This is a genomic window from Micromonospora sp. NRRL B-16802 (assembly GCF_001279555.1).
Classification (GTDB): Bacteria; Actinomycetota; Actinomycetes; order Mycobacteriales; family Micromonosporaceae; genus Micromonospora; species Micromonospora profundi.
Window position 1 is genome coordinate 1 of sequence record NZ_LGEB01000066.1, and the last position, 57202, is coordinate 57202.

A 57202-nucleotide genomic window follows, 5' to 3' on the forward strand; every position below is an offset into this window, starting at 1 on the left:
ACGATCACCACCGGAATAGCTGAACCGACCCTGCTGCGGCTCGGTGGCATCCCACTTCATCTCATTCTCAGCCACCACACTGTTGAACTCGCGGTTCAGAATGTTGACGTACGTGCTGGTGGAGAGCTTGCCCGTCGCGACCGCGGCGCCGAAGTAGCGGCCCTTCTCAGCCGCCGCCGTGCGCAGGGTCGTCCCGGCGCTGGCGGTCGGAGCCAGGGCCACCATCGTGGCCGCGGTCAGTGCGCCGGCGACGGCGAGGATCACCGTCGCCCGCACGGCTTTCTTGGGTTTCATGTCGAGTCCTTCGTGGAGGTTGCAGCGGTGGTGGTACCCGACGTCGCTGCCGGCGTCGGTTCCCGGATGACCCGGGGTGGATCGCCGGCTGGCGCTGGACGTTTCGATCACAGTGAGTTCCGGGTCGGTCGTCCTGTGACGGTCGGCAGGCGCGATGTGCCCGCCGTGTGGCCGGCTGCTGCTGACACGGTGCTGATGCGACGTCCGCATGCCCTGGGGGACGTCTGGTCGTGAGGTACGACCAGCGGGCTCGCCCGGTGAGTCACAGCTACTGTCGTCCTCGACATCGACTGTGAGCGATAACATGCCGTTCGTCAAGTCGTAACGAAGGACATCTATCGAGCCGCCGCAAACGGGCTGCCAACCGCCCTGTTACCGGTAACAGGGCGGCCCGCGCCTGCCCTCACCGGCGGTCCGCCGTGCCCTCGGGCAGACCGGATCGGGTGATCCCAAGGATCGGCGCTATTGATCGGCAGGCATCATGTCGGCGTGAACTCAACCCTGGCCGCCCTCCTCGGCTCCGCGATCACCGCCTTCGCATCACTGCTCGTGGTCCTGGTGCACTCCCGAATGAGGCGACGGCACCAGGAACGGGCAGATCTGCAACGGGCGTACGTGCTGATCCTGTCCGGCGCCCTGCGGCTCGCGCACAAGGCCGAAGCGTTGCGGCAGACCAGGTACTGGCGTTCGAGCCTGCCGGAGGCGGGCAACGAACTGTTCGCGGGGCACAAGCCGCTGGGACCCATGGCGCTGCACGACTGGCTGGCCCGGGACATGACCACTGTGGAGAGCGCCTGGTCGCAGATCTGGACCCACGGCGACCAGGACGGCATCGCCCTCGCCAACGGACTCATGACCGCGTTCAACGGGGTGATGGTCGCCGCCATGCAGTGCAGCGGCACCGAACCGTTCGAACCGTCCGACGAGATGACGATCGCCAGCCGTCGCCTCGGCGAGGCACGCCGGCAACTTGCCCTGCACGCCCGCCGGGTCGCGAAGCTGGGGCCCCGCGACGTGGACCTGTTCACCGACCGGGAATACGGCCTCGCGGCGGGCTGACAGACGTACCGGGGTGCTGCGCCTCGGTGACGCCGGCTGACGCCGACAGTCCGTGTCAGCCAGCGGCTGACGACGGTTTGTCCGTCAGCCGGCGGCTGCGCCGAACCATCGACGCAGCTGGCCAACCAGGCCCTGCTGGTCGTCACCGGCCCAGGCCACGTGACCGTCCGGTCGCAGCAGCACCGCCGGCGCGTCCACCTCCTCGCTGACATCGACGACGTGGTCGACCCGGTCCGCCCACCCCGCGACCGAAAGCCGGCCGGTCTGGTCGAGCAACAGGCCGCGCCCGCCGTGCATCAGCTCGTAGAGCCGACCCCCCTTCAGACGTACGTCCCGCAGGTGCCGGCCGAGCAGGTCGTGCCCCGCGCCGAAGTCGTAGCGGACCCCGATCGCGGTGACCTTCTCGATGAGGTGACGGTTCACGTCCTCGAAGTCCATCAACTCCGCCAGCAGCCGACGTACCGCCTGGGCACCTGGCTCGGTGGACAGCAACTCCATCTGGGCCCGGGTGTTGTCCAGTACGTCGGCGGCGACCGGGTGCCGTTCGGCGTGGTAGCTGTCCAACAGCCCGTCCGGCGCCCAACCGTTGATCTCTGCGGCCAACTTCCATCCCAGGTTGAAAGCATCCTGGATGCCCAGGTTCAGCCCCTGCCCACCGGTCGGAGGGTGGATGTGCGCCGCGTCGCCGGCCAGCAGCACCCGACCCGTCCGATACCGCTCGACAAGCCGGGTGCCGTCACCGAACCGAGACAGCCAACGCGGCGAGTGCACGCCGAAGTCAGTGCCGGCAACGGCCCTCAACTGCCGCTTCACCTCATCGAGCGTCGGCGGCGCGGACCGGTCCTCCGCCAACCCCTCAGCCGGTACGACAACCCGGTACACCCCCTCCCCGACCGGCCCGACACCGAACCGGAGCTGCGTCTTGCGGACCTCCGCCACCACAGTGGCCACCGTCTCCGGCGGCACCCCCACCTCCATCTCACCGAGCAACGTCTCGACCCTGCTCGGCTCACCGGGGAAGCCCACGCCGAGCAGCCTGCGTACCGTGCTGCGACCCCCGTCGCAGCCGACCAGGTACCGCGAACGCACCTGCGCCCCGTCGGCCAGCTCGACCGTCACCCCGTGCTCGTCCTGACGCAGCCCGACCACCGCACAGCCGCGCCGCACCTCGACGCCGACCTCGACAGCGCGCTCCGCCAACAACCGGTCGGTGATGGGCTGCGGAATCCCGAGGACGTACGGGTGGGAGGTGTCCAGCCGACCCGGCGACGGTTTGGTGATGGCGGCGAAGAAACCACCCACCGGAAACTGCCGGCCGAGCGCGAGGAACCGCTCCAACAGCCCGCGCTGATCCAACACCTCAAGGCTGCGCGCGTGCAGACCCAGCGCACGAACGTACCTGGTCGGTTCCTCGTCCTTCTCCAGCACGAGCACGCGTACGTCATGCAGCCGCAACTCGCTCGCGAGCATCAAGCCGGTCGGGCCCCCGCCGGCAATGATCACGTCAATCATGAAAGGCATTCCCCCATTCGCCACGGTTGCGTCCGCGCCAGCCGTCCAGCGCGATCCGCGCGGCACACCCCGCCTCGTTTCCGCAGGCTGTGGCCTCGGCTGGGAGATTCTGCGGTACGACCCGGGTCTTGCCGCAAGACCCCGGGTGCGGTATATGTTGAAAGTGGCAGGGAGTGCGACTCTTGCCTCCTGCGTCCAGATTTGCTCAGCCACCCCTTCGGTCGGCGCATCGCCCACCCCTTCGGTCGGCGCATCCCTCAGCCCGCGACGCCCTTTCCGCTCATCGTGTCCCCGCCACGACGGCATCCCCGCCCCACCGTGACGCGGCGAGCGAGGCGGCGCAGCGCCATCGGGGCCATGGCCCATGCGGCGACAGTGCGATCAATGCGTCCGGGCCGCCAACGGGCGAGATCAACACGGGCTCCTTGAAATCGGGGTATCCCGCCATCAAGGACACCGCGATTTCAAGGAAACCGAGTGGATCTTCTCCGAAATCTCGGCAGATGAGAGGAACTGACCAGCGGATGGGAGGAAGCCGCGTCAGGCATGCGATCCGCGCATGAACCCATTCGGCGCGACCCTCCAAACGCGTCATTCGCCGGCACCGATCGCCCCGGCTCACGCGTCGACGGACCCGCACGACTGCCGCCTCAGAACAGGCAGCCAGGCCCACACGCCAGCAACGCCAGGCCCACACGCCAGCAACACGCCAGCAACGCCAGGCCCACAGGCCAGGCAACGCGCCAGGCAACGCGCCAGGAACGCCAGGCACCAGGAACACCAGGCGCCAGGCAACGCCAGGCGCCAAGCAACGCGACGACGCCGCCGACAATTCAGCGCCCGCCAGTGCGGCAATCGTCGAGGTGCACTGCACCGAGCGGCAGGAGCACCAATAGCGGCAGGAGGCGTCCGGGCCTGGCAGCCGATCTGGCTCGCCACCGAGGTGCCGGGGCCGCCACCATCGAAAGTCGGTGGCGGCCCCGGTTCACGCCTTCGTGCGGGTTCGACGTCGGGTCTGGCGTCAGCGGCGGCGCGTCGGTTCCTTCGACGTGTCCACTACCGATGTCTGGTCGAACGCGGGAGCACCGTCGACAGCGTCGGCTGCCACTGCCGTCGAGGTGGCGGCATCCGGGAGGTCCAGGCTGGTCCGGAGGGTGACGGGTCGGAGCAGCAGCGCGGCGATGACGCCTACGACAGCGATGGCGGCGGAGATGAGGAAGATGTGTCCGGTGGCGTCGCCGTACGCGGCACGGACGATCTCCTGCACCCCCTCGGGCAGGGCGGTGATGTTGAGGTTGCTGTTGCCGTCGTTGCCGGAGGTGGGGATTCCGGCGGCGGCGAGGTCGTGGGTGATCTGGTCGTTGACCCGGCGGGCGAGGATGGCGCCGAGTACCGACACACCGATCGTGCCGCCGAGGGACCGGAAGAACGCGACGCTGGAGCTGGCCGCGCCGATGTCCTTGAGCGAGACCGTGTTCTGTACGGCGAGGACGAGGTTCTGCATTGTCATACCGACACCGGTGCCGACGATGAACATCGCGACGCCGACCAGGACGAGCGACGTCTCGTGGTCGACGGTGCCCAGCAACGCGAACCCGGCGACGAGGGTGATCGACCCGGCGACGATGTACGGCTTGATCTTTCCGCTCTTGGTGATGAGTCGTCCGGCGATGATGGAGGACAGCAGTACTCCGGCCATCATCGGGATGGTGAGCAGGCCGGCTTCGGTGGGGCTGTAGCCGCGGCCGATCTGGAAGTACTGGCCGAGGAAGACGGCACCGCCGAACATGGCCATGCCGACCGCGAGGCTGCCGAGGATTGCCAGTGCGGTGGTGTGCTGGCGCACGATGTCGAGCGGGACGACAGGCTCGCTGGCCCGCGACTCGACCCAGACCGCCAGTGCGAGCAGGATGACCGCGCCGCCCACCATGGCCGCGGTCTGCCAGGAGACCCAGGCGAACGAGCCGTCGACGAACGAGATCCAGATCAGCAGTACGCTCACGCCGGCAGCGATCAGTCCGGCGCCCAGGTAGTCGATCTTGACGTTCTCACGGCGCGCGGTCGGCAGGTGCAGGGTGGCCTGGAGCAGGATGAGCGCCACGGCGGCGACAGGCACGCCGACGAAGAAGCACCAGCGCCAGCCGAGCCATGACGTGTCGACGATGAGGCCGCCGAGCAGTGGGCCACCCACGGTCGCGACCGCCATGACGCCACCGAGGTAGCCGTTGTAGCGGCCCCGCTCACGCGGCGGGATCATGGCGGCGATCGCCACCTGGACGAGAGCCTGAAGGCCACCGACCCCGATGCCCTGGAACGCGCGGGCGGCGATCAGTTGGCCAGCGGTCTGCGAGAACCCGGCGATGACCGAGCCGAGCAGGAACACCACGATGGCGACCTGGATCAGGACCTTCTTGTTGAACAGGTCGGCCAGCTTGCCCCAGATCGGGGTGGTAGCGGTCGCGGTGAGCAGGGTGGCGGTGACGACCCAGGTGTACTGGGTCTGCGAGCCGTTCAGCGCTCCGATGATCTTTGGAAGAGCTGTGGAGACGACAGTGCTGCTGAGCATCGCGACGAACAGCACCAGCAGCAGACCACTGAGCGCTTCCAGCGTTCGCCGATGGGTCATCGGCTCAGCGCCGGTCATGGTGGGTGCGCTCATCGCGCGGCCTCCAGGTTGTCGTGGTTTCCGAGGGCAACCTCGATGTCGCGGGCGAACCGTCCGAGGGCGCCGCTCAGCGCGTCGACCTCGTCGGGGGTCCAGTCGGCCAGCGCCCGGCGCAGCACGTCGCCGTACCAGCCAAAACTCTCGGCAAGGGCGGCCCGGCCGGCCGGTGTGACAGCGAGGAAGCTCGCCCGCTTGTCGGACGGGTCGGGCCGCCGCTCGACCAGACCGTCCGCGACGAGCGCCGCGATCGAGCGGCTGACCGTGGACGGGTCCAGTCGGGTGCGCTGGGCCAGCTCACGGGCCTGGCAGCCGCCGGAGGTCTTGTCGATCTGCATGAGCATGCCGAGCAGGCCCGGCGCGACGGCCTGCCCCTCCTCCGCCCGGTGCTGCTTCAGTAACCGGACAGTCCGCACCAGGTCGTACAGCCGAAGGCCGAGTTCCCCCGCGGTGCTGTCCACGCCCTGCCCCTCACATCTAGTTGGTTGCCTCACGCAAGCATCTACCGATCTTGCCCACTAGGCAAGTTTGCTCGTTGAGAAGCGCATCACCCCCACTACGCTGGGGCCGATGGACGAGATCACCGGGCTACGGGAGCGCAAGAAGGCGGCCACCCGACTCGCCCTGCACGAGGCGGCGCTACGCCTGGCTGCCGAACACGGGCCCGACGGCGTGACCGTGGAGGCGATCGCCGACGCCGCGAACGTCTCCCGGCGGACGTTCTCCAACTACTTCTCCAACAAGGAAGAAGCGTTCTTTCACGGCGACACCGTACGCCTGCGGCGGCTGCTGCAACTTGTCCACGAGCGGCCGGCAGACGAGCCGCCGTGGACGGCGCTGAGCCGGGCGGCGGAGCGCTTCACGCCCGAGGCGTTCGGCGGGCGGGACCGGTCCTGGCTGCCCCGACGCCGACAGTTGCGTGGATATTCCGGCCTGGCCGCACATCAGGTCGCGGCGTACACGGCGATCGAGCGCGAACTGGCGACGGAACTCGCACCTCGGCTCACGGGCGCGGACGTGGCGCTGCGCGCCCGCCTCCTGGCCGCGACGTTCCTGGCGATCCTGCGCGTCGCCATCCAGCACTGGATCGACCACCCGGACGACCAGTTGCTGGACACGGTGCGAGCCGCGCTCGCCGAGGTCGCTCCCCCGCCGGCCGACCCGGATCGTACGAGCGCCGCCGACGACTGACGTGACCACGCCGCGCCGGCCACCACCCACTGTGCGGTGATGACCGGCGGGCGGGTTGGCGCGCCGGCTCAGCGGTAGCCGGCGGTCACCACGTTGGCCTGCACCGCGTTCTCGGTCGCGTCGGACGGATAGCCGGCGACCATGGCTCCCTCGTAGAAGGTGCCGGCGCTCAGGTTCGCGCCGCCGTCGGGCTTGCAGCAGTCCCCGCCGCTACCCAGGATGATCGCGCCCTGCTTCTTCATCGGGCTGTATCCGGGCGGGAGCGAGCCGTCCCAGAGGGTGTAGAGGCTGCCCGACTGGGCGTTGCTGCCCTTGATGGCGAACCGCGAAATGCCGTTGTTCTTCAGCGTCGCGGTGACGAACTTGCTGGTGAAGGAACGCTGGTTGGGGTTCCAGGTCTGGCTGCCACCCGGGAACAGACCCCATTCGAGGTCCGCCTGCACCCAGGGTCCGGTGCCGGAGCAGCCGCCGAACCAGCATTGGGTGCCGAAGTTGATGGCGTCCATCGCCCCGGCGGCATCGGCCTTCCTCGTCGTCTCACTGTTGCCGTAGTCGAAGCAGCAGCCGTTGTTGACGTGGGTGCCGCTTGTCACCATGTACATGCCCTCGGGAGCGGCCCCGGTCGGCACGCCGGTCAGGTGCCCGTCGCGCCAGTAGCTGTTCCCCGGGTTGATGTAGAGCGAGTACGCCTTGGAGCCGCCCACGGTCAGGGACTCCGAGGTCGCCACCGCCGGCCTGCTCTGCGGCGAACCGGGAACCACACTCGACCCCTGGTACCAGAGGTCGTTTCCGCGCCCCGACTGGTCGTACACGACTGTCACCACGCACGTCGTACCGGCGCAGAACGCGTCCTGCGTCGCCGCGTTGGCGGTGCCACCGGCGTTCAGCAACCCGATGTCGCGGGACGTGTTGTCCGACGAACGTCGGACCTGGTAGAGGTTGCCGGCGTACGACCCGTAGAGCGCCCGCGTCGTGCTGTGCGCCGCCACACACGGGGTGCCGCCGGAGGCGTAGATGTCGCAGGGACGCGCGCCCGTCGGCGGCGGAGTCGTCGGAGGCGGTGTGGTCGGAGGCGTGGTGGTCGGCGAGGTCCACTGCTGGTTCGTGCCACCGTGACACGCCCACAGGTGGATCTTTGTGCCGTTGGTGGTGCCGTAACCACTGGCGTCGAGGCACAGCCCCGAGTGCACGCCGGTGATGGTGCCGTTGGCGTTGACGTTCCACTGCTGGTTCGTCTGACCGTTGCAGTCCCAGATGATCGCCGCCGTGCCGTTGGCGGTGCCCTGGCCGGAGGCATCCAGGCACTTGTTGCCGTACACGATGAGTTGTCTGCTCGATGTCCAGGTCCAGGTCTGGTTGGCGCCGCCCTGGCAGTCCCAGAGTTGCGTCTGGGTGCCGTTGGCGGTGCTGGAGTTGGGGACGTCAAGGCAGCGACCGGAGGGCACGCCGACGATCCGGGTGCTCTGACCCGGCTCGATGGCGGCGGCGGACGCCTGTGGGGCGGCAGGGACGGCGCCGACCCCGACGAGGGCACCGGCCAGAACGCTGGTCAGCACCATCAGCTGACGGACGCGACCGCGTCGCGGGTGACGGGCTTCCACCGGGGCATCAACTGGCCCGGTACGGGACGAGGGTTGCACGGGGGCGGCTCCTCGGAGTCGTCGAAGCGCGAGGGCTCGCCGACGCGCTACGGGTGGTGGGGTTGTTGCGTGGAAGCGGTGCAGGCACCTCGAACTCCCACGGTGACGCCTACCGGCCCAGGACCCGCCACGTCTGGTTCAACGGGCTGCCCTGACCGGTCGGGTTGCAGGTCCACTGGTGCACGGGTGCCCGGGGCGCCGTGGAGATCGTGCTGACATCGACGCACTTGCCACTGTGGCGGGCCACGAGTTGGTAGTCGTGCGAGTCGTTGCCCGCGTAGGTCACCTTGCGGAGGGTGAACTGCTGGTTGAGGCCGTTCAGGCAGGTCCACTGGTGCACAGCCGCGCCGTCGGCGGTGGAGACGCCGCTGACGTCGAGGCACTTGCCGCTCTGCTGGTTGACCACCGTGTACGTGTTTGCCACCCCGGCGACCGGACGGAAGTTCCAGAGCTGCTGGTCGCCGCCCTCGCAGTAGAACTGCTGCTGGACGTTGCCGTCCGAGGTGCTCAGTCCTGCGTTGTCCAGGCACTGCTGGGAGTGCTGGGCCACCGCCACCGACTGGAACCCGCCGTCCGACGGCGGCAGCAGGGTGATCGTGTACGTGTCGCTCTGGTTGGTGTACGGCAGGTTCACGGTGGCGTTGTTGTTTGCCACGCCGACGACGCTGTTCGAGACGGTGATCGGCCCCTGCACGGCACCGCCGCCGTTGTGCGGGATGCGTTGGACGAGAACCCGGACCTGGCTGTTCTGCACGATGCCGCTCGTCGTGTCCAGACGTTGCATGTTGACTGCCAGGTTGCCGGTGGTCCGACCGCCGCCGACGAGGACCTTCGCCGTGCCGGTCGTCTTGGTGGCGAACGCGTCGTACGACTGGCTTGCGGTCACCGCGACCACCTGCCCCGTCTGCCCGGCGTAGAAGCGGTACGCCCACCACTCACCCTTGGGCTGGTGCTGCCCTGCCGAGTTGCGGACCAGCAGGTTGCCGAGGTCGTTGTGCAGGTTGCCGCCACCGGCCCAGTTGGCGCGGAGGCCGTCGGCGCGCGCTCGCTCCAGACGGGCGATGTACCACGCCCCGTCGGCAGGGTTCTGCTCCTCAGGCGCACCGTACTCGTTGATCTGGTACGGGCGGGGGTGGGCGATGCCGCGCGGGTCGAGGGTGGCGTTTGCGGCGGCGACGTTGGCGACCGGGTCGCCTGGCAGCGAGTGCCAGCTGACGATGTCCGGCACCGTGTTCGTCGAGCGGACGAAGTCCAGGTACTGGTTCCAGAAGGTGTGCGTGGTCGACGGTACGCAGGCGCAGCTCGGCCCGACGATGAGCTGGTTGGGGAACTCCGCCCGGATGCGCTGGTAGGTGCGCCGCCACAGTTCGAGGTACTGGGAGATCGGCCGGTTCCAGAAGATGGTGATGTTGGGTTCGTTCCAGATGTCCCACTGCACGGAGAGCCCGGACGCCCGGACGTCGTTGACGAGGCGGCTCAGGAAGGCGTCGTAGTCGGCCCAGTTGCCGTTGTCGCCGGGGAAGCGGGAGATCCCGGCGCCGTCGGCGCCCCACAGGTCGTGCGGCAGCAGGATGAACTGACCGCCGAGGGCTACGGTGCGGCGTGCCTGGGCGACTGTGGAGTTCCACCGGCGGTCGTAGTTCCCGCCGACCCAGCCACTTCCCGGCAGCTGCGCTCCGCCCGCTCGCATGTACTGGAACTTGACGTCCCGGTAGAAGTGGTCGGGCGGGCCGCTGGCGTTCTCGGTCATGCCGTAGATCCAGCCGGACGCGCGGTAGGTCGGCGAACCGCTTGTCGTGGAGAAGTTGACGCTCATCGACTCGTCGGCGGCCTGGGCCGGAGACGCGGCGGCGACTGTGGTGGCGGCGACGGCGAGCAGGCCGGCGACGAGGCGGGCGACTGTCGCACGGGTTCGTCCTGACCTGCCACGGGACGGGGTTTGCACGGGGCGGCTCCTTGGTGGGGCGTGGGGGACGCTCTCCGGAGGGCAGCACTTGCGAATCGATTCGCACGGATCGTAGGACCGGATACTCAACCGTGTCAATGCGATGACGATTCGATGAAGCGGGCGTTTCCAGGCAACCGCACATCCGCGGCGATCAGCTGTTGACCTCCGGGCAGGGGCCGACCTATCTTCGGCCGAACCACTTGTCGAATCGATTCGCTTCCTCGCCGAACCGAAACGGCCCCCGACGGCCGATCCCACCCCACCTGACGATCGACGTGAAGTGAGGCACCAGATGACTCGACCCAGCCACAAGTGGCGCCTGGCCGCTGTCGCCGTGACGGCACTCGCCGTCGCCGCCGGCAGCGCCTGTTCGTCCTCCGCCGACGATCCCGGCGACGCCGCGTACGTCGTCTGGGATCCGTACCCGCAGTTCGCCGACGACTCGCAGTGGGTCGCGCTGCTCGACAGGTGCGGCACCTCCGCGGGGGTGACTGTCGAGCGGACCGGCTACGACACCACCGACCTCACGAACAAGGCCCTGCTCGCCGCCCAGCAGGGAAACTCGCCGGACGTGCTGATAGTGGACAACCCCGTCATCTCCACACTGGCAGAGGCGGGCACGCTCACCACCACCGACGACAACAAGCTCGACGTCTCGGCCATGGCACCGAACCTGCTCGGCGCGGGCCAGAGCGAGGGCAAGACGTACGGGGTGCCGATCGGGGCGAACACCCTCGCGCTCTACTACAACAAGGATCTGCTGACTGCCGCCGGCGTGGATCCGGCCACCATCACCGACTGGACGTCGCTGACCACGGCGCTCACCAAAGTCAAGACCGCGGGAAAGAAGGGCATCACCTTCTCCGCCATCGGCACCGAGGAGGGCAGCTTCCAGTTCCTGCCGTGGTTCTGGGGCGCCGGAGCCCAGTTGACAAGCCTGGACTCGCCGCAGGCGGCCTCCGCGCTGACGCTATGGACGGACTGGCTCAAGCAGGGGTACGCCCCCAACTCCGTCATCAACAACACCCAGACCACGAGCTGGCAGGAGTTCGCCACAGGCGACTACGCGTTCGCCGAGAACGGCACCTGGCAGTTGGCGAACGCCGAGAAGCTCGGGTTCTCGTACGGCACCATCGCCATTCCGGCGAGCGCCGGCGGTCCGGCGCCGGCGCCCACCGGCGGTGAGTTCGTCTCCATCCCCGTGCAGAAGAACACCGAGCGGTACGCGACGTCGCAGAAGCTTGTCACCTGCCTGACAAGTGCCGACAACCTGCTCACCACCGACACCACTCTCTCCTACGTAGCGCCCGTCACGGCCGTGCAGGATCGGCAGGCGGCGGCGGACCCGAAGCTCACGGTCTGGGTGCAGGCGGTCCGGGCGGCGAAGGGTCGCACCGGGGACAACCTCGGCACGAAGTACCCGAAGATCTCAGAGGCACTGTGGACGGCGGTGCAGGCTGCCCTGAGCGGTCAGAAATCGCCTCGTGAAGCGCTGAGCGCCGCGCAGGCCGCGGCGGCGACCAGGTAAGCGCGCCGAACCGACACCATGCCCCCGACGACACAGACCTCCACAAGCGCACGAGAGCCGGGTGCGACGGCGACGGCCGCCCCACCCGCGCCTGTCCGTGCCCGACGCCGACGCGGCCGATGGCAGGCCTGGGCCTTCCTGGCACCCGTGACCGTCTACCTGACCGCCTTCTACGCCTATCCGCTCTACCGCAATGTCGAGTTGAGCCTGCGCGAGTACACCGTCCGCTCGTTCGTGCAGGGCGGCGCGCCCTTCGCCGGTCTCGACAACTACCGGACCGTCCTGACCGACCCGGCCTTCGGGTCGACGCTGGCGCACACAGTGGTCTTCACCGGCGCGTCGCTGTTCTTCCAGTTCACCATCGGCATGGCTCTGGCGCTCTTCTTCCACAACCACTTCCCGCTGTCGCGCACGCTGCGGGCGTTGATCCTCATTCCGTGGCTGCTGCCGCTGATCGTCTCGGCGTCGACGTGGTCGTGGCTGCTCAACAGCGACTCCGGGTTGGTGAACGCGGCGCTCGGCGTCGTCGGGGTCGACAGGGTCAACTGGCTCACCTCGCCGGGCTGGTCACTCACCTCGGTGATCATCGCGAACGTCTGGATCGGCATCCCGTTCAACCTTGTGGTGTTGCACAGCGGCCTCCAGGCGATCCCGACCGAGGTGTACGAGGCGTCCGCGCTGGACGGCGCGACGGGCTGGCAGCGATTCTGGTCGATCACCCTTCCGCTGCTGCGTCCCGTCTCGGCGATCACCCTGCTGCTGGGGCTCGTCTACACGCTGAAGGTCTTCGACATCATCTGGATCATGACCAGGGGTGGCCCCACCGGCTCCTCCGCCACGCTCGCCACCTGGTCGTACCGGCTCGGTTTCGGCAATCTGCTGCCGGAGTTCGGGCCCGGCGCGGCCGTCGGCAACCTGCTCATCGTGATGGCCCTGGTGGCCGGGCTCGGCTACATCCGTTTCCAGCGGAGGCAGGACCTGCGATGACCGCCTCCCCGCCCCGCTTCCGGTGGAAGACCGGCGTCGGACTGCTGCTGACCGGGCTGATGCTCTTCCCGGTCTACTGGATGATCAATGTGTCGTTCACCCGTGACCAGGACATGCGGGCCACTCCCCCGCACCTGCTTCCGACCGACGGCACCCTGGACGGCTACCGCGCCGTGCTCGACCAGCAACTCCCGTACCTCGGCACCAGCTTCCTTGTCGGTCTCGGCACTGTGGCGCTGACCCTGGCGCTGGCCGCCCCGGCCGGATACGCGCTGGCCAAGCTCCGCCCGCCCGGCGGCCCAGCGCTGAGCTTCGTGCTGCTGATCGCGCAGATGATCCCGGGAATCATCATGGCCATGGGCTTCTACGCCGTCTATCTCCACCTCGGCGTACTCAACACGCTGCCCGGTCTGATCCTTGCCGACTCCACACTGGCCGTACCGTTCGGAGTGTTGATCTTCACGGCCTTCATGTCCGGGATCCCCGACGAGTTGCTCCAGGCCGCCGTGGTCGACGGCGCCGGCCGGCTGCGGACCTTCTGGTCGGTCGTACTGCCGGTCAGCCGCAACTCGATCGTCACTGTGTCACTCTTCGCGTTCCTGTGGTCCTGGTCGGACTTCATCTTCGCCTCGACCCTCGCCGGTGGCGGCGACCACCAGCCGATCACCCTCGGCATCTACCACTACATCGGCAACAACAACCAGCAGTGGAACGCCATCATGGCCACCGCCGTCGTCGCCTCCGTCCCGGCCGCCGTGCTGCTGGTCCTCGCCCAGCGGTACGTCTCCACGGGCGTGACGGCCGGCGCGGTCAAGGACTGACCATCCGCAGCGCAGAAAGGCAACCACCACATGACCGTCGCCTCGCCCGGTCCGGAGTTCCCCATCCAGGACATCCCCTTCAGCTACCGCGGATCCTGGTTCAACCTCTCACCTGTGGTCGCCGAGAAGACGTACGCCGACGATGTGCACCTGGTCTCGCACCAGATCGGCCTGCATCCGGTGCTGCGCCTCACCCCGGCGGTCGCCGGCACCACTGTCGTCGCCACGCCCGCGTTGCTGACCTGGCGCAGCGGCGCCGACCGGATCGAGGCCGTCTACGACGGGCCGGCCGCCCTGCGGATCCGGGGCCACCGCCTCGGGCTGCGGATAGCCGCGGCGGCGGACACCCTCACCCCGTTCAGCGGCACCTACCTGTACCTCGACCCGACCGACGGCTCGCACGTGTTCACCTCGTACGAGACCGGCCGCCGCTACCGGATCACACTGCTCTCCGGCGCACTCCGGCTGACCAACGGCGTGGAGGCGCTCGGCACCGCCGACCGGTTCCTGGACCTCGGTGGCGAGCAACAGTGGGAGATCGTCATCGAGGAGTACGCCACAGCGCGCCGGTCGTACATCCCGTCGGCCACCTTCGACGAGTCGTGCCGTCACCGCAGCAGCGAGTTCGCCGCGTTCGTCGACGCGGTCGCTCCGTGGCGCGGCGCGGAAACACCGGCCGCCGAGCTTGCCGCGTACGTCCTGTGGTCGGCCACCGTCTCCCCCGCGGGCTTCCTCGCCCGACCGGCCGTCCTGATGTCCAAGCACTGGATGGACAAGGTGTGGAGCTGGGACCACTGCTTCAACGCGATCGCCCTGGCCGCCGGCGAGCCGGAGCTGGCCTGGCACCAGTTCCACCTGCCCTTCGACCACCAGGACGCGGCCGGTGCCCTGCCGGACTCGGTCGCCCACTCCGAGGTCCTGCACAACTACGTCAAACCCCCCATCCACGGCTGGGCCCTACGACAGCTGCGCCGACGTCTTCCCCAGCCCCCGGACCGGGCGGCCCTTGCCGAGACGTACGACCGGTTGGCCCGTTGGAGCCGTTTCTGGCTGGACGCGCGTCGCGCCCCCGGCCACGACCTCCCCCACTACCAGCACGGCAACGACAGCGGCTGGGACAACGCCAGCACCTTCGACCACGACCGGGTCCTGCAAACCGCCGACCTCGCGGCGTTCCTGGTCTCGCAACTACGCTGTCTCGCCGACCTCGCCGTCGAGCTTGGCGAACCCGCCGAGCAGTGGTCACGAGAGGCCGACCGGGTTCGCACGGCACTGCTGCGTGACCTGTGGGACGGCGAACGCTTCGCCGCCCGCAGCCCACTCACCGGGCAGCGGCGGGCGAGCCGCAGCCTGCTCGACCTGATGCCCATCGCGCTCGGCGCGGACCTGCCCGCCCCGGTCAGCACCGCGCTGGCCCGGGGCGTCGAGGCTCACCTGACGACGCACGGCCTGGCCACCGAGCCGCCGGACTCGGCCCACTACGTCGCCGACGGCTACTGGCGTGGCCCGATCTGGGCACCCTCCACTGTGCTCGTCGAAGACGGTCTGCGGAGGGCCGGACACACCAGCATCGCCGACGACGTCAGCCGACGTTTCCTCGCTCTGTGCGAGAAGTCCGGCTTCGCGGAGAACTTCGACGCCGAGACGGGTGCCGGGTTGCGGGACCGCGCCTACACCTGGACGGCAAGCAGCTATCTCATCCTCGCCGCAGCCCAGGAGCAGCGGCGGACGACAGGCGGCTAGGCAGCGGACCGGGCACGGCGGAAAGCGTCAGCGGATCGACTCACGAGCCCTCGGCCCGGTGCTGGAGCGCAACGAGATGGGCGGGCTGTACAGGCGGTGCCGGGGCACCGCCCCCGGTTCGGCGATGCTCTCCAACAGCAGCGCCACGGCCTCGGCGCCCATCTCCCGGGTCGGCACGTCCGCGGCGGTCAACGGTGGGCGGAAGTCCTCCGCCCAGTGCTGGGCGGCGACTCCGGTGACGGAGAAGTCGGCAGGCACCGACAGCCCGGCGTTTGTCAGTGCCCGCTGCATTCCGGGCAACGCCGCCTCGTTGATCGTCGCCACCGCCGTCACCTCCCGGTGCGTGGCGAGCAACTGCTCGACGCACGCCTCTCCGGCGGCGGTGTCGTCGCCGCAGCAGACGTCCACTCCGGTCAGCCCCCGCTCCGCGACCGCTTCCCGGAAGCCGGCCAGCGCTCGGTGGCTGGGGCCGTACCCCGCCGCCACCAGCTCGGCGGAGCGGTTCACCAGCGCGACCTGCCGGTGCCCCAGATCGGCCAGATGGTGTACGCAACGGGCGATCAACCCGGCGTAGTCGACGTCGATCCAGCTCATGCCGCGCGGCTCGGCGGTCCGACCGATCGTGACGAACGGCAGGCCCGCCTTGGCCAGCCGGGTCACCCGGTCGTCCTCCAGCCGGATCTCCATGAGGACCACGCCGTCGACCCGGCGGCCGGTGACGATCCGCTCGAACGACCGGTCGTGATCACCACCGGACGGGGACAGCAGCACGTCCAGGTCATGGCGGGCGGCCGCCTCGACGACACTGGCGACGAAGCCCAACTGCATGTCGGTCAACCGCTGACTCGCCGGCGGGATCACCAGCCCGAGGGTGCGGGTGCGCCCCTCCTTCAGGGCACGGGCGCTGGCGTTCGGCCGGTAGTCCAGCTCGTCGATGACCGCCTGGATCCGCTGCCGGGTCGCCTGGGACACCGCCCGCTTGCCGCTCAGCACGTAGGAGACGGTGCTGCGGGACACCCCGGCCCGGCGGGCGATCTCCCCGATGTTCATGTACGCCTCGAATCGACACCTGCCCCGAAGTGGGGACGCAGCATGCTCCGCCGACGCGAGCATATCCGTCCGGATTCCCGTCCCCGGCTCGGCGACAGCTCGGCAGCCCGCACTTTCGATCAGGAATCAAGAAGCACCCCGACGGTCGCCGGACCTAACCTTTTCGCAGGTGGCCGGCACACGCCGAGCCGTGAACGAGGGAGCCGAGAATGTCCACGACCACCACCGATGGTTTCAGCGCCGCCGAGCGCGCCGCGATGAAGGAGCGCGCCGCCGAGATGCGCGCCGAGGGCAGGAAGGGCGCCAAGAAGGCCGACGGGCTACAGGCGGTCCTCGACCGGATCGCGCAGATGGAACCGGAGGATCGCGTGCTCGCCGAGCGCGTGCACGTGGCGATCACCACCGCCGCCCCCGAGTTGGCACCGAAGACCTGGTACGGGATGCCCGCGTACACGAACGCCGACGGCAAGATCGTCGTCTTCTTCCAGGATGCCGGCAAGTTCAACTACCGGTATTCCACGGTGGGCTTCCAGGACACTGCCAACCTCGACGACGGCGACCTGTGGCCCGTGGCGTACGCGCTGAAGGCATGGAGCCCGGCCGTGGAGAAGAAGGTCATCGAGTTGGTGCGTGCCGCGATCTCCTGACCCTCGGCTCAGGTGCCGCGGAAGGCTCGCCGGTACGCCTGCGGGCTGGTGCCGGTGACGAGTTTGAAGCGGTCCCGGAAGGCGGTGGTGGAGCCGAATCCGACCCGGGCGGCGATGCGGTCGACCGGATGGGCAGTGGTTTCCAGGAGGCGCTGCGCCTGGTGGACGCGCACGCGGAGCAGCCACTGCAGTGGGGTGGTGCCGGTCTGGTCACGGAAGCGGCGGTTCAGGGTACGGATGCTCATGCCGGCGTGCTGGGCGATGTCGGCAAGGGTCAGTTCGCGACGGGCGTTGTCGCGCAGCCACGCCAGCAGCGGCTCCAGGGTGATCCCGTCGGGGATCGGTGGTTCGTGCACGATGAACTGTGCCTGCCCGGCGGCGCGTTCCAGCGGCATGACCGACAGTCGGGCGGCGTCGGCTGCCACCGTGGCGCCGTAGTCGCGCCGAATCATGTGCAGGCACAGGTCGAGCCCGGCGGCGGCGCCCGCCGAGGTCAGGAACTGGCCGTTGTCGACGTAGAGGACGTTCGGGTCGACCTGGACCCGCGGAAACTGGGCGGCGAGCACATCGGTGGCGACCCAGTGCGTGGTGGCACGGAGCCCGTCGAGGAGACCGGTGGCGGCCAGGGTGAAGGCGCCACCGCAGATCGAGGCGATACGGGTCCCGTTCGCGGCGGCGGCACGCAGCGCGTCGAGAACGGCGGCGGGGGCGGCGGCGCCCGGGTCGCTGACACCGGGCACGATGATCGTGTCGGCGTCGTCGAGGATGTCCAGCCCCCACGGCACCGCGATGCTGAACGCGCCCGTGGTCACAGTGGGCGCCGCCGCACAGATCCGAACCTGGTAGCCGGCCCTGCCATCGGCCATGCGGGTGCGGTGGAACACCTCCATCGGCGTGGCGAGGTCGAACGGGACGACACTGTCGAGAGCGAGCACTGCCACGGTGTGCATGGCTGAAATCTAGCCAGTCAGGCCTCGACGCTGACGGTTGGCGCGGGTCGGGCCGCACCTGTCGCCCGGCGGCTCACACGGTCGTACATGTCTTTGATCGACAGGCCGCCGGCGAAGCACCACAGGGCGATGACGGGATCGCAGAGGGCGCAGCCGAACGACGAGTCGTGCAGCGACGGGATGAGCGGGGTGCCGCGGCGGTGGTGCAGGACGTCCCACGCGGTGTGCAGCAGCCATCCGACGCCGATGAAGGTGTAGGAGCTGAGCCCGGCGTAACCCACCACGACCAGCACGGCGCAGAAGGCCAGTTCCCACAGGCCGAATCCGCCGCCACTGATGTAGGCGGCACCGGCTCCCGTGACGATGAGCGCGTTCAGACGACGGCGGTGCGGCTCGGGAACAAGGGAGTTGAGGCCTACGTAGACCAGCCCGATGACGATTGGCAGGACATAGCGAAGCATGATCACCTTTTCGGAACTCCGTAACGAAAAGGCAGCCTAAGCAGGGAGAACCGCAGCGGCGAGAGGCGAAATTGCCACACCTCGACGGGTTCCGGCCAGCGGCGCGAAACCGGCCTACCAGCGGTTGCGTGCCTCCTCGGCCCAGCCGACGAGCCCGTCGAGGCTCACCTTCGTCCCGTCGTCGGTCTTCGCCCACCCGGAGAAGTGCCCGAAACACTGGTGCGTCTCGTTCGCGACGACTGCGAGGTTGGTGCGGGCCACCTTCTCGTGGAACGGCTGGAACTCGGCCTCGACCCGGTCGCCGCTGATCCGCCACGGGCGCAGCCAGTCCGACCGGTCGTAGGTCCACCGCAGCTCGTCGCCGATCTTGTGCAGCCGGCCGTCGACGAACAGGCCGTTCTCGGTGACTCCGGTGCCGTCGGTCCACTGACCGCCGAGCTGGATCGCCCGTCCCGGTGCCGCGCCGGCGGCCCAGTTCCAGGTGATCGAGTACGGCCACCTGCCGCGACCGTGGTCCAGCACGGCGAAAGCGTCCGGTCCTCCGATCTCGTACGTCTGGCCGTGCAGCTCAAGCGTGCCGGAAACGGGGCGGCCGACGTCCTTGACCGTGTACTGGAACCGCGTCGGGCTCCACGGAACGACCACTGCGAGCGACTCGTGACCGGCCGGCAGCGGCACCAGCACCTCCAGTCGTACTCCGGAGGTGTTCGCCGAGATGGCGGTGCCGTCCGGACGCTGATCGATCCGGATGTCCAGGTCGCGGCCCCGCGCCCGAACCTCGCCCGCACCGCTGCGCGGCGGCAACACCGCGCCGCGCGCCAGCGGCACCACCACATCGGTCTTCGTCTCGACGCCGCTCTGCCGGTCGAGCACGTAGCTGCTGTGCACACCGGCGTAGTCGAGCGACGAGACGACAAGCCCGACGATGTGTCGTGGCGTGACGATGCCCCAGTACTCCCACCGCTTGGTCCGGCCCCAGCCGCGCAGGTTGGCGGTGTGCAGGGGACGACGCGACCAGCCGACCGCAGCCGGGTTGAGCCGTCCGTCCGGCTGGCACAGGTCTACAGGTGAGGTCAGCTCACGTTCGTGGGTCACGGTGGGGAGGATAGCCGCCACCAGGCATACCACCAGCCGTGACGAGGGCGTGCCGGCGAGGTTGCCTCTCCCGGCGGCGGCGTCAGCGGCGGGCGTTGAGCCGGGCGGCCTGGCGCGTCAGGTGGTCCCGTTCGGCGAGGTTCGGTGCTTTCAACGCCGCTTCGGCGTACAGCCGTGCCGCCGTCGCCAGGTCGCCGTCGCGTTCGCGCAGGTAGGCCGCCACCGCAGTGTGGCGCGGCAGCGCGTCGTCCAGCGCCGCGAGCGCCGCCAGACCGGCGCGTGGCCCGTCGGCCTGACCGACGGCCACCGCGCGGTTCAGCCGTACGACAGGGCTGTCGGTCAGCCGCACCAACTCGTCGTACCACTCGACGATCTGCACCCAGTCGGTCTCCTCGGCGGTGGGCGCGTCGGCGTGCAGGGCCGCGATGGCCGCCTGAGCCTGGTACTCGCCCAGCCGGTCGCGGGCGAGGGCCGCCTGGAGGATCCCGATGCCCTCGGCGATCGACGCGGTGTCCCACCGGCCGCGGTCCTGCTCGGCGAGCGGCACGAGGCTGCCGTCGGGCGCGGTCCGGGCTGCCCGCCGGGCGTGGTGCAGCAGCATCAGGGCGAGCAGTCCCGACACCTCCGGATGGTCGATAGCGGCCGCGAGCTGCCGCGTGAGCCCGATGGCCTCGGCGGCCAGGTCGACGTCTCCCGAGTAGCCCTCGTTGAAGACCAGATAGAGCACGCGCAGCACGGTGGCGACGTCCCCGGGCTGGTCGAACCGCACGCCCGAGACGGTGCGCTTGGCTCTGCTGATCCGCTGCGCCATTGTCGCCTCGGGCACCAGGTAGGCCCGCGCGATCTGGCGGGTGGTCAGCCCACCGACGGCGCGCAGCGTGAGCGCGACAGCCGACGACGGCGTGAGCGACGGGTGCGCGCACAGGAAGTAGAGCTGAAGCGTGTCGTCCACAGCGCGCGCCGGGCCGGGCGCCGGTTCCTCGTCGACGAGGTCCTCGCGCCGCCGACGAGCGGCATCGGAGCGTGTCGCGTCGAGGAACCGGCGCCAGGCCACCGTGACCAGCCAGCCCTTTGCATCCTGCGGCGGATCGGTCGGCCAGACGCGGACGGCCTCGACCAGGGCGTCCTGCACGGCGTCCTCGGCCGCCGCGAAGTCAGCTCCGCGGCGGACGAGGACACCGAGCACGCTCGGCAGGAGACGCCGGAGCAGGACCTCGTTCACTCAGTGATCGTGGGCGGGGCCGTCAGGAACGGGCGCAGCTCAAGCCACTCGTGGATGGGCTTCCCGCCGGCCCCCGGAGCGGCGGACAACTCCCCGGCCAGTTCGACGGCGCGCTCGTAGCTGTCGACGTCGATCACCATCCAGCCGGCGATGAGGTCCTTGGTCTCGGCGAACGGGCCGTCGGTGACCGGCGGGCGGCCCTCACCGTCGTACCTGACGAACGTGCCCTCGGGGGCGAGCGCCTGCCCGTCGACGTACTCGCCGGTGCCTTCGAGCCGGGCCGCGAAGTCGTTCATGTACTGAATGTGCGCCGAGATCTCCTCGGGGGTCCACTTGTCCATGGGGACGTCGTTGACCGCCGGCGGGGCGCCTCGGTAGTGCTTGAGCAGCAGGTACTTGGCCATCGCGTCTCTCCTCGAAGCTGATCCGACCCATTGTGGTCGCGCTCACCCCGGGGACGGAACCAGACCCGCGTTCTCGACATCAGTGCCCGAAAAAGTTGCGCGGACTTGTCGGGCTGGGCACGTGCAGGAGCGTGATTCCGCTCCGACATCACGATGCCGGAGCGGAATCACGCTCTGAGGGGACCCGGTGACGTGTTCGGAAACCAGTCGCCTAGCTGGCGTACGTCTCGAACTCGCCGACCCGCGGCGTACCACTTGAGCTGTTGATCTTGAAGTTGATCTTGGTCAGTGAGGTTGCCGCGAAGCTGATGGAACCCGCCCCGCTGCCGGATGCCAGGACGGCGCCGGTGTCGTTGTTGATGAGCTGCCAGGACCCGATGGAGCCCTGGGTGCCTGACGGTTCACGGATGACCACACGGGACACCCGGGTGGCCGAGCCCCACTTGATCGAGATGGTGCCGGTCGACCCGGCCGGGGACCAGTAGGTGCCGAGGTTGCCGTCACGCACGTTGCCGTAGCTGGTCCCGCTGGCCTTGCTGGATCCGTCCGCGCCGGCGCCGAGGCTGAGGTTGGTCCCGCCCGACGGCGGCGGGGTGGTCGGCGGCGGCGTGGTGGGGGCCGGCGTGGTCGGCGGCGGGGTGGTCGGCGCGGGCGTCGTGGGCGACGGGGTCTGCGGCGAGCAGCTGCCGTTCGACACCCTCAGCCCCGTGTTGGCACCCACCGTCTGACGGATGATGCTCGGCACGCAACTCGCGCCGTCGAGGCTGTACGAGTACGGGATGTTGACAGTGGTGTTGGACGTCGGGTTCGGGCCGGCGGGGTAGTTCTCGCTGCCGGCGCTGGACCAGGTCACGTTGTCGAAGATGTTGCCGCTGACCTGCCAGTAGCCCCGCTCGTTCGTGTAGAACGTGCCCAGCACGTCCTTGGAGTTCTGGAAGTAGTTGTTCTCCACCTTGGCCTTCGCCCCGGCCCGGGAATTGATGCCGGACTCGCGCAGGCTCACGTAGTGGTTGTTGTAGATGTGGGCGGTGCCACCGCGCAGCAGCGGCGTACGGGAGTCGATGTTCTCGTACAGGTTGTGGTGGTACGTGATGAAGCCGTTGGAGAGGTCGCTCTCGCTCGACCCGACCAGGCCACCGCGACCGGAGTTGCGCAGGATGCTGTAGGACAGCGTGACGTACTGCGTGTTGTCCTTCATGTCGAACAGGCCGTCGTAGCCCTCCGACTCGCCACCCGACGCCTCCAGGGTCACGTGGTCGACCCAGACGTTGCGGACCGTGCTCTCCATACCGATGGCGTCACCGCCGTTGGAGGTGGGCGAGCCCGACTTCTTGACGTTCCGGACCGTCACGTTCTGGATGATGATGTTGCTGGAGTCGCGGATGTGGATGCCGAGCTGGTCGAAGACGGCGCTGCCGACCCCAATGATCGTGACGTTGCTGATCTGCTTGAGCTCGATCACGCCATCCGCTGTGTTGCAGCTCGAACCGGACACCTTGCTGGTGTTGCCGTGGTTGATCGTCCCGCTGACCTCGATGGTGATCGGGGTGCTGCTGCTGGCCCGCCCGCACAACGCCGCGTGGATCGCGGTCCCGGTGGTCGCGCGTACCGTCTGCCCGCCCGCGCCGCCGGTGGTTCCGCCGTTCTGGGTGGCGTAGCCGGTGGCGCTCCCGACCGCCGCCGACGCCTGCGGGGTCGACAGGCTCAGCCCTGTCACGATCCCCACGGCCGCCGTGGCCACCACCGCCTGAAGTCGCAGTGCGACTGGTCGTCTCATCTCGCCTCACTTCGTATCGGTTTGGTTCTGCCAGTGCGTGCGGCAGCCGTCGCGGCCGCGCTTCTTCGGCACGGGGGCACCACCGACCGCCCTGAATCGGCGACGGTCAGTCGCAAACAGCTCGCCGGAATGCCACAGCCCAGGAAATGGGGAACCGTCGCGCGAACGGCCCTGCGGCTAGCAGCAATGGTCGATGTGTGGCTGCCCGACCCACGAACGAAACATCGATGTAAGGCAATCGTAGGAAAGCGGTTTCCCTGGAGGCAAGAGCTGACGCTTGCAGGTTTGTTGCAGTGCCGGTGCCGGAGTCGGCGCATCCGCGGTCCCGGCGGCGCGGCTCAGGCGGGTGGCGCCGGCCACCCTCAGGACATCACCACCAACAGCGACGGCCCGCCACGCGGGCTGCGTGGCGGGCCGTCGGGTGAAGATCGAACGCGCGTCAGTCGACGCCGAACTCCATCGCGGCGCGGTCGAGGGCCGCGTCGTCGGCGGACGAGACGCCCCGGGACGCGATCGCCTCCGCGCCGCCCTCCGGCATCGCGCCGATCAACCCGGTCGAGGCGGCCTGCGCGGCCCCGACCATCCGCTGCGAGCTTCCGCCGCCGACGATGCCGAGCGTCGCGTACTGCTCAAGCTTCGCCCGCGAGTCGGCGATGTCCAGGTTGCGCATGGTGAGCTGACCGATCCGGTCCGACGGACCGAACGCCGAATCCTCGGTACGCTCCATCGACAGCTTGTCGGGGTGGTAGCTGAACGCCGGCCCGGTGGTGTCCAGGATCGAGTAGTCCTCGCCCCGGCGCAGCCGCAGCGTCACCTCGCCGGTGACCGCCGTGCCGACCCAGCGCTGCAACGACTCGCGCAGCATCAGCGCCTGCGGGTCCAGCCAGCGGCCCTCGTACATCAGCCGGCCGAGGCGACGGCCCTCGCTGTGGTAGTTCGCCAGGGTGTCCTCGTTGTGGATGGCGTTGACCAGTCGCTCGTACGCGGCGTGCAGGAGCGCCATGCCCGGCGCCTCGTAGATGCCGCGGCTCTTGGCCTCGATGATCCGGTTCTCGATCTGGTCCGACATGCCCAGGCCGTGCCGGCCGCCGATGGCGTTGGCCTCCAGCACGAGGTCGACAGCGCTGCCGAACTCCTTGCCGTTGATCGTCACCGGGCGACCCTGGTCGAAGCCGATCGTGACGTCCTCGGTCGGGATCTCCACGGACGGGTCCCAGAACCGGACACCCATGATCGGCTCGACGGTCTCGATGCCGGTGTCGAGGTGCTCAAGGGTCTTCGCCTCGTGCGTGGCGCCCCAGATGTTGGCGTCGGTGGAGTACGCCTTCTCGGTGCTGTCCCGGTACGGCAGGCCGCGCTCAAGCAGCCACTCCGACATCTCCTTGCGCCCACCCAGCTCGGTGACGAAGTCGGTGTCGAGCCACGGCTTGTAGATGCGCAGCTGCGGGTTGGCCAGCAGGCCGTACCTGTAGAACCGCTCGATGTCGTTGCCCTTGAACGTCGAGCCGTCGCCCCAGATCTGGACGTCGTCGGAGATCATCGCCCGGACCAGCAGGGTCCCGGTCACGGCCCGACCCAGCGGGGTGGTGTTGAAGTACGCCCGCCCGCCGGAGCGGATGTGGAAGGCCCCGCAGGTCAGCGCGGCCAGCCCTTCCTCGACCAGGGCGGCACGGCAGTCGACCAGCCGGGCGACCTCGGCGCCGTAGCTGAGTGCGCGACCGGGCACCGAACCGATGTCGGGCTCGTCGTACTGGCCGATGTCTGCGGTGTAGGCGCAGGGGACGGCGCCCTTGTCGCGCATCCACGCGACCGCGACCGAGGTGTCGAGGCCGCCGGAGAAGGCGATGCCGACACGTTCGCCGATGGGCAGGGAGGTGAGAACCTTGGACACGAGGAAGAGTATGCACCATGCCGCATGGTCATGCATAGTGAAGTGGTCGACGCCACGAGGTTTTAACAATGCGGCGACCTCCCGCCGGAAGCGGCGCTCGGGCCGCGCGATTCGCGCACCTCAATCCCGTCCCGTCGGCCGTAGTCTCACGGGATGACGGAACCGCAGGCGCACACCCTCGCCATAGCCGGTGTCGACCTGGTCTACGACGTTCGCGGCCCGCTGCCGCCGACCGACGGACGCCCACCACTGCTCATGATCGGCCAGCCGATGACGGCTGAGGGCTTCGACGCCCTCGCCCCACTCTTCCCCGACCGCACTGTCGTCACCTACGACCCGCGCGGGCTGGGCCGCAGCATCCGCTCGGACGGCCGGTCCGACCACACACCGCAGCGCCAGGCAGCCGACCTGCACCTGTTGATCGAGGCGCTCGACGCCGGTCCGGTCGACGTGTTCGCCAGCAGCGGCGGCGCGGTGACCGCACTCGAACTGGTAGCCACCCACCCCGGCGACGTCGTCACGCTTGTCGCGCACGAGCCGCCCATCAACGCCGTGCTCCCGGACGCCACCGCAGCCGAGCGCGCCCGCGCCGCCTTCTACGACGCGTACCAGACCAACGGCGCCGGAGCCGGCATGGCCGCGTTCATCGCCATGACGTCCTGGCAGGGCGAGTTCACCGACGCCTACTTCGCCCAGCCCACGCCCGACCCGGCGATGTTCGGCCTGTCGACCGACGACGACGGCAACCGGGACGATCCACTGCTGTCCCAGAATTCGTGGGCGATCACCGACTACGTGCCCGACGCGAACGCGCTCACCGCCGCGCCGACCCGGATCGTGATCGCGGTCGGCGAGGAATCGGCCGGGACGTACACCGCGCGTACGGCCCTGGGCACCGCGGCGCTGCTCGGCCAGGAAGCCGTGGTGTTTCCGAGCCACCACGGTGGTTTCCTCGGCGGTGAGTACGGCTACGCGGGCAAGCCGGAGGAGTTCGCGGCGAGGCTGCGCGACGTCCTCGACGGCCACTGACCCGCACGCTCCGAGACACCGACCCAACCGGCACCCCAACACGACAGAAGGGACATCCGACGCACTAGCATGGCCGTCCGGACGGACTCTGCTGAAATGAGGCGACATGCGGTGGCTCCGGCAGTTGCTGGGCGGCGGCGGGCGGATCCAGCTCGACGCCGAGCGGCAGCAGACACTGCTACACGACGCCCGGCACCGGTACGGCGCCCACGCCCGGATCCGGTTCCCCGAGCAGGTCGAGGCGATCACCGGGATGCTCGACGGTGACGACGGCCTGGTGGTGGCAGCCCAGATCGTGAACCAGGTCGCCGACGAGGCCCATGGCGACCTCCAGGCCCAGGCACACGACATCCACCTACGGACGGGCCGACGGCTCGTGGTGAACCGCCGCAACTACCGGCCACTGTGGAAGGAGGCCGGTCCGGCCCTGCGCTGGCCACTGTTCGCGTTGCCGTCCGGCTTCCACCCGTACGCGCAGGTGACCGCCGCCGTCGCTGTGGTCGGCAGGCAGGCGCCCCGGGTCGACCGGGTGACCGACCCCAACCCCCTGCTGACCCGCATGTTCGAGGTACTCGACCTCACCACCGCCGGCTGGGAGTACGGGCGGGTGCGGGTCGACACCCACGCCGCCACCCTTGCCGACCGGCTGATCTCCAGCACCGGGCAACTCCTCACGGCCGCGGACGATCCGCCCCGGCTGCCGCCTCCGGTCCGGGAACTGATGCGGCGCAACAACACCGTCGCCGTCCACGACCCCAACGGCCCACGCCCGGTGGGTGGCATCAACCTGGGCGCGATGCTGCGCGAACGCCTCCTGGTCTGAAGCCGACGGCGAAGCGCCAGCGCCACTCATGTCGCTGGGGCCGCCTCACCCGTTGCGGTCTCTGTCGTTGTTGAGGCGGCCGCTGCCCGGTCTCGGCGTCTGATCCCTCGGATTCGGTTCGGGCCGGGGTCGCCAGGCATCCCGCCCGACCGGTCAGGGATTGCCGAGCGTCGCGCGGGCGGCCAGAATGTGCGCCCGCATCACCGAACCGGCCCAGGCTCGGTCACCCGCCTCGAGCGCGTCGATCAACTCCCGGTGGTGCGACATGCTGCGTGCCATCGCGGTCTCGTCGTACTGGCGGAACGTACGGTTGACCAGCGGCGTCTGCACGACCGCGCCGAGCAGCGCGCTCAACCGCCGGTTCCGCCCCGCGCCCAGGATGATCTCGTGGAACTGCGCGTTGCACACCGCGATCGGATCCGCCCTGTCACTTCGCTGGCTGGCCGCGTACCCCTCCATCTCCGTGCACAGCGCGCGCAGCCGCGCGATCTCCTCCGGCGTGATCCGCCCCGCTGCCAACTCGGCCCCGTAACCCTCCAGCAGAGCCCGGAGCTCGAAGATCTCCTCCAAGTCCTGCTGACGCCAGGCCGGTACGGTGGCGCCTCGGTTGGCCTCCCAGTCCACCAGGCCCTCGGCGTGCAGCCGGCGCAACGCCTCACGAACAGGGGTACGGCTCACCCCCACCGCGGCAGCCAGATCCTCCTCGGAGAGCTTCTTACCCGGCTCGTATGTCCCACCGAGAAGGCGGTTCTTGATCGATTCATATGCGGACTGAGTGGCTCGGCCCATGCGTCCCCCTTCGTTCACCGATGGTGAACTTACATCGACGCGGTCGACCCGGCGTTCACCGCGTACTCCGACCCGGTCACCTGTCGTGCCCGGTCGCTGGCGAGGAACAGCACCACCTCGGCGACGTCCTCGGGCTCGTTCATCCGCCCGAGCGGTAACCTGCGCAGTTCGTGCACCACGTGGTCGGCGGCGGTGGATACGTCGATGCCCAGCCGGTCGGCGACCGACGCCAGGTACGCGTTCATGGTGGCGGTGCGCGTCGGCCCGGGCGCGACGGTGTTCACCCGGACACCTCGGGGCCCGTACTCCTGGGCCAGCCCCTTGGTCAGGCTGAGCAGCGCGGCCTTGCTGACCGCGTAGTCCAGCATGTAGTGCTTCGGGTGCCGGGCGGCCTCGGACCCGATGTTCACGACGCTGCCGCCGCCCCGACCCGCCATCAGCGGGATGAGCGCCCGGCACAGGCGCACGCAGGACATCACGTTGACCTCCCAGGTGCGCTGCCAGGCGGCGTCGTCGATGTCGGTGAAGGTGTCGCGGTAGGGAGCGACCGCAGCGTTGTTCACCAGCACGTCCGCCGCGCCGTAGCGGTCCGTCACCGCCCGCACCACCGCGTCGACGCCGGCCGCGTCGCCCAGGTCGGCGGCGACCGCCGTACCCGCGCAGGCCGAGATGTCCAGGTCGGCGGAGAGCACCTTGGCGCCCTCGGCGGCGAGCCGGCGGGCCACGGCAAGCCCGATCCCGGAACCGGCTCCGGTGACAACGGCGATCTTGCCCTTCATCTGCCCCCCATGTTGCTGGCTCCCGGTCATCCGGCACCGTCGGTGCCGAGTACCTCGTCGGTGTGCTCGCCGAGCGTGGGCGCGTGCCGCCCGACCGGCAGCGGCGACGCCGACATGATGATCGGCGAGGCGATGCTTCGCAGCCGGCCGGCGACCGGGTGCTCGACCGTCGACACGAAGCCGGATGCGGCCAGCTCCTCGTCCCGCAGGATCTCCTCGTACCCGGCCAGGGGCGCGCATGGCACGTCGATCGCCGTCAGATCCACCAGCCACTCGGCCGTCGTACGCTCGTGCAGCACCTCGGCGACGACCTGGTAGAGGCCGTCGGCATTGGCGATCCGTTTACCCACCGTGTCGTAGTCGGGGTGGTCAAGCAGGTCCGCCCGCCCGACGAGGGTGAGGAACCGCTGCCACTGCTGGCTGGTGTAGATCAGGACGCACAGGTGTCCGTCGGCGGTGGCGTACGGGCGGCGGTTTGGTGCGGCGGTGCGCGGATAGAGAGGCGGCCCGGTCGGAGGATCGAAAGTCCACCCGTCGAGCTGTTCGAGCAGCCCGAAGGCGACCATCGTCTCGAACATCGGTACTTCGACCCGCTGCCCCTCGCCAGTGGCGTCGCGGTGCCGCAGCGCGGCCAGGACAGCGGTGGCCGCGGTCAGACCGGCGATCTTGTCGGCCAGCGGTGTGGTGACGTACCCAGGCTGCTCCTGGTTGACGCTCTGCAACCGGGCGATACCGGAAGCGCCCTGGATCACGTCGTCGTAGGCGGGCCGATCGGCGTGCCGGCTGGTGCTCCGGTAGCCGGGGATGGTGCAGTAGACGATCGCCGGATGCACGGCCCGGATGTCCTCGTAGGCCACCGCCAGCCGGGCCGCGGCGGCCGGGCGCATGTTGTGCACCAGCACGTCGACGGTCGGCACCAGCCGGTCGAGCGCCGCCCGGTCGTCCGGCGTCTTCAGGTCCAGAACGATGCTCTTCTTGCCTCGGTTCATGTTGAGGAACACCGCCGCCATGCCTGGGGTACGACAGGCGCCGAGCTGGCGGGCGATGTCCCCATCCGGCGGCTCCACCTTGATCACCTCGGCCCCGAGGTCGGCGAGCGTCAGCGTGCAGAACGGACCCGAGAAGGTGGAGGTCAGGTCCAGCACCCGCAGCCCGGCCAGCGGCCCGGTCACGGGAACCCGCCGGACCGGCTCAGCATCCCCGGCAGTTGGGTGCCGAAAACACCGCTCAGCCAGCGCGCGTTGTCGATCGCCGCGTCCTGCGAGACGCCCGTGCTGATCCCCGAACGCTCCAGGGCGTACACCACGTCCTCGGTGGCCACGTTGCCGGTCGCCGCCGGTGCGAACGGGCAACCACCGATGCCGCCGACGCTGGCATCGATCGCCCGCGCACCGGCCCCGACGGCGGCGAGCACGTTGGCCAGGCCCAGGTTGCGGGTGTTGTGGAAGTGACCACGCAGGTTCGCCGAGGTGCGCTCCCGGACGGCGGCGAACGCCCGCTGCACCTGGGACGGCACGGCAACGCCGATGGTGTCGGCCAGCGCCACCTCGTCCGGCGCCGCCGGTTCGAGGTCGTCGACGACGCGCAGCACCCGCTCCAACGGGATCTCCCCCTCGAACGGGCAGCCGAACGTGGCGCCGATCGTGACAGACGTGCCCAGCCCGTGATCGCGGGCCATCGGCAGCAGCCTCAACACCTCAGCGACGGCCTCGGCCGACGACATGCCCTGGTTGCGGCGGCAGAAGGTGTCGCTGACGATGACCACGAAGTTGACCTCGGCGACCCGCGCCGCGATCGCCCGGTTCAGGCCGCGCTCGTTCATCACCAGGCCGATCGGCACCAGGTCGGGCTCGTCGCGGACGATCGCCATCAACTCGTCGGCGTCGGCGAGCTTGGGCACCTTTGCGGGGTTGACGAAGCTGGTCACCTCGACCCGCCGGCTGCCCGCCGCGACGGCCCGGCGTACCAGTTCGGCCTTCTGCTCGGTCGGTAGCGTCGCCGGGTGGTTCTGCAGACCGTCCCGTGGCCCGACCTCGACGATCTCGACGCTCAAGACAGCGCCTTCAGGCCGGCCTGTGCGACCTCCATGTCCTGGGTGTAGTGGCCGCCGCTGACGCCGATGCCACCGACCAGCACGTCGTCGACCTTCACCGGGTAGCCACCGCCGAAGGTGACAAGCCGGTCGATGGCGACCGGGGCGCCCATGGCGAGCGGCGCGTCGTCCTTGATGAAGTCGAACCAGCCGTCGCTGCTGAGCCCGAATCCGACAGCCGTGTACGCCTTGTCCTGGGCCAGCTGGACGCTGACCAGAGGTGCGCCGTCCATGCGCTCGTACGCCTTGAGCACCCCGCTCTCGTCGCACACCGCCACGGTGACCGCGAAACCCATCTCGCCGGCCTTGGCCACCGCGGCGTCGACCATCGCCCGCGCGGCACGCGACGAGATCGACTGTTTCTTCACCACGTATGGGTTTTTCGCCATGACTACCTCCTCAGAACGCGCCGGGGGCGCGCAGTTCGGTGAAACAGTCGGCCAGGCGCGGCACCTGGCGCACAACGTCGATCGAGTGCGCCCGTGACGGCCCCGCCGCCGGCACGCCGGCCAGCCTGCCCGTGCGGCAGGCCGTCATTCGGTGGATTCCGAGAGTCCGAACATCTTCTCGATGCGGGCCTCGGCGAACCGGGAGACCGCACCGTTACGGGTCACCGAGCGGACGCCCTCGATCTTCAGCAGCGTCGGGCGCACCAGCGAACCCATGGTCACCGGCGCGGACGGGCAGGCGGCGCACCGGCCGTGGAAGGTGACGTGCGCGTCGCCGTCGGCGTCGACGTCCACACTGATGCCGCCGCCGTGCGCCTCGACGAGCTGGCGCACCTTGCCGTCCAGGGCACGGTCGGCGGCACGGGTGGTCTTCTTAGCGCCCATTCTTGCGGTCCTTCTTCTTGACCTTCTTACCGCCCTTGCCGTACAGCTCCTTCTTCTTGGCTGCCACGTCGACGCCCAGCAGCCGGGCGAAGTTCAGGCCGAAGATCTTGGCCTTGACCTCGTCGGTGATCTCCGGATAGCCGTAGCCGTCCTGCAGGTCCTCGGGCATACGCATCTCGGCGAACAGGTCGATGTACGCCTGCACCTTCGGCCAGACGAACGCCTCCGAACCCCACAGCAGCCGGTCCGGCCCGACGTGCAGCAGGCACTTGCCGATGGCGTGCAGGGCGGCCCGTGGCGCCACCGGGTACTGGTTGATCCAGGCGGTCAGCGCGAGGTGGATGTTCTCGTACCGGGCGGCGATGTTGATGGTCTCGTTGATGAACGGTTCACCGAGGTGGTGCACGATGAAGTTCATCTCCGGAAAGTCCTGGGCAGCGCGCTCCAGGTCGAACGGGGCCAGGTCGGCGATGTGCTGGGTGTTGAACGCCAGTCCCTTGTGGAACTGCACGTTCGTCACACCGTGCTCCAACGCGGCCTCCCACAGCGGGTAGGCGACCTGCCGGTCGTCGATCTTCCAGGAGACTCCACCCGAGTGCGCCTGGTAGAACTTGAAGCTGGTGGCGCCCCATTCCTCGATCTGCCGGACCATTTCGGTCACCGCGCCGTACCGACCGTGGGTGATGGGGTCGACGCCGCCGCAGAACAGCACCCGATCCGGGTACGCCTCCTTGAGCTTGTAGTTGTTCTCCGCCGGCGAGAAGCCCAACTTCCAGCCTCCGTGGCTGGGCACGGTCTGGGCCATCGCGAGGTCGGTGTCGGACTCGTCGAACAGCAGCCGGTACGCGTCCTCGACGGAGAGTTCGCGCCCGGAGATGTCGTCGTACGGGTAGCCCGGCGCGGAGAACTTCTTGGCGTATTCGACGAGAGCATTAGTGGACTTCTTGCCACCGTGAGTGAAATCGATGTTCTCGTCGGTGAGCTTGTACATGTGGATCGCATTGTCGAAGACGAAATAGTCGTTCTTCATCAGGTGGTGCGTCCCTTCGATGCGGTGTCGTTCTCAAGTCGTTCGACGTGCCGGACCGCGAGTTGACGGCGGCGGCGGACGGACCAGGCGGCGACCGAGACACCGACGATGACGGCGAGACCGTTGAACACGCGCTCGATCCACGTCGCGGCACCCAGGTGTTGCAGGCCGGCGATGGTGAAGGTGATGAAGTACGCGGCGATCACTGTGCCGAGGATGTTGACCCGGCCCGGGCGCAGCACGGCGGCACCCAGGAAGGCCGCAGCGAACGCGGGCAGCAGGAACTGCTCGCCGACCGTGGGCTGGGCCGAGCCGACCCGCGACGCCAGCAGTACACCGGCGAGCGACGAGAGCACTGCGGCGCCGACAAACGCCCGGATGGTGTAACTGCGGACGTTGATTCCGGCGCGGGCGGCCCCGCGCAGGTTGCCGTCCATCGCGTACAGGCGCTGGCCGAAGGGCGTCCACACGACGATGAACTCCAGCAGCAGCACGAGGACCACGAGGTAGACCAGGGGCAGCGGGATGCCGGCCAGGTCGCCGCGGGCGATGCTGGTGAATGCCGGCGGCACGTTCTGGTAGAGCACCCGACCACTGGTGATCATGTAGAGCAGGCCCATCAGCAGGCTGCCGACCGCGAGCGTGGCGATGATCGAAGTCATGTCGAACTTCAGCACCAGCAGGCTGTTGAGCAGTCCGACAGCAACGCCGAGAGCGAGCACCGCCAGCAGCGCGAGCCATATCGGAACGCCGTGCACCGAGATCAGCCAGATGCTGACGCCCTGCGCCAGGCCCAGCATCGGGCCGACCGATGCGTCCAAATAGTGCGCCAGCAACGGCAGCGTGGCGGCCATCGCCACGATCACCGTCACCGTCTGGTTGACCAGGATCAACCGGAAGTTGGTGGTGGTGAAGTAGGTGTCCGGGGTGAGCGCCGAGAACACCGCGATCACGATGACGAGCATGCCGACGAGCCCGAACCGGCTGACTCCGCCGATGATCCGCTCACTGGTGCCGGCGCCGGACCGGTCGGCGTTCTGCCGGACGACCGTCCGTCCGGTCCCGCCAGACGGGGCGGGCGCCGTCGTGGATGTGCTCATCGGGTCGCCTCCCCCGCCGCCGCGAAGTCGCCGGCGACGATCAGTTGCACACAGCGCTCGACGTCCAACCCCTCGGTCCCGCCGTGATAGACGTTGCGGCCGCCCTTCATCACCAGCAGCCGGTCGGCCATCGACAGGATCTCGGGGATCCGATGGCTGATCACGATGACCGCGTAGCCCCGGTCGCGCAGCCGGCCGATCAGGGCGTTGACACCCGCCGACTCGGTGGTGCCCAGCGCGGCGGTCGGCTCATCCATCACCATGACGCGTGGCTCGTTCTCGGTGACCAGCGCGCGGGCGATGGCGACCATCTGCCGCTGCCCACCGGAGAGCCCCTCCACCAGCACGTTCATGTCGTGCAGGTCGATGCCGAGTTCTTCGAGCACCGCCCGGGTACGCCCCCGCATCGCCTTCTTGCGCAGGATCGGAACGCCGCGCACCCCGCCGGTCCACTCCCGGCCCAGAAAGACGTTCTCGACGATGCTCAGATTGTTGGAGAGCCCGAGATCCTGGTAGATCATCTCGATCCCGGCGGAACGGGCGTTGCCGATGGTGTGGGGCAGAAGCTCTCGACCCGCCACCTGAAGGCGACCGGAGTCCGGGGCCAGCGCGCCGCTGACCATGCTCATCAGTGTCGACTTGCCGGCGCCGTTGTCCCCGACGACGCCCAGGATCTCGCCCGGGCGCACGTCGAAGGAGACGTCGGTGACGGCCCGCACCCGACCGTACGACTTGCAAAGGCCGATCGCTTCGAGCACCGGTGCGGCCGTGCTCATTCGGCTGCGCTCCACATCTTCTCGTAACGCTCGGCGTAGTTCACGTAGCTGTTCCAGTCGACCTTGCCGTCCTTGGGGGCGTTGCTCTTGTCGAACACCGTCGCCGGGATGCCCTGCTCCGCGTCCGGCAACGCGGGCTGCCCAGCGGCGAGGCGACCCACCTGGTCGATCGCCGCGTAGGCGTTCCAGCCACGAATGGCGCCGAAGTCGGCGAGCTGGTCACCGGCGGCCACGCTGCCCAACCGCTCGGGCTCGGCGTTCTTGGATAGCACCTTGATGTCGTCCCGACCGGCGGCCTTGACCGCGGCGATGATCGACTCCACACCATTGCCGTACGGGGTGAGGATGTACTGCAGGTCCTTGCCGTGCCTCTGGATCAGCGAGGTCGTGATGTTCTGCATCTCGATCGGGTCGACGGCCTGCGCCAATGTGCGCTCGCGCACCTCCAGCAGTTGGCAGCCGGTGCAGCCGGCGAGCACGCGCTTGCTGGCGTTGAGCGCCTCGACCAGGTGCGGGTAGCCGACGTCCCAGAGGAAGACGACCTTCGCGGTGCCGTTGGAGTCGGCAACGGCCTTGGCCGCCTCCAACACCGCCTGGAAGGTCTCGCGGCTTGATACGTGCGCGTCGTAGCCGACCGCGCCGCCCTCGGCCACGGCCGATACGCCGACCACCGGGATCTTCGCCTTCTGCAGCTCGGCGATGCCGTCGGCGACCTGGTTCTCCGGGATCGCGACGGTGATGACGGCGGTGGGCTTGTTTGCCGCCGCGGTGGCGAGAGCCTTCTGGTAGCCCTCCGGGGAGCCCTGCCCGTCCAGGATCTCGGCAGTCCAGCCGAGCTTCTCTGCGATGACGCTGGCCCGCTTGCCGACCTCCTCGCACGAGGTGCCGATCTTGCAGACGATGATGTTCAACTTGCCGTTCGCCGGCGGCTTGACCGATGTCGTCGGCCCGGACCACTCCTTGTAGACCTTGATCTTGTCGAGGGTGATGTCGGCTTCCTTGCCCTCGAAATAGAGCATGCCGCCAGTGCCGGCCTCGATCAGGGTGCGGGCCATCTGCGTGTATTCGTCGTTGACGGCGGCGGGGGTGGAGGAGGCCATGCTGTCACCACCCGATCCGCACGCGGCGGTGGTGAGAGCGAGGGCCGCTGCGAGCACGACGGTGATGGTGCGGAACCGGAGAGCTCTGGGGGTGTTGGTCACGGTGCTACTCCCTGAGTGGGTCGCAGACGTCGGGGGACGGTGAGTCGGCGCATAGGGGGGTGAGGGGACCGAGTTCAGCGCGAGGTTTTGCCTCAGGTTGCATGCAATCGCAGTTCAACACGATCAACATCCGCAGTCAATAGTTCACGATGTTGAAACATAGTCCCTGTTAGAGCCTGCGAAATCGGCCTCAAGAGCGAAGGAGGGCGCAACCCCGCAGGGAACGAATTGCATTTTTTAGGTCGCTACGCCGCTCCAGCTCGATGGCTGGCTCAGCTGCGGCGCGTCGGCCGGACGTCTGGCCGGGACGCTCCCGCGCGGTCCCGACCGATCGTCAGAGGGCGACGGCCGCCGGCGCGGACCGCCCGATCCGCAGGATGGCCTTGCCCTCGTCGGTCATCATCGCCTCGGACCAGTCGGTGCTGTCACCCCAGTTGACATCGACATCGTCGATCTCGGGCACCAGCTGGCCGATCTCCTGCTTCACGCTCTGCTCGAAGAACGGCGTGTACATGCAGAACGGCCCCGTAGTGATCAGGTCCACCGTCGCGCGCAACCGCCCGTCGGACGCCCGCTCCACAAGGATGTCCCGAACCAGGCCCATGTCCACGATTCCCAGCCGCCGGCCCACCCCGAGACTGCACGGGTCATACACCTTGTTGCACGCCTGGCGCAGACGCGGCTCCAGGCCGGCCAGGCCTACCTCGCCGGCGTTCATGCGCTCAACCGCTCGCGGTGCAGCCCCCAGGGCCGGGGCTCGTGGGCGACGTACTCGGCCCGGCGTCGGCTGAGCTCGTCCCCTGACACCTTCGACCGCACCTCGGCCTCGGTGAGGCCGTGCAACCGCAGGGCGTTGCCGCCCAGCAGCTTGCCGAGCAGTTCCGGGGTGAACTCCGGGAATCCCCAGCCGTCCACCAGGTCCCGAGGCATCTCGAAGTTCACGAGCGCGTCGATGATCGGCTGGGGGTGCGCGGATGGCACGCCGGTCGCGAACATGATCCGGTCGGTCCCGCCGTGCATCATGAGCATTCCGACGATCTCGGCGAACCGGCGCGGCTTGCGCACGACCATGTTCGACACCGATTCGATGGTCGCCCAAATGTTGCTGTGTGTACGCAGTTGCAGCGCGCAGTCCTCCAGGAACGCCCAGCCGCTGTGCACCACCTCGAACGTCAGGTCCGGGAAGGCGATCGCGGCACAGGTCACGTCGTCGACGTGGTTCAGCACCCGCGGGCCGGCGCCGGCCGGCACCGCCTTGTGCGCACCGATGTGGTGGATGCCGAGGTCGAGAGCCTTCTGCAGGAAGGGAAACGCCAGCTCCCGGTCGTCCAGCAGCATCAGCTTCGACGAGTTCACCGTCGGGTCGATCACCCCATTGGTCGGGTAGAACTTGAACCCGTCGATGTCGTCCTCTTCGGCGCGCTGCTGCATGAGGTCGAGTTCGGCCGACCCACGCAGTGGGTCCACCGGGGCGAAGAGCAACACCCGGTCCGGGTGCCGCCGCTTCAGCTCGCGGCCGAGCTCGTACGGCGACGCGCCGCCGTCGAAGAATCCATCGATCTCGACCCCGTGATAGACCATGACGTCGACGGCGCTCTCCACGAACACGATGTCCGCGAGTTCCTCAGCCGTCCAGCCGGCGGTGAACTCGTCGCGTGTCATGAGGTAGTTGTGCGTCGGCGATTCAACCGACGTGTGGCCGATGCGGTACAGCGCGTTCACCATGCCGTCGTACGCGGCCTGCGAGCAGTGCGGCGCCCGGTTCTCGGGGCGGAAGTCGTACCCGTGGACCACTCCGTCCACGACGACCCTGTCGTTGATCATGTCGCTTCCGTTCTCTGTCGATAGCCCGAGTCCACCTCGACCGTCGGGGGCGGCACGGTGGGTGGACACGGCCTTGCCGCGCTGGCCTCCCAGCCCGCCGGAGCGTGTGACCGGGACCACCATCGGGCTGCGAATGTACACAACATAGGGGCGCGCTTCCCATGGGTCAAGAAGATCCTCGACCTACCGCCAGGGAGCCAGCCCTACCTCGATGCAGGGCTTTCACCTCGGGAAGTTCTGGTTTTAACGGCCCTTAAACGGGTGAATGCCGCACCGTTTCGGCACCAGCGGAGACGGCGGCGACATCTGCCCGACACAAATCCTTGACAGGTATTGCATACATTGCTTGACTCTCTCGCCATGACAGAGCAGGCAGCAGCCGCCCCTGAAATCGGGGGCGCAGAGCGCCGCCGGGACGGTGTCCGGTCCCCCTCCGCGACACCGGTCCTGCAGGCGCGCAGCATGGCTCGCAGCTTCGGAGCCGTGCGGGCCCTACGCGACGCGTCGATAACGCTGCGCCGGGGTGAGGTCATGGCGTTGATGGGCGACAACGGTGCCGGCAAGTCCACATTGGTGAAGACTCTCGCCGGCGTGGTGGCGCCGGACTCCGGCGAACTCCTCATCGACGGTGAGCCCCGCCGATTCGCCGGCCCGGCCGACGCCCTCGACGCCGGCATCGAGACCGTCTACCAGGACCTGTCGCTCATCAACTCGATGAGCGCCGCCGAGAACGTCTTCCTGGGCCGCGAGCCGTTGGGCCGGGATCCCGTGTCGCGGTTGCTGCGCCTGGTTGACCGCCGTGCCATGGCTGCGGAGACCAAGAAGGCCATCGACCGGATCGGTGCCCGGCTACCGTCCCTCTCCGCGCACGTGTCGGCGATGTCGGGCGGACAACGCCAGGCCCTGGCCGTCGCGCGCGCCACCATGTGGGGCCGCAACATCGTGATGCTCGACGAACCGACGGCGGCGCTCGGCGTCACCGAGTCCGAGCATGTCCTGGAGATCATCACGGCGCTCAAGCAGCAGGACATCGCCGTACTGATGATCTCCCACAACCTCGAACACGTCTTCAAGGTCGCCGACCGCATCACGGTCATGCGACAAGGGCGCACGGTAGGCGAACTCGTCACCGCCGACGCCACATCCGGCGACATCGTCGCCCTGATCACCGGGGCGACACCTGCCGCGGCTCCTTCCTGACGTATGGCACGGACGGCAGCTGCCGAAACAAACATCCATCCAAGAAAGGTCAACGAGTGAGACTCAGATCCTTCGCCGGTCTGGCGCTGGTAGTCGCGCTGGGCATGTCGGCGGCGGCCTGCTCGACTGAAGGGGCGACACCGTCGGCCCCGACAGAGGGCAAGGCCCTTGACGCCAAGGACGTCCGAATTGGATTCGCCAACTTCGCCGAGCCGGCCAGCCCGGTCCTGAAGGCGATCGACGTCGGCATGCGCAAGGAGGCCGAGAAGCGGGGATGGGAGATTCTCGTCCTCAACAATGACCGGGACGGTCCGACGGCGGTCGCGAACGCGGAGACGATGGTCTCCCGCGGGGTCACCCACGTCGTCGAGTTCCAGGGCGACGGCAAGGTCGGCCCACAGATCATGGACATCTTCAACAAGGCCGGAGTCCCGGTCATCGCCATCGACATCGCCCACCCGGGTGCCCACTTCTTCGGGATCAACAACGTCGAGTCCGGGCGGCTGTCCGGCCGGGCCGGCGGCAACTACGCGAAGGAGAAGTGGGGGTGCAAGCCGGACCTCGTCACCGTCCTGGAGAACGAGGAGTCGGGTGACGTGGCGCTACTGCGCACCGAGGGCATCCTCAAGGGACTCAACGAGGTCTGCCCGGACCTGGGTGACGCCATCACACGACGCAACTCGCCGACCACCCCGGACGGCGCCCAGGGCGTCGCGCGGGACATCCTGGTGTCCAAGCCCAACGCGAAGAAGATCCTCGCGCTCGGCGGCAACGACAACATGATCATCGGCACGATCAACGCCGCCGAGCAGCTCGGTCGTGCCGGCGACGTGTACGGATACGGACTCGGCGCGGACCTCATGCTGTTCGGGGTCGACACACCCGGCCTCGGCGGGTCGACGGCGTTCTGGTACGAGGGCTACGCGAAGCAGATCTACACGATCCTCGACCGGATGGTCGGCGGCGAGAAGATCCCGGTGATCGACTCCCCGAAGGACCCGAAGGCCCTGTTCAACCCGGTGTGCGCCTTCCCGAAGGACGCCGTGCCGTCGATCCCCCCGCTGGAGGAACGGATCACGGCGCTCTACGCGAACGACGCCCCGAAGAAGTCTGCCGCCGAGCAGTACTGCCCCGCGGGTTCCGAGACGTACGGACTCAACGAGTGAGCAACTGACATGTCTGTGTCTGCCCCGGAGGCAGCCGTCGAGCGGAGCACGGGCCTCTCCGTGCTCCGCCGGCACGGCTCCACAATCGCCCTCGCGGCCCTGTGGCTGGCCCTCGTGCTGGCCACCGCCGCGAAGTCGTCGGCCTTCCTGTCCCATCAGACCGTCATCGCCGTCGCCTTCAACATGGCGTTCGTCGGCATCCTGGTCGTCGGCGTTAGCGTGGTCATGCTCAGCGGCGCCGAGTTCGACCTGTCCGTCGGCGTAACCGCGGTCGCTGCGGCTCTGATCGCCGCCCAACTCCTGACCGACGGCATGTCGTTCGCCGTGGTGCTGGTGGCGGTCCTGGTGTTCGGCACGCTGATCGGAGTGCTGAACGCGACCCTGATCGTCAAGGTGAAGATCCACCCCATCGTCGCCACACTCGGCACGATGTTCCTGGTCAGCGGCACCACTCGGCTGTTCATCGAGTTCGTGCCGATCCCGCGTAGCAGCTTCCTGCGCCAGCAGATCTCAGGCAACGTGTTCGGCGTTCCGCGGGTCTTCTGGATCATGCTCGTGCTGCTCGTCATCACCGGGTTCGTTGTCGACCGGACCCGCCTCGGCCGGCACATCGTCGCGATCGGTGGCAACCAGCAGGCCGCTCTCGTACGCGGGTTGCGTCCCGGCCGGATCCAGGCTGGAGCGCTCGTGTTCTGCGGGCTCATCGCCGGCGTCGCCGGGCTGGCACTCGCGTCCCAGGGTGACATCGTCCAGTCCACCCTGACCCCGGGTACCGAGTTCCGGGTGATCTCCATCCTGCTGTTGGGCGGGATGGCGCTCACCGGCGGGCGAGGCAACTTCGTCGGCGTCTTCGCCGCCCTGCTGCTGCTCAGCACGCTTCCCACCGCCATCGTCACCTGGGGGGTCTCCTCCAGTTGGCAGCCGGTCGTCGAGGGCCTCGTGCTCGCCGTCGCGCTCGCCGTCAATTCCGTGAGGAGTGCGAGATGAGGACCACCCGCCCCGAGGCTGGATGGGCCGTCCTGCTGAAGCGTCCGTCCGCCGCCAGCGTGCTGCTCTTCGTGATCGCCGTGGTCACCGCGGTGAGCTTCGCGCCCGAATTCCTGTCCCGCGCCAACATCTCCAGCATGCTCGGCGACATGCTCGCCCCGGCGATCATCCTGCTCGCCGCAAGCCTGGCGATGACCGGTGGCGTCGCCGACCTGAGCGTGGGATCGGTGCTGGGCCTCAGCGCCGTCGTGTACGCCACCGTCTACAGCAGTTCGGGGTCGTGGCAGATCGGCGTGCTGGCCGCTCTCGGCGTCGGCCTGCTGGCCGGGCTGGCGAACGGCAGCCTCGCGCTGATCTTCGGGGTCTGGCCGCTGATCGCCACGCTGGGCATGCTGGTGGCCGCCCGCGGTCTGGCGAAGGTGATCAGCGACGGCAGTTCGGTTGCCGCGTACACCCCGGACCTCAGCACCGTCCTCAAGACGACCATCGGCCCGCTGCCGGTGCCCATCCTGATCGTGCTGGGGCTCGCGCTCGCCAGCAGCGCGATGCTGCGCCGGTCCCGCTGGGGCAACCACCTGCGCGCCTCCGGTGGCGACGAGGTCGTCGCCACCCGGGCGGGCATCCGCGCCCCCCGGATCCAGCTGGCCCTGTTCATGCTGACAAGCACGGCCGCGGCCGTCGCCGGCTGCATCCAGGTGATGCGCACCGGTGCCTCGGCGATCACCCTCGGCGAGGGAACCGAGTTGTACGTCTACGGAGCGCTGCTGATCGCCGGCTTCCGGCTGGCCGGCGGCGGGCACGGAAGCCCGCTGACGGCCTTCCTGAGCCTGCTCTCACTGAGCATCGTGCTGAACATCTTCCGGCTGCGCGGAATGCCGCTGCCACTCGGCGACATCCTGCTCGGCGTCACGTTGCTGGGTGCTGTGTCGCTGGGTTGGATCCGCGAGCGGATGGAACGACGCTCACCCGAGCCCGAGCCCGAGCCCGATGCGCAGCCCCAGGCCGCCGTGGCTGCCTGAGCCACCGCATTACCGACGAGAAGAACCACGAGAGAACAGGGACGACATGAACGACTACGCCCGCGGTCCGCTGTCCGGCTTACGCGTGATCGAAGCCGGGGTGTTGCTGGCCGGTCCGTTCTGCGGTCAGATTCTCGGTGACCTCGGTGCCGATGTGATCAAACTGGAGGAGCCGGGCAAGGGCGACCCGATGCGCGAGTGGGGGCGCGAACGTCCGTACGGCAAGTCGCTGTGGTTTCCCGTGGTGGGGCGCAACAAGCGCTCGGTCACCCTCAACCTCCGGGTCCCCGAGGGCCAGGAGGTGCTGCGCCGGCTGGTCGCCGACTCCGACGTCTTCGTCGAGAACTTCCGGCCCGGAACGCTCGAACGGTGGGGCGTCGGCCCGGACGTCCTGTGGGAGATCAACCCGCGGCTCGTGATCGTGCGCGTGTCGGCGTACGGCCAGTCCGGGCCGTACGCCGGCCGGGCCGGTTACGGGTCCATCGGTGAGGCGATGGGCGGCATCCGCTACACCACCGGCGACCCCGACTCGCTGCCCAGCCGGGTCGGCATCAGCATCGGAGACTCCCTCGCCGGCACTTTCGCGGCGGTCGGCGCGATGGGCGCGCTGCGGGTCGCGGAGGCGACCGGTCGGGGGCAGATCGTCGACAGCGCGATCTACGAGTCGGTGCTCGCGCTGATGGAGTCGCTGATTCCGGAGTACGCGCTGGGCGGCTACATCCGCGAGCGTACCGGCTCGATCCTGCCGAATATCGCACCCAGCAACGTGTATGTCGCCGCCGGCGGCGACATGGTGGTGATCGCTGCCAACCAGGACACCGTCTTCCGCCGCCTGGCCGAGACGATGGCACAGCCGGAGCTGGCAACCGACCCGCGATTCGCCACTCACACGGCACGTGGCCGGCACCAGTGTGAGTTGGACGAACTGATCGCGGCCTGGAGCGTCAAGTTCACCGCTGACGAGTTGTTGGAACTGCTGCACGGCAACGGGGTGCCCGCTGGCCGGATCTTCACGGCCAAGGAGATGCTCTCCGACCCGCACTACGTCGCACGCGAGGCGATCGTCCGGTTGGACCACCCCGACTTCGGCGAGTTCCCCATGCAGAACGTCGTGCCGAAGCTGACCGCGACGCCCGGCGGGATCCGTGGCGTAGGACCCGAACTGGGTCAGCACACCGACGAGGTACTCCACGACATCGGCGGATTCGACGGCGAGGAGATCTCCCGCCTGCGGGCCTCCGGAGTCGTCTGAGTGCCTCTGCCACCACCCTATGAAAGGACCATCGATGAACAACTACAGGAAGAACTCGATCACGGTCGGCGCCGCCCAGCGGGTCGTCGCCGCCGCGATCACCAAGGCGGAGCAGGTCGGCCTGCCGTGCGTCATCGCCGTCGTGGACGAGAGCGGCGTGCTGAAGGCGTTCGCCCGCATGGACGGCGCAGCGCTGCTGTCCGTGCAGGTGGCCCAGGACAAGGCGTACACGGCGGCCGGCTTCGGCATGCCGACGGACGGGTGGTACGACTTCATCAAGGACGACGGCCCGCTGTCCACCGGCGCTCCTTCCGGCATCGACCGGCTGGTCGTCTTCGGTGGCGGCTTCCCGATCACCGAGGACGGCACCGTGATCGGTGGCATCGGGGTGAGCGGCGGGCACTACAGCCAGGACATGGAGGTCGCGCGGGCCGGACTCGATGCCCTTGTGTGATCCCGGCGCAACACGCGCCCGCACGAGGCCGAGGACGAGAGGTCCCCGGCCTCGTGCCGGTTCATTCGACGCCGGCCAGCCAGGACTCGTAGTCCAGAGCGGCGGTCAGGTCCGGCTGGCTCCGGCTGCGCAGTGCGCGGGCGAGCGCCGATGCCGTTCCGGCGCCGACCGCAGCCACCTGTCCGGCCAGTACGGTGCCGGCCTGCGGGTCGGCCGAGACCGACCCGACCAGGCCACGATGCAGTGCCTCGTCCGCGGTGAGGGTGACGCCGGTCCAGGCCAGGTGCGCCAGCACCCCGGTGCCCGCCACGCCCGCGAGCAACTGCCCGACGCCACCGGCCAGGAACGCGGCCGGCGGACCGGCGGCGAAGGTCGCGGTGGGCGTCGCGACCCGCAGATCCGCGGCGAGCGCCAAGCCGAGCCCGAGGCCGCGTACCGCGCCGGTCAGATGAACGATGACCGGTCCGGGTGCGGCGTGCATCCGCAGTACGAGGTCGTGCAGTTGCCCCCGCACCACCGACTGGGCGAGGTCGTCGGGTTCATGGCACCAGGCGTCGCCCTCGACACGGATCAGCAGCGGCTGCCCCGGCGTACGGGCGTGTTGCCTGAGGGCGGCTGCCAGGGCTGCGCGGACTTGCGGGCCGAGTCGTTCGCCGGCACCGGGGTCTCCGGCCTCGTATACCTGCACCACGTGCCTCTCCTATCGGCCGGTGAAATGGGCGGGACGCTTCTGCAGGAACGCGTCGATGCCCTCGATGTGGTCGTCGGTGGACAGCAGCGTCAGCAGCAGCGACCGCTCGTGTGCCAGGCTGGCGGTCAGACCGACCTCTTCGGACGCACGCAGCGCCTGCTTGCCCAGGCGGGCCGCGATCGGGCTGCGCGCGGCCACCGAGCTGGCCAGCGCGATGCCGGCCTCGACCACCCGTTCGGCCGGCACCACCTGGTTGACCACGCCCATCCGCTGCGCGGTCCAGGCGTCCACGAGGCGACCGTCGAGGACCAGTTCGGCGGCCCGGAAGCGGCCGGCGACCCGAGCCCAGCGTTGGGTCCCACCGGCGCCGGGGATGATGCCCAGATTGATTTCGGGCTGGCCGAGCACGGCGGAGTCGGCCGCGACGATGAGGTCACACGTGAGGGCGAGCTCGCACCCGCCACCCAGGACGTAGCCGGCCACCGCCGCCACCGCGGGCTTGCCGAAACGGGCGAACCGATTCCAGCACTCCAGTCGCTCGGAGAGCAGGTACTGCGCGGGCGACGTGCGGCGAAGTTCCCGCACATCGGCGCCGGAGGCGAACAGTCGCGGACCGCCGGTCAGCACCAACGCACGGACCTGCGGGTCGGACTCCGCGCGGTCCATCGCCGCGACGAGGCCGTGCAGGACGTCGGTGCTGAGTGCGTTGCGCGTCTCGGCCCGGTCGATCGTGGCGACTGCGACCACGCCGTTCACCGCGTAGCCAACGGGTTCCACGGATCACCTCCCTGTCATCTGGGAAAGCAGAACAACATACTCTTCGGTATGTCGTCAAGAATTCGACGAGCACGATGGAAAGACAGGTTCTGCAAGCGATGCTGGCCTCTGAGACGTCCTTGACAAGATCGCCTGTGATCCAATTAGTATCTCGACATACTCGGCGGTATGGAGCGAGGGTGACGAGGGCGCGGGACGGCCCCGGGGCCACACGACAACTGGGAGGCACCACGTGTCCGTGATCTGGGAGCCACGCCTGGACGACGAGGGCCGCCACTGGCGCGACCTCGCCCGGGACGTCGCGGCGCGTGACTTCGCGCCGCTCGTCGAGGAACTCGACCGCGAACAGCGCTATCCGTGGGAGAGCGTGCGGGTGCTTGTCGAGCAGGGCCTCGCCGGACTTCTGGTCGAGCGGGAGCACGGCGGACAGGGCGCCTCGTTCGTGACCACCTGCGCGGTCATCGAGGAGGTTTCTCGGACCTGCCCGTCCACCGGCGCCATCCTCACCGCGTACGCCCTCGGTGCCACCCCACTGACGCTGGCCGGCACCGCCGAGCAGCGCGAACGCTACCTGGGCGGTTTGGCGAAGGGCGCGGCGATCAGCTTCGCGTTGACGGAGGAGGGTGCCGGCAGCGACGCCGCCCGGATCCGCACCACGGCCGAACGCGAGGGCGCGGGTTGGCGCATCCGTGGCGAGAAGATCTACATCGGCAACGGCGGGGCCTCGCAGTACTACGTGGTCTTCGCGCTGACCGACCCGCAGGCGGGCACCCGAGGCATCACCGCCTTCCTCGTCGACAAGGACGCCGACGGCGTCACTATCGACCGGTACGAGGACAAGATGGGCATCCGAGGGACGCTCACCAGCAATCTCAAACTCGACACGTGGGTGCCGGACGGCGATCTGCTGGGCGAGCTCAACCGGGGCATGCGTCTGGCCATGCAGACCCTCTCCGCCGGGCGGATCAGCGTCGCGGCGCAGTCCCTCGGTGTCGCGCTGGCCGGCTTCGACGTCGCGTCCCGGGAAGCGACCCGGCGGGAGACCTTCGGCCGGGCGATCATCGACAACCAGGGCATCTCGTTCCCACTCGCGGACGTCGCCACCGGCATCACCGCCGCCCGGATGATCACTTTCGAGGCTGCCCGGGTGCACCAGGAGGGCGGCGACGTCAGCACCCTCGGCGCGATGGCCAAGCTGTACGCCAGCGAGGTCGCACACCGGTCGGTGGACACGGCGGTTCAGGTCTTCGGCGGCGACGGCTTCTGCAAGCCGTGTCCCGCCGAGCGGCTCTACCGGGACCAGCGGATCCTGGAGATCTACGAGGGCACGTCGGAGATCCAGCGGCTGGTGCTCGGCCGAGCGATCAAGGCATCGGTGGCGGCGTGAGCGCGTCCTGGCAGCTGACCGTCGACTGGCCGTCCTTCACCGACGCCCGGGTGTTCGACCTGGCGCAGCAGATGTACACCGGCATCCCGCACCATCCGAACCATCCGCCGTACAGCTTCACCCTGACGAAGCGGCACGGCGAGGTGATGTATCCGGACGGCGTATCGGCGGCAGCCGAGATGATCACCACGGGTGGGCATGTGGGTACCCACGTCGACGGCCTCGCCCACGTCTCCCGGCTCGGCAAGGTCTACGGGGGCGTGGACATCACCGCCAACCAGTCCTACGCCGGCGGCGTAACGGACGTGTCCGTACACGAGTTGGCGCCGCTGTTGGCACCCGGGCACCTTGTGGACGCGACCGTAGCCCTCGACCGGGCGCTGACCCCCGCCGACGCCGTCGGGGCGGACCTGTTCGAGAGCTGGTTCGCCAACCGAGCACGGCCCCGTCCCGGCGACGTCGTGCTGGTGCGCACCGGCTGGGACGAGAAGTGGGCCGACAACGCCGCCTACCTCGGCGTCAACTCCGGTGCTCCGGGCGTGGATCTGAGCGGTGCGCGCTGGCTCACCGACCACGGGGTGGTCGCGGCCGGGGCGGACACCATCGCGTTCGAGCACATGCCCAGCCCGGCCCTGGCGGTGCACTGCCACCTGCTGGTCGACAACGGTGTGCTGATCATGGAGGCGATGAACCTCGCGGCCCTGTCCGCCGCGCAGGTGTGGGACTTCTTCTTCATCGCCACCCCGCTGTCCATCCGGGGCGGCACCGGCTCGCCGATCCGCCCGCTCGCCGTCGCCCCACAGACCACCGCGCCGGAGCCGGCCCGATGAGCGGCGACGACAACGAGGCGGCCGCCGTCCGGACCACGGCGCCCGGCCGGCGCGACATCCTGGAGGCCGCGGCGACCGCCTTCACCCGCGGCGGGTACACCGCCACCACCATCGACGACATCGCCCGCGAGATGGGCGCCACCAAGGGCCGCGTCTACCACTACTACCGGGCCAAGGCGGACGTCTTCCTCGACATCGTCACCACAGGCATGCAGGAACTGATCGACGGGGTCCAGCCCATCGCCGGCAACACGGACCTGGACCCGGCCACCCGGCTCTGGCGGATGGCACACCACCACGCCGGGCTGATGATGACCCGGAACTCGTTCCAGCGGGTCGCCATGCGCGCTGTCGAGATGCGCCGGCTCGGCGAGGCACCCGCACAGCAGCAGGCTCTGGAGACCGTCGTCGCGATGCGCGACCGCTACGAACAGCTGTTCGCCGACGTGATCGACGAGGGTCGGCAGGCGGGGGTGTTCCGCGACGTCGACAGCCGGCTGGCCACCAAGCCGCTCCTCGGCGCTCTCAACTGGATCAGCCTCTGGTACGACCCGCAACGCGGCGACTACAACACCCGGCAACGTGTCGCGGACGAGTACGCCGACTTCATCCTCGGCGGACTGCGAAGGAGCCCGCGATGACCAAGCCGTTCTCGGAACGCTACTGGCACGAGGTCGAGACATGGCCGCGCGAGCGCCTCGCCGAGCTCCAGCTCACCCGACTGCGGGAGCAGCTGTCCTACGTGTACGCGAACAGCGCCTTCTACCGGACCAGGTGGGACGAGCTCGGCTTTCACCCCCGGGACGTACGCGAGCTGGCCGACCTGCGCCGACTCCCCCTGGTCGACAAGGCCGACTACGTCGCCGACCTGGCGGCCGACCCGCCGTGGGGCACCGCAGTCGCCGCACCCGTGGCCGACCGCCGGCGGGTGCACTTCTCCTCCGGCACCACGTCCAGTCCGACGCCGGTGCTGTGGACCGCGTACGACCTGGACCGGTGGGCCGACCTGTACGCCCGGTCCGCGTACAGCCAAGGTGTGCGGGACACCGACGTGTACCAGTGCCTGTTCAGCTTCGCCTGGTTCGTCGGCGGGCTCGGCGTGACCGCCGGCTACCAGCGAATCGGCGTGACACTGCTGCCGGGCGGCTCCAGCGACACCCAGCGCCAGATCGACACGATCTTCCAGTACGGGACGACCGCTGTCGGCGGCACGCCGTCGTTCATGCTGCACCTCGCCGAGACGGCCGAGCGCGCCGGAACCCCGCTGCGCGACTCGCCGGTCCGGCGGATCCAGGTCGGCGGCGAGCCGGGTGCCGGGGTGCCGGCCACCCGCGCCCACATCGAGGAGCGCTGGGGCGCGAAGTGCTTCGACGGCTACGGCAGTCTGGAGTTCCAGCCGATCGCCTGGGAGTGCGAGGAGCAGGCCGGCGGCCACCTCGCGGAAGATTTCGCGTACGCCGAGGTGCTCGACCCGCAGACGCACGAGCCGGTGCCCGACGGCACGCCGGGCCTGTTGGTGCTCACCCACCTGGACAAGAGGGCGACCCCGCTGGTCCGTTGGGCCACGGGTGACATCGTGGTGCGCGACAGCACGGCGTGCCCGTGCGGGCGTACCCTCGCCCGTCTGCCCGGCGGCGTCGTCGGCCGGGCGGACGACATGCTCGTGGTACGCGGGGTGAACCTGTTTCCCTCCGCTGTCGAGCAGGTGGTGCGCGCCACCCCCGGCACCGCCGGCGAATACCTGATCGTGCTCGACGACGACGTCACCGACCCGGTCACCGGCTACCTCACCGGCATCAAGCTGCGCGTCGAGGCGACCCGCGACAGTCCGGAGCTCGCCGGGAAGCTGGCCGATGCCGTCCGTGCCGCGCTGACCGTACGCGCGGTCGTGGAGACCGTTCCCGAGGGGACGCTGCCCCGCAGCACCCACAAGAGCAAGCGCGTCGTCCGCGCCGACTAGGAGGTTCCGTCCATGGGTAGGGAAGCATTTCTGGTCGGTGCCGTGCGTACGCCCCACGGCCGGTACGGCGGTTCGCTGCGCGACATGCGGGTGGTACGGCTGGGAGGGTTGGCCGGTGCCGCCGCGCTGGAACGCGCCGGTGTCGCCGCGGACGTGGTGGACGAGACGGTGGTGTCCAACTGTCGACAGGCGGGCAACGGCCCCAACCCGGGGCGGCAGATCTCGCTCGCGGCCGGTGTTGCCGTGCGGGTGCCGGCGCAGACCATCAACATGGCCTGCGCGTCCGGGCTCAAGGCGATCCAGCTCGCCCACCAGTCGGTGCTCACCGGCGAGGCCGACGTGGCGTTGACGGTGGCGGCCGAGAGCATGAGCACGATGCCGTACATCGCCCCGTACAACCTGCGGTGGGAGGGCGTGCGGCGCGGCGACATCCTGCTCCAGGACGGTTGGCGTGACGGCGGCACCGACCCGATCTGCGGGATGAACATGGGCGAGACGGCCGAGAAGGTGGCTCGCGAGTTCGGCGTCTCCCGCACCGACCAGGACGCCTGGTCGGCGCGCAGCCACCAGCGGCTGGTCCGGGCGTGGGAGTCGGGCGCGATGGCCGACGAGGTGGTGGCGCTCGATGAGTTGGACCGGGACGAGACGTTCCGCACCGACAGCACACCGGAGCGGCTGGCCCGGCTCAAGCCGTCCTTCGTCGACGGCGGCACGGTGACGGCGGGAAACGCCAGCCAGATGGCCGACGGCGCCGCCGCGGTCGTGGTTGCCAGCGGCGATGCCGTCCGGCGGCACGGGCTGAGCCCGCTGGGGCGGATCGTCGGCTTCGCGGCGGTCGGCGTGGACCCGACGATGATGGGCATCGGGCCGACGGCCGCGATCCCGCTGGCGCTCGAACGCGCCGGCCTCAGCGTTGCCGACATCGACCTGTTCGAGATCAACGAGGCGTTCGCGGCGCAGATCGTGCAGAACGTGCGGGCGTTGAGCCTCGACGAGGAGAGGGTGAACGTCAACGGCGGCGGAATCGCTCTCGGCCACCCCACCGGCCAGAGCGGCGCCCGGCTTGTCGTTTCGCTGCTGCACGAACTCGCCCGTCGCGACGCCCGGTACGGCGTGGCGAGCCTGTGCGTCGGTGGTGGGCAGGGCATCGCCGCCGTGATCGAGCGGGTGACCCGGTGATCGCCGTCGTCGTCGGCCTCGGGCCGATGGGTCGGGGCATCGCCCAGGTCCTCGCCGAGGCCGGGCACAGCGTCCGCGTTGTCGACGCCACCGCCGAACTGGGTCAATCCGGCCTGGAGCGGATCCGCGCCGACGGCGGCACCGGCGACATCACGGCCGCCGCCGACGTCGAGTCCGCTCTCGCCGACGCCGAGGTGCTGATCGAGGCGATCGTGGAGAACATGGACGCGAAGCGCGAACTGCTCGCCCGGGTCGCCGCCGCCGGTGGACCGGACCTGCTCGTCGCGTCCAACACCTCGTCGCTGAGCGTCAACGAGATGGGCCGGGCGTTCGGCGCGCCGGAACGTCTGATCGGGCTGCACTTCTTCAATCCACCCACCCGGATGCGCCTGGTCGAGGTGATCGTCGGCGCGGCCACCAGCGACGCCACCGTGAAGCGATCGATGTCCCTGGTCGAGTCGCTGGGCAAGAGCGCCGTGGTGTGCCGGGATTCGCCGAACTTCATCGTCAACCGGGTGTGCCGGCCGCTCTACTACGAGGCGCAACTGCTCGTCGCGCAGGGCGTCGAGCCGGCCGTGGTGGACGCGGCCGCCCGGGGCGGGCTCGGCCACCCGATGGGGCCGCTGCAACTGTTGGACTTCACCGGCCTGCACACCCACCTGGCGTCGTCGGAAACCGCGCTGCGCGAGTTCGGCGATCCCCGTTACCGGCCCATCCCCCAGGTCCGTGGCCTGGTCCGCGCCGGCATGACCGGCAAGGCCGCCGGGCGCGGATTCTACGACTACGCCGTTGAGTCGCCCCGGGACGCCAACACCCGGGTCCTGAGACAGCCGGGGCCGGCCGGCGGGTCGACGGTACGGGTGCTCACCTGCGGCGCGCCCACCGCGTCGCTGGTGGCTGAGCTCAACCGGCTGGCCGAGGCGGGCGACACCGTGCTGGATAGCTCGGACGGCGGTTGGCTGTCGGTGGTGCCCGACGGCGTCGGCTGGGTCCGGCTGCACCAGCGCGCCGACGGTGCCGCGTTCGCCGAGGTCGTCGAGGACGAGACGGCCCGCGTTGCCGTTCCCGGTTTCGTCGACCAACTCCTGGATCACCTCCAGGCCCCCTCGGTGCGGGTGCCGGCGCTGCCCGGCCTGGTCGTCGACCGGCTCGCCTACTGCATGGTCAACGAGGCGGTCACAGTGGTCGAGGAGGGCACCGCCACCGCCGAGGATGTCGACGTCGCGCTACGGCTGGCGATGGGCCACCCCCGCGGGCCGTTCGAGTCCCTCCGGTCGGCCGGCGCGAGCGCGGTGTACCAGGCCCTGCTGTCGCTGACCGAGGCGTTCGGCGACCCGCGCTACCGGCCGGCGCAGCTGCTGCGCCGGCAGGCGCTCGGCGAGGCGCGTACCCGATGAGCGCAACCCCGACCGCCGACGCGCAGGTGCTGCGCGCGGATGCCCTCGCCGGGCAGCACGCGATCGTCACCGGCGCCGGCAGCGGCATCGGCCGGGCCGTCGCCGTGCGCCTGGTCGCGCTCGGCGCCCACGTCACCGGGCTCGGCCGGCACGCCGACACCCTCGCCGGCACCGCCGAACTCGCCACCGGCGGCGGCCACTACGAGTACGCCGTCTGCGACGTACGCGACCACGACCTGGCCGCCGCTACGCTCGCCGAGGCGGGCGATCAGCGCGGCGTCGACCTGCTGGTGAACAACGCCGGAGGGCAGTTCTACGCACCGGCGACCGAGATATCGGCGGGCGGCTGGGCGGCCGTCGTCGACCTCAACCTGACCAGCGTCTTCCACCTGACCAAGGCCGCGTACCCGTACCTGAAGCGTGCCCGCGGCAGCGTCGTCAACCTCTCGCTCTCCGGTGTGGAGCGCGGTACGCAGGGCATGGCGCACTCGGCCGCGGCCCGTGCGGGGGTACTCGGGCTGACCCGGACCCTGGCTCTGGAGTGGGCCGCCGACGGAATCCGGCTCAACTGCCTCGGGCCTGGCACGGTCCTCACCTCCGCGCTCGACGACGAGGAGTCCCGGCACCTCCTGGACAACCTGGTGAACCGGGGCACCCCGCTGCGCAGGCCCACCCGCGCCGACGAGGTGGCCGAACTGGTGGCGTTCCTGGCCAGCCCGGCCGCCGCCATGATGACCGGCCAGCTCATCCAGATCGACGGAGGCGCCCACCTCGGCGCCGGACTGCACATGCTGCCGGAGGCGTACCGGTGAAGAAGCGCACCCTGGCCGCCGCCGTTGCCGAGTACGTGCGCCCCGGCCAGCGGGTCTACCTGGGCAATTTCGGCGCGCAACTGTTCAGCGTCGGCCACGAGATGATCCGCCAACGGGCACACGACGTGCACGCGGTGATCGCCTCCGGCGGGCTGCTGATGGACCAACTGCTGGGTGCCGGCGTGCTGAGCTCGGCCACCTACGGCCACTGCTGGAGCCCGGTCGGCCCGGCGCCGGCCTGGAACTTCCGGCGGAACGCACAGTCCGGCGACAACACGGTCGAGCTGCACGAATTGAGCCTCGGGTTGCTCACCGCCGCCCTCACGGCCGGTGCCTGGCGGGTGCCGTTCATGCCGGTGCCGGACCTGCCGGGCACCGGCTACCTGGACGAGGACTGGAGCCGTGGCCGTCTGTCCACCGCGGAGTCGGAGTTCGGGTCGGCCCGGGTGGTACGTGCCGAGCGGCCGGACGTCGCGTTCGTGCACGTCGACCTGGCCGACTCCGACGGCAACGGGGTGCTGCGCGGCCCGCTGGGCGAGGTGCTCGTCGCGGCCCAGGCGGCCCGACGGACGGTGCTCGTCGCCGAGCAGGTCGCCGACGCGGAGACAGTACGCGCCGCCGGAATCAGCATCCCCGGCCTCCTGGTCGACGCGCTGGTCGAGTCACCGGGCGCGGTCCACCCGGACGGCGTGGCCGGCCGCTACCCGCGCGACGTCGAGGCGTACCAACGCTATTCCGAGCGGTCGGCCACTGTGGACGGCTTCGAGCAGTGGCTGGCCGAGGAGGTGTTCCGCACATGACGACAGTGGATTTCCTGGCCCGGGCGGCACGCGAGTTCCGGCGCGGCGGCTGGGTGTTCACCGGCTTCCACTGGCCGGTGCTCGCCGGCCAGTGCGCGTACGCGCTCGACGGTGAACCGTTCACCCAGGTCTTCGAGGCGGGTGCCAGCGTCCACTCGGCCGGCGCGGACGTGCCGACCAGCACCACTGACTACCCGGCGTACGCCAACGGCTTCGGCTGGCTGGGAAGTACCGCCGATGTGCTGCTGGCGATGGGGCACCGGTTCGACCGGGTGGTGCTCGACGCCAGCAACGTCGACCTGCGCGGCCGGATCAACTCGTCCTATGTGGGGCCACGGCAGCGGCCCACGGTGCGACTACCCGGTGGGGGCGGCGCCGCCGACATCGCGGCGGCCGCGCGGGAGCTGGTGCTGCTGCACGGCGGGCAGGACGTACGCCGGATCGTGCGGACCGTCGAGCACGTGACGGCCGCTCCCGCGCCGGACGCGCTGGTCCGGCTGCACACCCGGTGGGGCGTTGTCCGGCTCGGCGCCGACCCTCGGCTCGAAGAGATCACCGCGGACGCCGCAGCGTTCCGCGCACACCTGGCCGGGCTCGGCGTACCCACCGACGGCGCGGTGACCCGCACGCCGGTCACCGCCGACGAACGCGCTGCGGCCACCGATGTGCTGCGCAGGGCCGCCGAACGCGGCTACTGGGTGGCGAAAGAGACGGACGACCGATGACTGACAACGATCTGGGTGAACTGCGCCGGCAGGTACGCGAGTTGGTGCGGCAGTGGCACGACGACAAGAAGTTCAGCGGGGTCTGCGACGCGTGGCTGCGGTCGTACGATGCCGACTTCAGTCGGGCGTTGGCGGGGCAGGGCTGGATCGGCATCACCTGGCCACGCGAATACGGTGGTCAGGCCCGCTCGAACCGGCACCGGTTGGTGGTCACCGAGGAGCTGCTGCGCGCCGGCGCGCCGGTTGCCGCGCACTGGATCGCGGACCGGCAGATCGGCCCGGCCATCCTGCGGTACGGCTCACCCGAGCTGCGCAGCCGGTATCTGCCGGGGATCGCCAGCGGCGCTGTGACGTTCTGCCTGGGCATGAGCGAGACCGAATCGGGCAGTGACCTCGCCTCGGTACGCACCACCGCCCGCCCGGACGGTGAAGGCTGGCGGCTCAACGGTGGCAAGATCTGGACGAGCCACGCGCACCGCTCGACACACGCGTACGTGTTGTGCCGCACCGACACCGATGCCAGCAGACACGACGGTCTGAGCGAGCTGATCGTGGACATGGCGGCGCCTGGTGTCACCGTCCGACCGATCGTCGACCTGCGGGGCGAGCACCATTTCAACGAAGTCATCTTCGACGACGTGTACGTGCCCGGCGACCATGTGCTGGGCACGGTCGGCAACGGCTGGACGCAGGTCACCGAGCAACTCTCGTTCGAGCGTGGCGGGATGGAACGGGTGCTCAGCACGTACCCCCTGCTGGCCGCGACGATCGACGCGTGCGCGACCCGCCGGGACGCGGACGCTGAGCTGGGCGAGGCCCTCGCCCGGCTGGCGGGGCTGCGGGGGTTGGCCTGGCGCATCGCGGGCGACCTCGACGACGGGCAGGCTCCGGTGCACGCCGCCGCTGTGCTCAAGGACCTGGGCACCGAGTTCGAGCGGGAGGTCAACGAGATCGCCCGCACGGTCCTGGACGTCGAACCCGACCCCGACGCCGACGGCCCTGCCGGGCTGCTGGCCCAGGGGCTGCTGGCCGCGCCCGGCTTCTCCATTCGTGGCGGCACCACCGAGGTGCTGCGCACCATCATCGCCAAGGGCGTCGCCCGACCCGCGCCCCGTGCCGGCGACGACCTTCGCGACCTTGCCGACGATGTCCTACGCGGGCACGGTGGCGACCCGGACGGCGTGCCCGCGCTGTGGTCGACGGTGCGCGAGCTGGGCTGGGCCGGCGTGTCCGTGCCGGAAAAGGCTGGCGGCTCGGGCGGTACGCTCACCGACCTGGCGGCGTTCGCGCAGGGGTTGGGTCGGCACGGTGTCGCCCTGCCCCTGGTGGAGACCGCACTGGCCGGCCGGCAGTTCGCCGCGGCCGGTCGTGGCCTGCCAGATGGCGTCGCCACAGTGGTCATCGGTGCGGGACTCGCGGTGACGGATGGACGGCTGCGCGGCACGGCGACCCGGGTGCCGTGGGCCAGCGCTGCGCGGACCCTGCTGGTGTATTCGGGAGACGACGCGTTCGTCGTCCCCACCGATCTCCCCGGTGTACGCGTCACACCGGGCCGGAACCTGGCGGCCGAGCCCCGCGACGACGTCGAGTTCGACGTGGCGGTAACCGACGAGATCCGGCTGACCGGCGCCGCACCTGCACAGGCCGTACGCGCGGAGGCCGCCTTGCTGACGGCGGCGGGGCTCGTCGGCGCGCTGGAGGCGGCCATGGAGCACACCCGCCAGCACGTGACGACCCGGGAGCAGTTCGGACGACCACTGCTCGCGTTCCAGGCCGTCGGGCAGACCTTGGCGCAGATGACGGCACACACCATGCTGGCCCGCACCGCGCTGACAGCGGCCCTCGCCGACCCGGCCCCCTTGAACGTGGCCACCGCCCGGGTGCTCGCCGGCCGGGCAGCCACGCTCGTGGCACGGGGTGCGCACCAACTGCACGGAGCGATGGGCGTCACCCGCGAGCACCCGCTGCACCTGTCCACCCGCCGGCTCTGGGCCTGGCGCGACGAGAACGGCACCCAACAGTCGTGGGCCGAGACGCTCGGGGCGGCGCTGGTGCCACTCGGCAGCGCCGGCGTCTGGTCCTGGCTCACCCTCCAGGAGGTTTCATCGTGAGCAAGGTTGACCTGAACAACACCGACGGACGCTGGACGCTCACGCTGAACGATCCGGGCCGGCGCAACGCCATCGACAGCGAGATGCGCGACGCGCTGCGCGACGCGGTGGCCGAGGTGACTGCCGACCGGCACGCCCGCACGCTTGTCATCACCGGCGCGGGGACGGCGTTCTGCTCGGGCGCCGACCTGCCCGCCATGTTCGGTGAGTCGGGCCGGTCGGTGCAGGAGATTCGCGCCGACCTGCACCGCATCTACGACAGCTTCCTGCGGGTCCGGGAGTTGCCGATCCCCACCATCGCGGCGGTGCAGGGGCCGGCGGTTGGTGCCGGCCTGAACCTGGCGATGGCCTGCGACACACGGATCGTCGGCCCGAAGGCGAAACTGGTGGCGTCGTTCACGAAGATCGGCCTGCACCCCGGCGGCGGCTGCACCTGGTTCCTCACCAAGGCGCTCGGCCCGGAACGTGCCCTGCAGATTCTGCTCGACGGTGGCGCCCTGGACGGTGCCGAGGCGGTACGGCTCGGCCTCGCCGCGACCCTGGCCGACGATCCAGTGGCCGCGGCACATGAGCGCGCGGAGCGCTGGGCGGCGCTCGACCCGGCGCTGGCCCGCGACATCAAGACATCGGTACGCACCGCCGACCGGTCCGATTTCGCGGCCAGCCTGGAGTTCGAGGCGTGGGCGCAGGCGTCCTCGGCAACTGGCCCGGCTATTCAGGACGCGGTCGCGAAGTTCCGCCGCTGAGCACGAAGGGCGGGCCCGGTGTGGCACCGAGCCCGCCCGTTGTTCGGCTGTGTCCGGTCAGCGTTGCAGGGTCAGCAGGCCCGGACGGTACGGCAGCAGACCATAGTCACCACCGGAGTTCGGCGAGCGGCCCTGGTACAGCAGTTGCAGGTTGCACGGATCCACCGTCATCGTCTGATCGGCGCTGGTCCGCAACAACTCACCATGGCTGATGTCATTGGTCCACGTCGCACCACTGTTGGCCTTACCCGCGAACGGGTTGCTCTCCGTGGCCGCCTGCGGCGTCCACGACCCACCCAAACTGGTGGCCGTGAACGACCGGAAGTAACGACCCTGCGACCCGATCGCCTCCACGATCATCAGATACCGGCTCTGACCCTGAAGCTTGTAGACCTGCACCGCCTCGAACAGGTTGTTCGTGGTATCACTCATGATCGTCGTGTAGTTCGACCCGAAACTGCCCGGGAAGTTCCCGATCGGCATACTCGCCCGATAGATCTTGCCGTTGTCCCCGGCGAAGAACAGATACATGTTCTGATCGTCACCGATC

At 69.4% G+C, this 57202-nt stretch carries 55 protein-coding genes; 26 read left to right on the top strand and 29 right to left on the bottom strand.

What is annotated here, in order from left to right; all coding sequences use genetic code 11:
• Nucleotides 1-294 (bottom strand): endo-1,4-beta-xylanase (locus ADK66_RS30815; RefSeq protein WP_197281569.1); only part of this gene is annotated, 294 nt, incomplete at its 3' end.
• 489 nt (nt 295-783) lie between these two features.
• Between ADK66_RS30815 and ADK66_RS18675 the strand changes: the two genes are divergently transcribed.
• On the top strand, nt 784-1353 hold the full coding sequence (locus ADK66_RS18675; protein WP_053657088.1) for a hypothetical protein: 570 nt from the start codon (nt 784-786) through the stop codon (nt 1351-1353).
• A gap of 84 nt (nt 1354-1437) precedes the next feature.
• On the opposite strand, the gene rox is transcribed toward ADK66_RS18675, so the two are convergent.
• From rox to ADK66_RS18690, 3 genes are all read right to left on the bottom strand, one after another.
• Nucleotides 1438-2865, bottom strand: a complete 1428-nt coding sequence (gene rox / locus ADK66_RS18680; RefSeq protein ID WP_053657090.1) for a rifampin monooxygenase — start codon at nt 2863-2865, stop codon at nt 1438-1440.
• Nucleotides 2866-3886: 1021 nt separating this feature from the next.
• Nucleotides 3887-5524, bottom strand: coding sequence for an MDR family MFS transporter (locus ADK66_RS18685; RefSeq protein ID WP_053657092.1), 1638 nt, complete (start codon nt 5522-5524; stop codon nt 3887-3889).
• The gene (locus tag ADK66_RS18690; protein ID WP_197281568.1) at nt 5521-5988 is read right to left on the bottom strand and encodes a MarR family winged helix-turn-helix transcriptional regulator; all 468 of its coding nucleotides are present in this window, start codon (nt 5986-5988) and stop codon (nt 5521-5523) included. The genes ADK66_RS18685 and ADK66_RS18690 overlap by 4 nt, the downstream gene beginning before the upstream one ends.
• Before the next feature lie 109 nt (nt 5989-6097).
• On the opposite strand from ADK66_RS18690, the gene ADK66_RS18695 reads away from it, so the two are divergent.
• The gene (locus tag ADK66_RS18695; protein ID WP_053657096.1) at nt 6098-6718 is read left to right on the top strand and encodes a TetR/AcrR family transcriptional regulator; all 621 of its coding nucleotides are present in this window, start codon (nt 6098-6100) and stop codon (nt 6716-6718) included.
• A 68-nt stretch (nt 6719-6786) separates the two neighbouring features.
• Here ADK66_RS18695 and ADK66_RS18700 read toward each other — a convergent pair whose 3' ends face one another.
• The gene (locus ADK66_RS18700) at nt 6787-8277 is read right to left on the bottom strand and encodes an arabinofuranosidase catalytic domain-containing protein (protein WP_053657098.1); all 1491 of its coding nucleotides are present in this window, start codon (nt 8275-8277) and stop codon (nt 6787-6789) included.
• A 190-nt stretch (nt 8278-8467) separates the two neighbouring features.
• Nucleotides 8468-10303: an RICIN domain-containing protein gene (locus ADK66_RS18705; RefSeq protein ID WP_053657100.1), complete on the bottom strand. Its 1836-nt coding sequence runs from the start codon at nt 10301-10303 to the stop codon at nt 8468-8470.
• 295 nt (nt 10304-10598) lie between these two features.
• On the opposite strand from ADK66_RS18705, the gene ADK66_RS18710 reads away from it, so the two are divergent.
• The 4 genes from ADK66_RS18710 to ADK66_RS18725 are packed head-to-tail and all read left to right on the top strand — an operon-like array spanning nt 10599 to nt 15385.
• The gene (locus ADK66_RS18710) at nt 10599-11834 is read left to right on the top strand and encodes an extracellular solute-binding protein (RefSeq protein ID WP_053657102.1); all 1236 of its coding nucleotides are present in this window, start codon (nt 10599-10601) and stop codon (nt 11832-11834) included.
• An 18-nt stretch (nt 11835-11852) separates the two neighbouring features.
• A complete protein-coding gene (locus tag ADK66_RS18715; protein ID WP_053657104.1) occupies nt 11853-12821 on the top strand; it encodes a carbohydrate ABC transporter permease in 969 nt (322 codons plus the stop codon).
• The gene (locus ADK66_RS18720) at nt 12818-13642 is read left to right on the top strand and encodes a carbohydrate ABC transporter permease (protein WP_053657109.1); all 825 of its coding nucleotides are present in this window, start codon (nt 12818-12820) and stop codon (nt 13640-13642) included. Before ADK66_RS18715 ends, ADK66_RS18720 begins: the two co-directional genes overlap by 4 nt.
• A 30-nt stretch (nt 13643-13672) precedes the next feature.
• Complete coding sequence (locus ADK66_RS18725; protein WP_053657111.1) at nt 13673-15385, top strand: amylo-alpha-1,6-glucosidase; 1713 nt, start codon at nt 13673-13675, stop codon at nt 15383-15385.
• A 27-nt stretch (nt 15386-15412) separates the two neighbouring features.
• On the opposite strand, the gene ADK66_RS18730 is transcribed toward ADK66_RS18725, so the two are convergent.
• A complete protein-coding gene (locus tag ADK66_RS18730; RefSeq protein ID WP_053657113.1) occupies nt 15413-16435 on the bottom strand; it encodes a LacI family DNA-binding transcriptional regulator in 1023 nt (340 codons plus the stop codon).
• Between the two features lie 209 nt (nt 16436-16644).
• Between ADK66_RS18730 and ADK66_RS18735 the strand changes: the two genes are divergently transcribed.
• The gene (locus ADK66_RS18735; protein WP_053657115.1) at nt 16645-17082 is read left to right on the top strand and encodes an iron chaperone; all 438 of its coding nucleotides are present in this window, start codon (nt 16645-16647) and stop codon (nt 17080-17082) included.
• 8 nt (nt 17083-17090) lie between these two features.
• Here ADK66_RS18735 and ADK66_RS18740 read toward each other — a convergent pair whose 3' ends face one another.
• The 7 genes from ADK66_RS18740 to argG all read right to left on the bottom strand — a co-directional run bounded on the left by ADK66_RS18740 (nt 17091) and on the right by argG (nt 24882).
• A complete protein-coding gene (locus tag ADK66_RS18740; protein ID WP_053657117.1) occupies nt 17091-18032 on the bottom strand; it encodes a GlxA family transcriptional regulator in 942 nt (313 codons plus the stop codon).
• A 17-nt stretch (nt 18033-18049) separates the two neighbouring features.
• Nucleotides 18050-18493, bottom strand: a complete 444-nt coding sequence (locus ADK66_RS18745) for a DUF6010 family protein (protein ID WP_053657185.1) — start codon at nt 18491-18493, stop codon at nt 18050-18052.
• Nucleotides 18494-18607: 114 nt separating this feature from the next.
• Complete coding sequence (locus ADK66_RS18750) at nt 18608-19588, bottom strand: DUF2804 domain-containing protein (protein ID WP_053657119.1); 981 nt, start codon at nt 19586-19588, stop codon at nt 18608-18610.
• 82 nt (nt 19589-19670) lie between these two features.
• Complete coding sequence (locus ADK66_RS18755; RefSeq protein WP_053657121.1) at nt 19671-20810, bottom strand: RNA polymerase sigma factor; 1140 nt, start codon at nt 20808-20810, stop codon at nt 19671-19673.
• Complete coding sequence (locus ADK66_RS18760) at nt 20807-21214, bottom strand: YciI family protein (protein ID WP_053657123.1); 408 nt, start codon at nt 21212-21214, stop codon at nt 20807-20809. Before ADK66_RS18760 ends, ADK66_RS18755 begins: the two co-directional genes overlap by 4 nt.
• Before the next feature lie 211 nt (nt 21215-21425).
• Nucleotides 21426-22991, bottom strand: coding sequence for a polysaccharide lyase family 1 protein (locus ADK66_RS18765; protein ID WP_053657125.1), 1566 nt, complete (start codon nt 22989-22991; stop codon nt 21426-21428).
• 439 nt (nt 22992-23430) lie between these two features.
• Entirely contained in the window at nt 23431-24882 is a 1452-nt protein-coding gene (gene argG / locus ADK66_RS18770) for an argininosuccinate synthase (protein ID WP_053657127.1), read from the bottom strand.
• A gap of 153 nt (nt 24883-25035) precedes the next feature.
• On the opposite strand from argG, the gene ADK66_RS18775 reads away from it, so the two are divergent.
• Nucleotides 25036-25911 carry an alpha/beta fold hydrolase gene (locus ADK66_RS18775; protein WP_053657129.1) on the top strand — a complete coding sequence of 292 codons (876 nt, stop codon included), beginning with the start codon at nt 25036-25038 and terminating at the stop codon, nt 25909-25911.
• Nucleotides 25912-26017: 106 nt separating this feature from the next.
• Entirely contained in the window at nt 26018-26734 is a 717-nt protein-coding gene (locus ADK66_RS18780; protein WP_053657131.1) for a hypothetical protein, read from the top strand.
• A 153-nt stretch (nt 26735-26887) separates the two neighbouring features.
• Here the strand turns inward: ADK66_RS18780 and ADK66_RS18785 are convergent, their stop codons facing one another.
• The 12 genes from ADK66_RS18785 to ADK66_RS18840 form a co-directional block, all read right to left on the bottom strand.
• Nucleotides 26888-27523, bottom strand: a complete 636-nt coding sequence (locus tag ADK66_RS18785; RefSeq protein WP_053657133.1) for a GntR family transcriptional regulator — start codon at nt 27521-27523, stop codon at nt 26888-26890.
• A 29-nt stretch (nt 27524-27552) separates the two neighbouring features.
• Nucleotides 27553-28302 carry an SDR family NAD(P)-dependent oxidoreductase gene (locus ADK66_RS18790; RefSeq protein WP_053657135.1) on the bottom strand — a complete coding sequence of 250 codons (750 nt, stop codon included), beginning with the start codon at nt 28300-28302 and terminating at the stop codon, nt 27553-27555.
• A gap of 26 nt (nt 28303-28328) precedes the next feature.
• Complete coding sequence (locus ADK66_RS18795) at nt 28329-29474, bottom strand: CaiB/BaiF CoA-transferase family protein (RefSeq protein WP_053657137.1); 1146 nt, start codon at nt 29472-29474, stop codon at nt 28329-28331.
• A complete protein-coding gene (locus tag ADK66_RS18800) occupies nt 29471-30355 on the bottom strand; it encodes a hydroxymethylglutaryl-CoA lyase (RefSeq protein WP_053657139.1) in 885 nt (294 codons plus the stop codon). The genes ADK66_RS18795 and ADK66_RS18800 overlap by 4 nt, the downstream gene beginning before the upstream one ends.
• Entirely contained in the window at nt 30352-30783 is a 432-nt protein-coding gene (locus ADK66_RS18805; protein ID WP_053657141.1) for a heme-binding protein, read from the bottom strand. The genes ADK66_RS18800 and ADK66_RS18805 overlap by 4 nt, the downstream gene beginning before the upstream one ends.
• 144 nt (nt 30784-30927) lie before the next feature.
• Entirely contained in the window at nt 30928-31227 is a 300-nt protein-coding gene (locus ADK66_RS18810) for a NifU family protein (protein WP_053657143.1), read from the bottom strand.
• Entirely contained in the window at nt 31217-32257 is a 1041-nt protein-coding gene (locus tag ADK66_RS18815) for an amidohydrolase family protein (protein WP_053657145.1), read from the bottom strand. Before ADK66_RS18815 ends, ADK66_RS18810 begins: the two co-directional genes overlap by 11 nt.
• Nucleotides 32257-33357, bottom strand: coding sequence for an ABC transporter permease (locus ADK66_RS18820; protein ID WP_053657147.1), 1101 nt, complete (start codon nt 33355-33357; stop codon nt 32257-32259). The genes ADK66_RS18815 and ADK66_RS18820 overlap by 1 nt, the downstream gene beginning before the upstream one ends.
• On the bottom strand, nt 33354-34133 hold the full coding sequence (locus ADK66_RS18825) for an ATP-binding cassette domain-containing protein (protein ID WP_053657149.1): 780 nt from the start codon (nt 34131-34133) through the stop codon (nt 33354-33356). Before ADK66_RS18825 ends, ADK66_RS18820 begins: the two co-directional genes overlap by 4 nt.
• A complete protein-coding gene (locus tag ADK66_RS18830) occupies nt 34130-35335 on the bottom strand; it encodes a substrate-binding domain-containing protein (protein ID WP_053657151.1) in 1206 nt (401 codons plus the stop codon). Before ADK66_RS18830 ends, ADK66_RS18825 begins: the two co-directional genes overlap by 4 nt.
• Nucleotides 35336-35669: 334 nt before the next feature.
• A complete protein-coding gene (locus ADK66_RS18835) occupies nt 35670-36053 on the bottom strand; it encodes a metal-sulfur cluster assembly factor (RefSeq protein ID WP_053657153.1) in 384 nt (127 codons plus the stop codon).
• A complete protein-coding gene (locus ADK66_RS18840) occupies nt 36050-37159 on the bottom strand; it encodes an amidohydrolase family protein (RefSeq protein ID WP_053657154.1) in 1110 nt (369 codons plus the stop codon). Before ADK66_RS18840 ends, ADK66_RS18835 begins: the two co-directional genes overlap by 4 nt.
• A 462-nt stretch (nt 37160-37621) precedes the next feature.
• On the opposite strand from ADK66_RS18840, the gene ADK66_RS18845 reads away from it, so the two are divergent.
• From ADK66_RS18845 to ADK66_RS18870, 6 genes are read left to right on the top strand one after another with little or no spacing between them, the layout of a single operon-like run.
• Nucleotides 37622-38359, top strand: a complete 738-nt coding sequence (locus tag ADK66_RS18845; RefSeq protein WP_053657156.1) for an ATP-binding cassette domain-containing protein — start codon at nt 37622-37624, stop codon at nt 38357-38359.
• Between the two features lie 56 nt (nt 38360-38415).
• The gene (locus ADK66_RS18850) at nt 38416-39525 is read left to right on the top strand and encodes a substrate-binding domain-containing protein (protein WP_053657158.1); all 1110 of its coding nucleotides are present in this window, start codon (nt 38416-38418) and stop codon (nt 39523-39525) included.
• A 9-nt stretch (nt 39526-39534) separates the two neighbouring features.
• Nucleotides 39535-40512 (top strand): ABC transporter permease, encoded by a 978-nt coding sequence (locus ADK66_RS18855; RefSeq protein WP_053657160.1) that lies wholly within the window; start codon nt 39535-39537, stop codon nt 40510-40512.
• A complete protein-coding gene (locus ADK66_RS18860; RefSeq protein WP_053657161.1) occupies nt 40509-41531 on the top strand; it encodes an ABC transporter permease in 1023 nt (340 codons plus the stop codon). Before ADK66_RS18855 ends, ADK66_RS18860 begins: the two co-directional genes overlap by 4 nt.
• Nucleotides 41532-41577: 46 nt before the next feature.
• The gene (locus ADK66_RS18865) at nt 41578-42783 is read left to right on the top strand and encodes a CaiB/BaiF CoA-transferase family protein (protein ID WP_053657162.1); all 1206 of its coding nucleotides are present in this window, start codon (nt 41578-41580) and stop codon (nt 42781-42783) included.
• Between the two features lie 34 nt (nt 42784-42817).
• The gene (locus ADK66_RS18870) at nt 42818-43237 is read left to right on the top strand and encodes a heme-binding protein (protein ID WP_053657163.1); all 420 of its coding nucleotides are present in this window, start codon (nt 42818-42820) and stop codon (nt 43235-43237) included.
• A gap of 61 nt (nt 43238-43298) precedes the next feature.
• On the opposite strand, the gene ADK66_RS18875 is transcribed toward ADK66_RS18870, so the two are convergent.
• Nucleotides 43299-43928 (bottom strand): enoyl-CoA hydratase/isomerase family protein, encoded by a 630-nt coding sequence (locus tag ADK66_RS18875; protein ID WP_053657164.1) that lies wholly within the window; start codon nt 43926-43928, stop codon nt 43299-43301.
• Between the two features lie 9 nt (nt 43929-43937).
• On the bottom strand, nt 43938-44705 hold the full coding sequence (locus ADK66_RS18880; RefSeq protein WP_053657165.1) for an enoyl-CoA hydratase-related protein: 768 nt from the start codon (nt 44703-44705) through the stop codon (nt 43938-43940).
• A 232-nt stretch (nt 44706-44937) separates the two neighbouring features.
• On the opposite strand from ADK66_RS18880, the gene ADK66_RS18885 reads away from it, so the two are divergent.
• The 11 genes from ADK66_RS18885 to ADK66_RS18935 are packed head-to-tail and all read left to right on the top strand — an operon-like array spanning nt 44938 to nt 56652.
• The gene (locus ADK66_RS18885; RefSeq protein WP_053657167.1) at nt 44938-46092 is read left to right on the top strand and encodes an acyl-CoA dehydrogenase family protein; all 1155 of its coding nucleotides are present in this window, start codon (nt 44938-44940) and stop codon (nt 46090-46092) included.
• Entirely contained in the window at nt 46089-46922 is an 834-nt protein-coding gene (locus ADK66_RS18890; protein ID WP_053657169.1) for a cyclase family protein, read from the top strand. Before ADK66_RS18885 ends, ADK66_RS18890 begins: the two co-directional genes overlap by 4 nt.
• Nucleotides 46919-47563, top strand: a complete 645-nt coding sequence (locus ADK66_RS18895) for a TetR/AcrR family transcriptional regulator (RefSeq protein ID WP_053657170.1) — start codon at nt 46919-46921, stop codon at nt 47561-47563. The genes ADK66_RS18890 and ADK66_RS18895 overlap by 4 nt, the downstream gene beginning before the upstream one ends.
• A complete protein-coding gene (locus tag ADK66_RS18900) occupies nt 47560-48882 on the top strand; it encodes a phenylacetate--CoA ligase family protein (RefSeq protein WP_053657172.1) in 1323 nt (440 codons plus the stop codon). Before ADK66_RS18895 ends, ADK66_RS18900 begins: the two co-directional genes overlap by 4 nt.
• Nucleotides 48883-48894: 12 nt before the next feature.
• Nucleotides 48895-50061, top strand: coding sequence for a thiolase family protein (locus tag ADK66_RS18905; protein WP_053657173.1), 1167 nt, complete (start codon nt 48895-48897; stop codon nt 50059-50061).
• Entirely contained in the window at nt 50058-51458 is a 1401-nt protein-coding gene (locus tag ADK66_RS18910; protein ID WP_053657174.1) for a 3-hydroxyacyl-CoA dehydrogenase NAD-binding domain-containing protein, read from the top strand. The genes ADK66_RS18905 and ADK66_RS18910 overlap by 4 nt, the downstream gene beginning before the upstream one ends.
• Nucleotides 51455-52270 carry an SDR family NAD(P)-dependent oxidoreductase gene (locus ADK66_RS18915; protein WP_053657176.1) on the top strand — a complete coding sequence of 272 codons (816 nt, stop codon included), beginning with the start codon at nt 51455-51457 and terminating at the stop codon, nt 52268-52270. The genes ADK66_RS18910 and ADK66_RS18915 overlap by 4 nt, the downstream gene beginning before the upstream one ends.
• Entirely contained in the window at nt 52267-53070 is an 804-nt protein-coding gene (locus tag ADK66_RS18920) for a CoA transferase subunit A (protein WP_053657179.1), read from the top strand. The genes ADK66_RS18915 and ADK66_RS18920 overlap by 4 nt, the downstream gene beginning before the upstream one ends.
• Nucleotides 53067-53795 (top strand): hypothetical protein, encoded by a 729-nt coding sequence (locus ADK66_RS18925; protein WP_053657180.1) that lies wholly within the window; start codon nt 53067-53069, stop codon nt 53793-53795. Before ADK66_RS18920 ends, ADK66_RS18925 begins: the two co-directional genes overlap by 4 nt.
• A complete protein-coding gene (locus ADK66_RS18930; RefSeq protein ID WP_053657182.1) occupies nt 53792-55906 on the top strand; it encodes an acyl-CoA dehydrogenase family protein in 2115 nt (704 codons plus the stop codon). Before ADK66_RS18925 ends, ADK66_RS18930 begins: the two co-directional genes overlap by 4 nt.
• Nucleotides 55903-56652, top strand: a complete 750-nt coding sequence (locus ADK66_RS18935; RefSeq protein ID WP_053657184.1) for an enoyl-CoA hydratase — start codon at nt 55903-55905, stop codon at nt 56650-56652. Before ADK66_RS18930 ends, ADK66_RS18935 begins: the two co-directional genes overlap by 4 nt.
• A 57-nt stretch (nt 56653-56709) precedes the next feature.
• On the opposite strand, the gene ADK66_RS18940 is transcribed toward ADK66_RS18935, so the two are convergent.
• Nucleotides 56710-57202: non-reducing end alpha-L-arabinofuranosidase family hydrolase (locus ADK66_RS18940; protein ID WP_255353042.1), on the bottom strand; the 493-nt coding region annotated here is incomplete at its 5' end.

What these genes read in the sequence shown, in the direction of transcription:
- ADK66_RS18930 (WP_053657182.1), top strand. Translation starts at nt 53,792, where the DNA reads ATGACTGACAACGATCTGGGTGAACTGCGCCGGCAGGTACGCGAGTTG.
- ADK66_RS18685 (WP_053657092.1), bottom strand. Translation starts at nt 5,524, where the DNA reads ATGAGCGCACCCACCATGACCGGCGCTGAGCCGATGACCCATCGGCGA.
- ADK66_RS18765 (WP_053657125.1), bottom strand. Translation starts at nt 22,991, where the DNA reads ATGAGACGACCAGTCGCACTGCGACTTCAGGCGGTGGTGGCCACGGCG.
- ADK66_RS18725 (WP_053657111.1), top strand. Translation starts at nt 13,673, where the DNA reads ATGACCGTCGCCTCGCCCGGTCCGGAGTTCCCCATCCAGGACATCCCC.
- ADK66_RS18790 (WP_053657135.1), bottom strand. Translation starts at nt 28,302, where the DNA reads ATGAAGGGCAAGATCGCCGTTGTCACCGGAGCCGGTTCCGGGATCGGG.
- ADK66_RS18820 (WP_053657147.1), bottom strand. Translation starts at nt 33,357, where the DNA reads ATGAGCACATCCACGACGGCGCCCGCCCCGTCTGGCGGGACCGGACGG.
- ADK66_RS18775 (WP_053657129.1), top strand. Translation starts at nt 25,036, where the DNA reads ATGACGGAACCGCAGGCGCACACCCTCGCCATAGCCGGTGTCGACCTG.
- ADK66_RS18740 (WP_053657117.1), bottom strand. Translation starts at nt 18,032, where the DNA reads ATGCACACCGTGGCAGTGCTCGCTCTCGACAGTGTCGTCCCGTTCGAC.
- ADK66_RS18925 (WP_053657180.1), top strand. Translation starts at nt 53,067, where the DNA reads ATGACGACAGTGGATTTCCTGGCCCGGGCGGCACGCGAGTTCCGGCGC.
- ADK66_RS18825 (WP_053657149.1), bottom strand. Translation starts at nt 34,133, where the DNA reads ATGAGCACGGCCGCACCGGTGCTCGAAGCGATCGGCCTTTGCAAGTCG.
- ADK66_RS18760 (WP_053657123.1), bottom strand. Translation starts at nt 21,214, where the DNA reads ATGGCCAAGTACCTGCTGCTCAAGCACTACCGAGGCGCCCCGCCGGCG.
- ADK66_RS18815 (WP_053657145.1), bottom strand. Translation starts at nt 32,257, where the DNA reads ATGAAGAACGACTATTTCGTCTTCGACAATGCGATCCACATGTACAAG.
- ADK66_RS18780 (WP_053657131.1), top strand. Translation starts at nt 26,018, where the DNA reads ATGCGGTGGCTCCGGCAGTTGCTGGGCGGCGGCGGGCGGATCCAGCTC.
- rox (WP_053657090.1), bottom strand. Translation starts at nt 2,865, where the DNA reads ATGATTGACGTGATCATTGCCGGCGGGGGCCCGACCGGCTTGATGCTC.
- ADK66_RS18745 (WP_053657185.1), bottom strand. Translation starts at nt 18,493, where the DNA reads ATGCTTCGCTATGTCCTGCCAATCGTCATCGGGCTGGTCTACGTAGGC.
- ADK66_RS18700 (WP_053657098.1), bottom strand. Translation starts at nt 8,277, where the DNA reads ATGGTGCTGACCAGCGTTCTGGCCGGTGCCCTCGTCGGGGTCGGCGCC.
- ADK66_RS18805 (WP_053657141.1), bottom strand. Translation starts at nt 30,783, where the DNA reads ATGGCGAAAAACCCATACGTGGTGAAGAAACAGTCGATCTCGTCGCGT.
- ADK66_RS18895 (WP_053657170.1), top strand. Translation starts at nt 46,919, where the DNA reads ATGAGCGGCGACGACAACGAGGCGGCCGCCGTCCGGACCACGGCGCCC.
- ADK66_RS18785 (WP_053657133.1), bottom strand. Translation starts at nt 27,523, where the DNA reads ATGGGCCGAGCCACTCAGTCCGCATATGAATCGATCAAGAACCGCCTT.
- ADK66_RS18860 (WP_053657161.1), top strand. Translation starts at nt 40,509, where the DNA reads ATGAGGACCACCCGCCCCGAGGCTGGATGGGCCGTCCTGCTGAAGCGT.
- ADK66_RS18715 (WP_053657104.1), top strand. Translation starts at nt 11,853, where the DNA reads ATGCCCCCGACGACACAGACCTCCACAAGCGCACGAGAGCCGGGTGCG.
- ADK66_RS18845 (WP_053657156.1), top strand. Translation starts at nt 37,622, where the DNA reads ATGGCTCGCAGCTTCGGAGCCGTGCGGGCCCTACGCGACGCGTCGATA.
- ADK66_RS18900 (WP_053657172.1), top strand. Translation starts at nt 47,560, where the DNA reads ATGACCAAGCCGTTCTCGGAACGCTACTGGCACGAGGTCGAGACATGG.
- ADK66_RS18840 (WP_053657154.1), bottom strand. Translation starts at nt 37,159, where the DNA reads ATGATCAACGACAGGGTCGTCGTGGACGGAGTGGTCCACGGGTACGAC.
- ADK66_RS18905 (WP_053657173.1), top strand. Translation starts at nt 48,895, where the DNA reads ATGGGTAGGGAAGCATTTCTGGTCGGTGCCGTGCGTACGCCCCACGGC.
- ADK66_RS18735 (WP_053657115.1), top strand. Translation starts at nt 16,645, where the DNA reads ATGTCCACGACCACCACCGATGGTTTCAGCGCCGCCGAGCGCGCCGCG.
- ADK66_RS18710 (WP_053657102.1), top strand. Translation starts at nt 10,599, where the DNA reads ATGACTCGACCCAGCCACAAGTGGCGCCTGGCCGCTGTCGCCGTGACG.
- ADK66_RS18855 (WP_053657160.1), top strand. Translation starts at nt 39,535, where the DNA reads ATGTCTGTGTCTGCCCCGGAGGCAGCCGTCGAGCGGAGCACGGGCCTC.
- ADK66_RS18865 (WP_053657162.1), top strand. Translation starts at nt 41,578, where the DNA reads ATGAACGACTACGCCCGCGGTCCGCTGTCCGGCTTACGCGTGATCGAA.
- ADK66_RS18835 (WP_053657153.1), bottom strand. Translation starts at nt 36,053, where the DNA reads ATGAACGCCGGCGAGGTAGGCCTGGCCGGCCTGGAGCCGCGTCTGCGC.
- ADK66_RS18870 (WP_053657163.1), top strand. Translation starts at nt 42,818, where the DNA reads ATGAACAACTACAGGAAGAACTCGATCACGGTCGGCGCCGCCCAGCGG.
- ADK66_RS18810 (WP_053657143.1), bottom strand. Translation starts at nt 31,227, where the DNA reads ATGGGCGCTAAGAAGACCACCCGTGCCGCCGACCGTGCCCTGGACGGC.
- ADK66_RS18915 (WP_053657176.1), top strand. Translation starts at nt 51,455, where the DNA reads ATGAGCGCAACCCCGACCGCCGACGCGCAGGTGCTGCGCGCGGATGCC.
- ADK66_RS18730 (WP_053657113.1), bottom strand. Translation starts at nt 16,435, where the DNA reads ATGAACATCGGGGAGATCGCCCGCCGGGCCGGGGTGTCCCGCAGCACC.
- ADK66_RS18720 (WP_053657109.1), top strand. Translation starts at nt 12,818, where the DNA reads ATGACCGCCTCCCCGCCCCGCTTCCGGTGGAAGACCGGCGTCGGACTG.
- ADK66_RS18695 (WP_053657096.1), top strand. Translation starts at nt 6,098, where the DNA reads ATGGACGAGATCACCGGGCTACGGGAGCGCAAGAAGGCGGCCACCCGA.